This is a genomic window from Bifidobacterium pseudocatenulatum DSM 20438 = JCM 1200 = LMG 10505 (assembly GCF_001025215.1).
GTDB classification, from domain to species: Bacteria; Actinomycetota; Actinomycetes; order Actinomycetales; family Bifidobacteriaceae; genus Bifidobacterium; species Bifidobacterium pseudocatenulatum.
In genome coordinates, this window is record NZ_AP012330.1 from 1,268,086 (window position 1) to 1,325,756 (window position 57,671).

The window sequence follows — 57,671 nt, forward strand, 5'->3', positions numbered from 1 at the left end:
TCGTCGAAATCGTCCGGAGCGGCGGACGAATCGAGGAAAGCCTGCATGTCCGCGACGGCAAGCACGCCTTGCGCGTCGGCGCTCATACGGTGCATCACCGCATGAGTGACCTTGTGCACATACACGCCGGATTGCATGGCCTTGCCCGCCATCTGCGCGACGACAGGTGTCGCAAACGAGGCATCGGGCTGTGCCGACTCGACCTCAACGTAGAGATCCTCGACAAGTCCTGGATGCCATGTCAGCAGCTCGCGCACCGATTGCGGGCCTTCCACCATGAAACGGCCAGACCGTTTCCGCCCTTTTCGATCGGCGAGCTCGGACACGCGGCGGACGCGCTCCGACTTGGGGTTCGCAATGACTTCGGATTTTATAGGCATACGCGTTAGCCTAACACCATTGCCGCAATGAATGCCCCGTCCATGTCGCGTTTTTAATTCAGAAAACTTTCCAGATTCATTCCATCAGCAGTCGCAGCAGACCAGCCAGAGGGCGCAGTCCGGTCGCGATATGCAGGGTCCGACAAATGATTCCAGCGACTCTGCCGGCTCGCAGGATTCCAATACCGATAACAATTCTCCGGATTCGCAGCAGTCCGGCAACGCACAGAGCGATGCCCCAGCGCTGGCAAAACCACTATGCTGTTACTGATTTCCGGGCTTGCGAATCCCACAGAGGGAAAAGTGTTGTGCAACGGCAGCGATTTGTCACAGCAGGATCGTCACCCTTCGCCTTGCCCCGTATTCGACATGTCATGAATTTGGCAGGTCGGGTACGGGGCTTTTGCACATCCATGAAAGATATGCACAGCTTGCGAGTGTGTCTCACCGCTTTCGATTGGTTTGCGAACATCGGTTCGTTACACTGATTATCTGACTTATTGTCTGATTACGGTTGGGCGCGCGACATCATCCCATGAATGTTGGAGGTACAAGCATGAACGTCACGGTGTATTTAGGAGCTCACGAAGGCAACAACCCCGTATACAAGCAGGCCGTGGCGGAGCTGGCCATATGGATTGCCGAGAACGGGCACCGTTTGGTGTATGGCGGTTCCAACGAGGGGCTGATGGCAGTCATCGCCGACACTGTGCTTGAGCAGGGTGGCGAGGTGACCGGCATCGAGGCGCAGATGTTCGTGGACAAGGGTGTCGCGCACAAGAATCTGACCCAGCTCACCATCGTGCCGAATATCACCGAACGGCGTACTCGCATGATCGAGCTTGGCGACGTGTTCATCGCCTTCCCCGGCGGCACGGGAACGTTGGAGGAGATCAGTGAGGTTGTGTCGAAGGTTTGCCTTGACCAGTTGACGCAGCCTTGCATTTTCTACAATCTCAACGGTTTCTACGATGACATGAAGGCGTTGCTGCAGCGCATGATCGACGATGGCTTCTCCACAGGGGAACGCCAGCATGGTATCTATTTCGCTTCGGATCTTGCCGAGATAGAGCATATTATCGCCATGCACAAGGCATAGGCGGCTCAGTAAGGTCGTTTTTATTCGACAGGTTTTTCAAGAAAACGGGGACGCCCAAACGACCCTCATAATCGGCCGGAATATCCTCCAACCGGCCCATCACAACCAACATGCATCCACATGCCCCGCAGCGCATCCGGTCAACTCCGGGATGCTTCGTTTGCCGAACTTACTGATCGGATGGAACCCGTATCCGTCGGCCACGCGAAGAATGGATTTGCGTTTTATTGTCTGCATGATTTACAGTTTCGTTACCATGAACATCCCGTTTGTCCTGCTGTACATTTTCCTCGGCGGCGTGCTCCTGTTCTCCGCCTATTCGCTCTGGGAGAAAGACAAAAACAATCGGAGGTAATGCAGAATGGACAGCAAGGCACTTCTTTCCTTGAACCATTTAAGCGTCTGGTACACCGCAGATCACCCCTTACTTTCTGATTTGCACTGGATCTAGGGGCAGCGGAAGATCAGTCATTTCAGTATTTCACATTCCGGGAATATCTAACGTATGTGGCGGCGTCCTATGGTGTCCCGCTGCCAGATGTGTCTGACCTCATAAGGGGATTTCACTTTAAGGACTATGCCAATGTTCTTCTATCGGTCGCGGATCTTCTTCCACTGCCTGCCATAGCGCTTGCCCGCGGAGTAGCCGCGCGTGAAATGCTTGTACTGCCGCTCCGCTTCCTTGCGATGCTTCTCACAGTATTGCTCGCCGTCCTCGCAAAGGTTCGGGCAGCCGGGGTGGCGGCAGGGGCGTCTTGGTTTTCTCGGCATGCGTGCCGCCTCCTTTCGGACAATAGAAAAGCCCCGAAAGGATTGCTCCTTTAGAGGCTTGAAATAGGTCGTCCGGACCGCGTTCTCCTTCTTTCGGCTTGTTATCTACGATGGGCGCCATGGGTGCTTATAGAGAGTGGTTCGCGGTAACGCTACGCTTGCAAGACGGTTGAAACCTGAGTATTTATTTAATCCAGTTAGGCGTAGTGCTTTGTGATGCACATTGGCAATAAAAATCTTGAAAGACGATAAGCGGCTATGCGGGAATTACTACATGAGGATGATTTCCTACGATATACCCTGCAGAGCAAAGGCAAGGTATATTTGTGGGAAACGAGTAATCAATATGCATGAACGGCGCATGTCACCAAGGAGATGGTTTCGACATGGACAAGGATTTCCTTGCGATTTTTAATGCCATAAAGGCTGATGGGGCGAATGCAGACTACACCAAGCGCGGCATCGATCCGCTCTACTCCGTCGGGGCTGGCGCTCGCATCGTGGTCATCGGGCAGGCACCAGGCGCGGTGGCGGAAGAGACGCGCATCCCCTGGAACGACAAGTCAGGAGAGCGTCTGCGCGATTGGCTGGGTGTTTCTCGCGAGACGTTTTATGATCCTGAGCGGGTGGCGCTTCTCCCCATGGACTTTTATTTTCCGGGACATGGCAGGTCGGGCGATCTACCGCCGCGCAAGGGATTCGCCGAGCAGTGGCATCCTGCACTCTTGGCGCTCATGCCCAATGTTCGGCTCACTGTGCTTGTGGGCGCATATGCCGTCCGCAGGTACCTGCATCTCAAGAATTCGGACAGCCTTACAACCGTGGTGCGCGATTATGATGCCTATATCGGCCGGGGATTCTTCCCTTTGGTGCATCCGTCGCCGCGCAACCAGCTATGGATGAGCAGGAATCCTTGGTTCGAGGCCGAGACCTTGCCTGCACTCAAGGCACGGGTCAACGCGGCGCTTGAACAGAGGTAAGTGGTTACGAAATCATCTGTGACGATAACTTCCAGCCATACAAGGAGGTTCATTCATGCAGAGAAGGACGTTGGGGACTCGTGAGGCGCTTGAAGGCATCCTCGAAGATGCCGCGACGCCAACGAGAGCGTTCGCGAGTGACTATGGTTATGACCTCGTCAGTCTTCTGCTGCCCGGTGATGAATGCTCGTATGTGATGGGCAACCCGCCGTTCATCGGCCATCAGCAGCACACGCAGCAGATCAAGGATGATATGGAACTGGTGTGCGGCAAGGCCGGAGGCTCGCTGGATTATGTGGCTGGATGGTATTTTAAAGCTATTGATTTCCTTGACGGGAATCCCTCCGCGCAATTCGCGTTCGTATCCACGAATAGCATCACACAAGGCCAGCACAAGTCGCCCCGCTATTCAAGCATGTGGTCGAACGAGGGTGGCGTATCCGGTTCGCTCACCGTACGTTCTGCTGGGACGCTCAGACTACGGACAATGCGAACGTGCATGTCGTCATTGTCGGATTCGACAGAGGCACAAACGCTCCTGCGTTGTATGAATACGACGACATTAACGGTGAACCTGTGGAAGCACGTCCGGCTCATATCAACGGTTATTTATTGGATGCGTCTGATGTGTTCGTGGAGGCGAGGAGTCAGAAGACCGGTCCGTAAGGTCTTTGCCGTCCCGGATGGAAGAAATTCTGTAGGAATAAGGAGAGCCTCCCCAATTTGGAGAGGCTCTCCTTATAACCAATCTGGCTACCTTCTGATTACCCTTGGAGTCCAAAACAGCTTGATTTCAAGGGAAACTGGGTATAGGCCTCAGATGTGGAAGTACAGCTCGTACTCCAGCGGGGTCGGAGCCAGGCGGGCCTGGTCGATTTCACCACGCTTGATGCCGATCCAGGTTTCGATCAGGTCGTCGGTGAAGACGTCGCCTGCGGTGAGGAAGTCATGATCTTCCTCAAGGGCATCCATGGCCTCTGCCAGGGAGCTCGGAACCTGCTTGATACCTGCGTGCTCTTCCGGCGGCAGCTCGTACAGATCCTTGTCGACCGGCTCCGGAGGCTCGATGTGGTTCAGGATGCCGTCCAGACCTGCCATCAGCTGTGCGGAGAAGGCGAGGAACGGGTTGCAGGACGGATCCGGAGCACGGAACTCGATGCGCTTTGCAGCCGGGGAGGTGCCGGCCAGCGGGATACGGATGGCGGCGGAGCGGTTGCGTGCGGAGTACACCAAGTTGACCGGAGCTTCGAAGCCCGGGACCAGACGGTGGTAGGAGTTCAGGGACGGGTTGGTGAAGGCCAGCACGGAGGAGGAGTGCTTGATCAGGCCGCCGATGTACCAGCGGGCAAGGTCGGACAGACCACCGTAGTTCTTCTCATCGTAGAACAGCGGCTTGCCGTCCTTCCACAGGGACTGGTGGCAATGCATGCCGGTGCCGTTGTCGCCTGCGATCGGCTTCGGCATGAAGGTTGCGGCCTTGCCTGCCAGAGCGGCGGTCTCGTGAACGACGTACTTGTACTTCATCAGGTCATCGCCTGCGTGCTGCAGAGAGTTGAAGCGGTAGTTGATCTCCTGCTGGCCAGCGCCGGCGACCTCGTGATGGGAACGCTCGAGGATCAGACCGACCTTCTGCAGGTTGGCGACCATGTCGTCACGCAGATCCTGGGTGTGGTCGATCGGCGGAACCGGGAAGTAGCCGCGCTTGACGCGGTTCTTGAATGCGATGTTCGGGGTGCCGTCGTCTTCGGTGTCGACGCCGGAGTTCCACGGAGCTTCGATGGAGTCGACCTCGTAGAAGGAGCGCTGCATGCTGTTCTCGAAGCGCACCTTGTCGAAGATGAAGAACTCGGCTTCCGGAGCGAAGGAAGCGGTGTCGGCGATGCCGGTGGACTTCAGGTAGGCCTCGGCCTTGCCTGCAACCTGACGCGGATCGCGGGAGTACGGCTCGTCGGTCAGCGGGTCGACGATGGAGAAGGCCACGTCGAGGGTCTTGTGCTTGCGGAACGGATCGACGAATGCGGTGGAAACGTCCGGCACCAGCTTCATATCGGATTCATTGATGGCCTGGAAGCCTTCCACGGAGGAGCCATCGAACGGCATGCCGTCGGTGAAGGCGTCCTTCAGGAATTCGCTTGCCGGCACGGTGAAGTGCTGCTGAACACCGATCAGATCAGTGAAGCGAACGGAGACATACTCGATGCCTTCCTTGTTGATAAGGGCCTCAGCATCAGCCTTGGTTTCAAGTGCAGTCACGGGACCGCTCCTTTCGAATAAGTAACTTACAGGCTCTTAGTCTAGGAACGCGCGTTTCGCTCACTCGCCAATTGGGTTACGAGAATGTTTCGTAATGACATATTCGAAGGATGATTTCGCGAAAAACTGGGGTTCAATTGTTACGAACGCTCGTATTTGCCTCTGCAAAACCGTTCAATTTGTGGACATTCGTGTCGTCATGTCGCTTGCGACGTCCATTTCTTTTCTCAAAAACCTTACCGCATGCGCGCAGGCCAGCGGAAGGTAACGGAGATATGAAAAAAGGAACCTCGATAACGTGTTCATCGAGGTTCCCATATGTAAGCCGGCTTTACGATTCCAGGAAAATCAGCGGCCACGCATAGCACGACGGCTGATGCGCTGCGGGTGCATCGGGTCGACGCCCTTCGGAATGCCCATGCCGTTCTTCATCTGCAGAGTGCGCAGACGCTCGTTGAGGATGTTCAGCTCGGTCTTGGTAAGCATGAAGCGGCTCTTCGGATGGATGGCGGCCACCAACTTGTTCTTGTGGTGGGTCGGCAGGTAGCTCTTGCATTTGAGCACGGTCTTGCGCAGATTCTTCAGGCTCGTCTGATTCTTGCCCTGGCCGACGTAGATACGGTAGACGGGAATATCGGAACCGGCGGTCACACCCTTGATATTCTGCTCCTGACGGTCCATGGCACGCTTGACGCGATTGTAATCGCCCTCGCCGAGCAGATAAATGCCGTTGTAACCGGTGCCGCGCCAAATGGCGTCTTTGGTCTTCGGATCAACCCACACCGGCTCCTGCGGAAAGTTGAAGCCAGCCTTGTTAATGTTGCCGAGCACGCTGATGGCAGCACCCTGACGCCCTTCAAGCTTGGCGTATCCGACTTTGTCGGCACGGTTGGTGAGCATCATGGTGGCGAACAGCAGGCCAAGCATGACGGCCAGGATCATGGATGTGATCCATCCAATCACCGACCACTTGAATACGATGCCAAGTACCACGAACACGATGATAGGCGCCACGAACACGCCTCCGCACAGCCACGGAAGAGCCTTGTCTTCGGCATGGGTGTACTTGAAGATCTGAATGATCTGTTTGATGGTGCTCTGCTTCTTCTTTGGCTCTTCTTTGTCTGCCATCGACTTCCTCACTTGGTTATGCGGTTACTCACACTGGAACGGTAGTTTATCAGGAACCATGCCATATCGCATGATTTCCGCTGTTTCCCCTTTATTGACGAGGATTATCGGGTGTGCAAAGGCCTGCCATCCGCTTTGAGCAGCGCCTCTCCGAACGATTCGCTGAACGTAGGATGCGGGTGAATGAGCTTTGCCGCATCGGCAAGCGGTACATGGTTACCAACCAGCTGTTCGGCTTCCGCGATCAGATCGCTGGCTATCGGACTGACGATGTGCACGCCAAGCACAAGAGGAACGTCGGGAGCGTCAGCCATCGCACCGCTGACGATGGTCATGGATCCACCCTCCCCACTCATGAGCATACGCGAGTTGGACAGCATCGGATATGCGGTTTCCTGCGGATCGACAATAGTGTCACGTGATTTCGCCTCGCTGAGCGTAAGCCCGACGCTTGCCGCCTCGGGGAAGGAAAACACGACTTGCGGCACGGTTTCGTCGACGACAGGTTTGGGATCAAGTCCCGCGATGGTTTCGGCGATGGTGATGCCCTGCTCGAACGCACGGTGCGCCAAGGCATGCCCCGGCGTGATATCTCCCAAAGCCCATACGCCTTCCACGTTCGTGCGCCCGTACGCATCGGTCAGAACATAGCCACGTTCATCCAATGCGATGCCGTTGGAAGCGAACCAGTCGGCATCGGTGTTCGGCATGCGGCCAATGGCAGCAAGCACCACTTCGCCATACGCGGTACGCTCCTCAACGTCATCACCCTGCCTGTAGTGCACGGTAGCACCCAAGTTTGCTCCGGTGTCCACATGACTTACCGACGTGCGCGCCACCACATTCACGCCATGGCGTTTGAGCTCACGTGTCAACGTCATCGAAGCCCGCCTCTCCCAAGACGACAGCACGCGATCCTTGCGAATGAGCAAGGTCACCTTGCATCCCGACGCATTCCACAATGATGCGAATTCCAACGCCACCGCGCCAGCGCCGATAATCACTGCGCTGGATGGGAACGTGTCCAATTCCAGAGCCTGCGTCGAATCAATCAACGCTCCGGAAAACGGATCGTCAGGCAACGGCAGCGGGCGCGAACCGGTCGCGAGAACAATATCGCCGCCTGAGATCGTAAGTTCCGATCCTACAAGTTCCCCTACTCCCGCCTTGATGGAACGCAGAACCTGCGTCTCTCCCAAGGCCGGCGCAACATGCACCTCATGACCATTTTTCAGCTGTGCCTCGCCACGGAACACGGTGACGCCACGGTGCGACAGCAATCCCGCCAATCCCTTCGTCATCGTCTCCACCGTGGACATACGGAAGTCACGTAACCTGCCGAAGTCAATGCTCTGCAATGCGACATTGACGCCCATACGCTCCGCCTGACGTACGTTCTCTACACTATGCGCGGCCGTCAGCAACGCCTTCGATGGAATGCACCCGCGATTGAGGCAAGTGCCTCCCAACGTGTCGTCGCGTTCTACCAATGCCACCGTTTTGCCAAGTTGGGCAGCGCGTAGTGCCGTGGAATATCCGCCTGGTCCCGCTCCGATGATGACGATGTCGAAATGCTGTTCAGTCATGCCTGTCCTCGTTGATTCGTGCGTTACAACTGGTTACATGGTAATGGAAAAGCCGCCGGTTTTCGCCGACGGCTTGAAAAAACGATGGCCGCGATTCCCGGCAGGAGCCGATCACTCCGGCCAGTGTCCACGCTTATCGTAACGCGGCTTCGGCAGACGCCAACGGCGCATCTGGATCGCACGGCTCCACGCATAGGAACCAGAACGCATGCCCTTGGACACGGATTGCTCGCCGAACTTCTCAATGAGTTTCTTCTTGAGCTTACGCCACATGATCACCACGTCAATGATCACCGCGAACAGGTACACATACATGAGCACCATCAACGGCAATGCCAGCGCAGGCCACTGATATGTTACGAAAATCGAACCGATCAGAATGACGAACGCAACCGGAATGAAGAACTCACCGAGGTTAAAACGAGCGTCGACGTAGTCACGGATGTAAATGCGCCATGGCAGACGCTCTGCCTTTGGCATGTGGTTGATGTCGCCCTTCTGCATGGCATCGTACTCGGCGTTCTCACGCTCGCGCATACGCGCCTTGGCGGCCTTACGGCTCGCCTCGCGATCCTTGGGAACCAACGGGCGAAGATTCTGCGCCTGAGCATCCTTGCGCTTCGGCGTCGGACGACCCTTGCCGGAAGTGGTTTCCGCAACCTTGGTCTCGACAGGCTCCTGCGCCGTCTCTTCCTTCTTGTTAAACAAACTCATGCCTATAGAGCGTAAAGTGACGTATCGACGCCTTGGCCCTGCCCTGTCAACAATTGGACGTGCCGATTGAGACCGATACAATGGTCATTCGTTACACGCATATGATCACGCTGCGTTGTTGTATGGCAGCGCGTCTTTGTAAGGAGCAATATGGCAGCTTTACCTGTCGAAGAAGTTCGATCACGAGTCGAAGCGGATTTTGACCGCATCGTCAACGTGCTTAACAAGAAAATCGCATTACAGTCCATTTCGGCAAAAGGCATCACCGCGGATCATATGAAACGATCCGCCGAATTTGTGGCCGAAGAGCTCAGCAAGGTCGGCGTAAACGCCCAAGTGGTGCAGTCCCACAATCCTAATGGCACCCCGGGCGCTTGGGAAGTCATTGGTTCGAAGATTGTCGATGAGGATGCGCCGACCGTGCTTCTGTACGCGCATCACGATGTACAGCCGGTACCCGACGCCAGCGCATGGAACACCGACCCGTTCGTCGGCACTGTAATCGACACCCGCCTGTACGGGCGCGGCTCGGCCGACGATGGCGGCGGAATCGCCATTCATTCCGGCGCATTGCAGGCGCTCGGCGACGATTTGAAGGTCAATATCAAAGTCTTCATCGAAGGCGAAGAGGAAATGGGATCGCCAAGCTTCATTCCCTTCATCGAGGAGCATAAGGACGAATTCGATTCCGATGTGATCATCGTCGCCGACTCGGGCAATTGGTCCGCTGAAATCCCCTCGCTCACCACGTCGCTGCGAGGCAATACCGATATTGACGTGCACGTCAAGGCGCTGCATCATCCGGTGCACTCCGGTCAGTACGGCGGACCGATCCTCGATGCGAACACGCTTGCCTCCATGCTGATCGCTTCCATGTATGACGAGCATGGCGATTTGGTGGTACCGGGCGTCGCCTCAGAAGATCCAATCGGCGGACTGCAGCGAGATATGGATGAGGCAACCGTGCGTACGGACGCCGGCATCGTCGATTCCTACCGTCTGGCCGGCACCGGTTCTTTGGCCGCACGTCTGTGGACCAAGCCGAGCGTGACCGTCATCGGCTTCGATGCTCATCCAGTGGAGGGATCGTTCAACGTGATCTCCCCTGAAACGACGTTCCGTCTCAGCCTGCGCACCGCTCCAAACCAGCGTCCGGAAGAGGCTCAGGAAGCACTTGCCAGGTTCATGGTCGAGCATGCTCCGTTTGGCGCCGAAGTGTGGGTCGACAAGCTTGATAATGGCATGGGTTGGGCCATGGATCCAAATGCCGAGGCTACCAAAGACGCCATGGACGCCATGGAAGAGGCGTTTGGCGTGGCTCCGGTCAATAAGGGCGAAGGTGGCTCGATTCCGTTCATTCCGGAATTGCAGCGTATTTTCCCGGACGCGCAGGTACTGGTCACCGGTCCCGAGGATCCGAAGGCCAACGCGCACAGCCCGAACGAATCCATCAGTCTTCCCAGCCTGAAAAACAATGTGATCACCGAAGCGCTGCTGCTTGACAAGCTTGCCAAGTAGCGGATATCACATATCTTTTGAGAAAAACAACGGGCAAATGCGAAGGGCGTTCCATTCCATACAACGAATGAAACGCCCTTCGCAAATCCGCCGCGCATTCAACAAACCTCGTACTGCGCAGCCCTGCTCCGATTAATTGCCAGTGCCGGTAAAAGCCCAATGCCAGTAACCGGTGAAATAAGCGCAAGACAACGCAATCACTGGCACTGCCACACAAATCGCATAAAACAGCCAGTCGACGGCGTTCAAACGTGATTCCCGGGCCTGACTACGTGGAGCATCCGATCCGAAAGCACGCGCCTCCATGGCGGTGGCAAGCTTCGTGCCGCGTCGAATCGACACAACCAATAGGCTGAACGCTTGGGAAAATACGCGCTTGATGGCGCTACCGTCGCCTAGTCCACGAGAGCGGCGGGATTGCCCAAGCGCACGCCAATCATCCTGCAGCAACGTGAACATGCGCATGCCAGCCAAACCGCCATATACGAATCGTGACGGCAAATGCAGAATCTGCACCAAACCATCGGCCAGATCGGTCGGGTCAAGGCCAAGCGCGAGGATCACGCCGGGAACGGCAATGGCCGCCACACGTAGGAACGTGGCCACCGCCAAATACAACGATCCCTGCGAGACCACAATGACATTACCAAGATTGACCAGCACGGCACCGGAGGTTTTGCCATACAATGACACGGAAATGAAGCTTCCCGAAGCTGCGACCCATACCGGCCAGGTTTTACGAAGCACCGTCCATGGAGCGACGCCTCCAATCCAGAGCAGCAGCATCTCCAACGCAAACGCCACCGATGCGGAAACCACATCCAACGTCACGAACATGGGAATGCACAATATCAGCGCACCGATGAAACGACTGACCGGATTAATCTTCGCTACAAACCATGACGGCGACGCCGGCTTGGCGTCATCATGACGTTCCCTATGCGGCACCACGCTGATAGTTTTCAACTGTTCCATCTCACTCCCCCTCGCTTACGAGAATGCGACGCGCACCCAGCGCTTCGATCAACGGCTCGTCATGAGTGACCATGATGACGGAACAGCCCGCGTCGCGCGCGCCCGCTATCAGCCTGACCATTTCCGTCCATGTGGTGAAATCCTGACCGAATGTCGGCTCGTCCATCACCAACACCTTCGGCGCCGCGGCAAGCATGGACGCCACGGAAAGGCGACGCTTCTCGCCGCCGGATAACGTGAATGGATTGGCTGGGGCGAACCGCTTGAGATTCAGCCGTTCTAGCATCATATCGGCGATGGCGTAGGCCTCGTCATCGGTTTTCCCCATGGATTTAGGACCGACTGCCACTTCGTCGCGCACGCTGGACGTGACGAACTGGTGTTCCGGCTCTTGGAACACCATGCCGATTCGCCCAAGAAGATCCCTGCTTTTCCATGTGAAGACGTTGTTCTCCCTATGTGCGGGAACCATGCTTTCATCCATACTTACCCGACCGGAAATCGGCTTGAGCAAGCCAGCCAAAGTCAAAGCGAGCGTGGATTTTCCCACGCCGTTTTTGCCGGTCAGGGCGGTAATCTCGCCGGCATGGAACGCGAGGTTCACACGCTCGCCAAGAGCGAATTCACGTCCGAAGCTGAGATCCTCGGTTCGCAGAACAACATTTCCCGACGATTGATTGGATTCGGGAATATGGCTTTCGACGGTGCGCCCCGGAACCCAGGCACCACCTTTTGTCAATACCGGCGCCATGCTGCCAAACACTTCTTCCGGAGTGCCGTCGGCGATGACTCCGCTGACATGCGAATCGGATTCCGGCTTACCAAGCACAATGACACGATCCACCAAATCAAGCCATACGTCGATATGATGCTCCACCACCACCAAGGTTTCATGGGTTCGGTCAAGCACACCACGTACCGCATCATGCACTTCCTTGACGCCTTCCGGATCAAGGTTGGCGGTCGGCTCGTCAAGCAACAGCAGCCCGGGATGCATGGCGAGTACACCAGCCAAAGCCAGACGTTGACGCTGCCCGCCAGAAAGCCTGCGTGTGGAACGATCGAGTTTCATATAGCCAAGTCCAACAATGTCGAGTGATGAACGGACCCTGCTCCAAATCTCATTTTTTGGCAGATTCAGATTTTCACAACCAAAAGCAGTATCATCTCCCACACGTTCCAGAATCGTCTGCGCATCGGGATCCTGCAATACCAATCCTGAGCGCCCACGCGAATGACGGGCATCCGTTCCGTCAATCAGCAGCTCACCCTCGAGTTCGCCTTCATCATCACCGCCGAGCACGCCGGCAAGACCGGCCATCAACGTCGATTTTCCGGCACCGGAAGCGCCCAACAGCAACACGCGCTCCCCCGGCTGTATGGTGAAATCCACATGCCTTAACGCAAAATCCTTACGTGAGGCATGCCGCCATCCCCAATCGCGCGCGACCACCCCGGCTGCGGAAAACGGTTTTCCTGCATCAGTACCCATGAATCGTTCTTTCATTCCTTTTGCATTTGACATTCGCAAGGCGAACACGCATCAAAGAAGTCCCGTATCCACTCACCGTGAATGCGATACGGGACTTCACAAACGAATCGTCAGACCAGTTCCTGCGTGCGGCCGGATTCGAAACGGTCAAGCACGCCGGTTTTGGCGATGGCCACCTGTAGGAAATACATCACCATCCCGGCGAGCACTGCACCGGAAATGATGGAGGTGCCTAGGTAGATACTGGCACGCACCGTGCTCCAGGCCGGGTTGGTGATCCAGTAGTACAGACCGCAGCCTATACCTGCGAAGGCGCCGGCAATGGTGGTGGACAGCAGGTCCCACTTCCTGTAGGCAAAGACTGCGAAGCCGATTTCCGCGCCAAAGCCCTGCATGATGCCGACGATCAGTGAGCCGCCGACACCCCACTGGTTGCCCATGGTGAGCTCAAGCGCGGCGGCAAGGGTTTCCGCGAACAACGCGGCACCAGGTTTGCGCACGATAATGGCCGCCAAAGGACCTGCGAACAGCCAAAAGGCGTTAAGCAATCCTTCAAAACCAGGGGTCACCGCTCCGAAGAGAGCCAGTGGTGCGGTACAGACAATGTCCCAGCCCCAGAAGATCACACCGGACGCAACGGCAATGATGGCAGCCACGACAATATCGACTACACGCCACTTGTTGTTGTGCTTGCGCACTACGGAAGACTGCTTTTCTTCAATCATAGGATATGTGCCTTTCTCTCTTTGACAAGGCACGGGAATGGAGAGACGTCCGTGCGCCGGCATTACCCGGTATACGTTCATACGGTCGAAGCGTTTGCTTCCTCTCAGCCATACGGCCCCCGTGTCTGCGCTTGATACTACACAAGGCACAAGATTTTCACAAGGGCCGTTTCATTTTCGCTTCGTTTCCGGTATGGAATACGCTCGGTTTTTTGCAATGGCCTGTCTTCGCGGGTTTCCCTCCCATACTGAATGCAGTACGGGAACACGGTTCCATAGAGTTTTACAGGGGCCTGCGCATCAACGATTCAGCTAGGTTCCTGAATGTCTCGCCAATATCGTCGGCACGTAATGAGCCATCCTCATTCAGCACGGCCGGACGTCCGGCCTCACCAGTCTCCCTCAATTCCGGTTCCAACGGAAGCTGAGCTAGCAAAGGAACGTCATAACCGAGGCTTTCGGTCAGCTGTTCCGACACGCGCGCGCCGCCGCCTTCGCCGAAAATCCGCAGACGTTCACCCTTGTGCTCGTAATAGCTCATGTTTTCCACAACACCACGCACTTTCATCGGCACCTGCAGCGTCACCAGGCCGGAGCGGACCGCGATGTCGGATGCGGATGGCTGCGGCGTGGTGACCACCACCAGTTCCGCGTTCGGCAAGGCCTGGGCCACGGAAATCGCCATATCGCCGGTGCCTGGAGCCAAGTCAAGCAGAAGCACGTCGGGCTCACCCCACCACACGTCTGAAAGGAACTGTTCGAGCGAACGCTGCAGTCTCGGCCCTCTCCAAAGGATCGCGCGATCGGCGCCCGCAAACATGCCGATGGAAATCAATTTCGTTCCCCAAGCGGTGACGGGCATGAGCATGCCATTCAGATTGGTGGGTTGCGCGTGCACGCCGAACAGTCGCGGCAGCGAGAATCCATAGATGTCGGCATCAATGGCAGCCGTATCATAACCGAGCGCCGCGAAAGTGGCGGCAAGATTCGCGGTGACGGACGATTTGCCGACACCGCCCTTGCCGGATGCTATGGCGAAAATACGGGTTTTGATGCCCGGCTTGTTGAAGGGATTCTGCTTGCGCTCGGCTTTGAGACCGGCAACGAGTTGGGTGAGCTTGTCTTGGCTCATAGATCCGACTTCGATGCGCGGCAGCAGCGTTGCATCCGGGTAGGATGCCACCGCTCCGTTGATCTGGTTGGTGATGGTCTGCGATAATGGGCAGCCTTCTACCGTCAGTTCGACCTCCACACGAACCTCATAGGTGTTCGCCTTACCTTCCACCGGTATCGCATCGATGGCTGCGATCATGCCCAGATCAGTCACAGATCGACCCAGTTCCGGGTCGATTACTTTGCTGAGTCGCTCATAGATGCGCGCTTCGATGGTGCGCTCGTCGGTCATGGTTCCTCCTTTAGCCGCGTACCAGACTAGCGTCTGGAGACGCGGCATGCCAGAGCTTTCTTGCGATTACGTTGCCAGTTTGACGTGCCGGTATCACACCGTTCCATTTTCCAGCAGTATTTTGAACTGGTCCTCGTTTAGCATGGGAACGCCTAATTCCTCTGCTTTGGCGGCTTTGGCACCGGCGTTTTCGCCAATGACCACCCAATCGGTTTTCTTGCTGACGGATCCTGAGGCTCTTCCACCGCGGGAGATAATCGCTTCTTTGGCGGAGTCACGCGAGAAGTCAATCAACGAACCGGTGACAACCACTGTTTTACCTTCAAGCGTCTGCGGTAGTGTACTGATTTCAACCTGCTCCGCACCGACTCCAGCAGCCTTCCATGCTTCCAACACCGTGCCGCGCCAATCGCCTGGTTCCTTGGCCGACGCGAACCACGTGACCACCGATTCCGCGATCTCCGGACCGATGCCGTCTATCTGTGACAGTTCGTCCACACTGGCGCGTTCGATGGCGTCAAGCGATCCGAACGTATTGGCGATAACACGTGCCGTAGGAGGACCAAGTCGCCTGATGGACAGGGCCACAAGCACACGCCATAAGTCGGCGTGACGTGCCTTGTCAATTTCGTCAAGCATTTTCCTTGTGTTTTCCGCGGGGCGTATATATACCGGCTGCACGCTGGATGCTCCGGAACGCGACACCTTGGTTTCCTCTCGGACCACCATAGCATCCTCAGGCACATCATATCCGGGATATTCCGCGGATCCATCGACTTCGTCCTTACGCTTTCTCGCCACTGTCGGAGTCGTCCAAAACGCCGGAACCTGATGCCACAGGCCTGATCCGCCGATACGTTTGCGCGTTTTTTTCGGTTTACCGTTCTTGCCGACGGTTTCATGAATTTCGATGATTGGCGCTTCTCGCCATACGCGAACATCCTGCAAATCGGAGGATGTCAGCGAGAACAGGCCGGCCTCGCTGGACAACACCGGCGTTTGCCGGGCCGGCAGCTCCAGCCCTTCCACCGGCTCGTACGGTTCTGGCTCCTGCCCCGGTGCCACCACGATTTCCGTGATGTCCGGCGCGTAGGTCGCCACCGAATCAGGGCGATCCTCTTCTGGATTCGTCAACGCGATGGCCGATTGGTCACCCAGATGTTCGATATCGAACGCCTTTCTGGACGCCAGGTTGATGATGCGTTCGGTTAACTGCGCCGGGCAGGACTCCACGTTCGGGCAGCGGATGTCCTTGTCCCCCTCTTTGGCTGGAGCGAGTTGTGCCCCACAGCTCGGGCACTGCGAAGGCATCACGAAACGGCGCAGCTGGTCTTCGTGCCCTTCCCTACGCTCCAACACTGGACCTACAAGTTCGGGAATCACATCGCCTGCCTTGCGTACCACAACGGTGTCGCCGATAAGCACGCCTTTACGTTCCACCTCGAACGGATTGTGCAAAGTGGTTCTCGACACCGTTGAACCCGCAACATATACGGGCTTCAGAATAGCCACCGGTGTCACGCGGCCGGTACGCCCCACTTGCACGGTGATGTCAAGCAACTCCGTGTTGACTTCCTCCGGCGGATACTTGTAGGCGATGGCCCAACGTGGCGCACGCGAGGTCGCGCCCAGCGACCGCTGCAACCCCAGATCGTCCACTTTCACGACGATGCCGTCGAGCGCATGCTCGATGTCACCGCGATGCTCGCCGTAATAATCGATCATGTCGAGAATCTGGCTGAATGTGGTGACCTCACGGTTATGTGGCGAAACGGGTATGCCCCACTTCTTATACAACCCATACGCTTCGGATTGGTTGTTGACCGCATCATGGTCGGCACCACGTTTGGCGCCCCACTGGAGCGTTCCAATGCCATGCGCATAGAAGCTCAGCCTTCTGGTGGCGGTGATGCGCGGATCCTTCTGCCGCAGGCTTCCGGCAGCCGCGTTACGTGGATTGGCGAAAGGCGCGCGCCCAGCATCCTCGTTTTCTTTGTTGAGCGTGTTGAAATCGTCCCATCGCATGAAGACCTCACCGCGGATCTCCACGAATTCGGGAATGTCTTCTTCCGGTCCCGCAAGATTCTGCGGAATGGTGGAGATGGTGCGCACATTGAGCGTGATATCCTCGCCGATCACGCCGTCACCTCTGGTCAGACCTTGCTCGAGCACGCCGTTACGGTAGATGAGGTTAAGCGCAAGACCGTCGATTTTCACTTCGCATGTCATCGGCAAAGGCTTCGTCTCAGGCCAATCAAGTCCCCGAATAACACCGTCGTACCATTCATGCAGTTCCTCAAGCGAAAAGACATCGTCAAGACTCATCATGCGAGACGGGTGGCGTACCGATGCGAAATCATTGGAGAAGGTGCCTCCGACACGATGCGTCGGCGATTGCGCGGAATCGAGGGATGGGAACTGGGCTTCCAACGCCTGCAGACAACGTATTCTCGCATCATAGGCGGCATCGGACGAGACCGGCGCGTCATCGATGTAGTATGCGATCTGGTCGGATTCCACCCACGCCGCCACACGCGCCCACAATCGAGCCGCGGCTTCAGCACTGATGGACGAGACATCAAGTCGGGTCAACCGCATGGCGTCGGCATCGGTTGGCTGCAATGCGGCGATCCAGCGTTCACTGCCCGGCGCATATGAGCTGACTCCCCCGTCGGGAACCACAGCGGTTGACGCGGAGCCCGTATCGCCGCCCATTTCAGAAGCGTCAAAATCCCATGCGAGTTGTTCGGAATCGTCATGCCTTGTCATTGTCATTGCCTTGTCACTGTCTTCAATGTTTTGCCGGTCAGAGCCGCCATGCACACATTATCGCACAAATGTTCGATTTACTGCATCGCCAACGTCTGTTTGGCGCACTGCGGAAAGCACGCCGTTCAGTTGTTCAACGACCTCAGGAACTGCATCTGCACCACGTCGGCACCGTCGCGCTCCTCGTCATCCATCCTTGAAGCGGCAACCGAAAGCGTACGTGCCGGCACGAACATGCCTTCATCCACACAGACCCGCGCGGCCTTGCGTACCAAGGATGCGACCTGGGTATTGGGCCATACCGGCAGTCCCGCTTGGGTAAGCACGTGCATGGCTTCCGGAACGTCGGTGGGCACCGGAATGCATTGCGATTGCGCGCGTCCGATCAATTCCTGCAGCTCGCTCTCCAGCATGGCGATTCGCCCGGGGGCAATCTCCTCGCTCATGATGTACGCGGCGGCCGCGATGTCGAAGTGGTCGCACATCCATTCCGCATAGGCGAGTCTGTAATAGGCGAACGACGCATCCTCACGGTCAAGTGCGACGTGCAACGCGTTGAGGCAAGCCGCTCTGGCCGGATCCCAATCCTCGGCGCGCGCCAGTTGAACCGCCAGCTTGAGATGGGAAAGCGGGTAGGCCGGCGCATATCGCACCATCGCATTGAGATGCGGCAACGCGGCCTTCACGCCTTTGACCTGTGCAAGCACGTCGGCGAGTTCCATATGCGCGTAGAACAGATTGTCCGGAATCAGCACGGTCCGTTCGCCTTCCGTGGCGAACATGCGATTGTAGATGACGCGTTCCGCATACGAGTTGAAATACCGCGGCACGCCCGGATTCGAAGCGAACAGTCGGTCCATTCGCTCCAACGCCGCTTCGGCCAGTTCCACGCTTTGGTCGACCTGTCCTGAGAACAGCAGGTCTCTCGCCTTGATGCGTTCCGCGTCAAGCTCGTCGGCCAAGCGGAAGGAGAAGTCCGGAGTGTCTTTGCCATCGATGAGCGCACTCGTCACCTGCGGAGCCAACGACGTCAATTCCGGGTCGGCAATGGTGTTGATGACGTCCATGGCCTGCTTTGCCTTGGCCACCGATTCCAGATGGGAGTCCTGCGCGATTCTGTGGAATTCGCCAACCGCGCGCTGCAGCAGGTCGACGCGCTGAATGGACAACCCCGACATGTCACGGCAGCCGAACAGCTGTGCCGTGTCATGGTCGAATATGGCGTCGGAAAGCTCAGGCTCCTCCTGACTTCCGGATGGGGAGAAACGACTATCGCGCAAATCGAACGTGGCGTCCACTGGCTTCAATGCGCCGAGGCCGTCCACATCCATTTCCGCATCGAACATACGGTATGTGCCTGTTGGATCAGACAATCCGCACTCGCCCAGACGCTCCATGAATTCGCTTCTGGTGAAGGTGACCGTCACCAGATTGCGTACGGTCGGATTCTTGCGAAGCTGGCTTAATGGATCATCACCATTCCCATCGAAATCGCCGAAGCCGATCAGTCCCGCGTCAAGAGCGCCATCATGCACGCCCTGTGCGGAACCGTCGTCCATGCTAGAGGAATCGTCCGCAATCTCGTCGGGAACCGCGAACGTCACTTCGTCGAAGTCGATATCCCGCATCAGATCCTCGAATTGGCTGTTCAACGCATCATCCGTATCCTCGGAGTTGACGCCATCAACGCCCATGTCGGCGGATCTCGGCGCCACCGGACGGGACGGGTCTCCGTGGAAATCGCCGTCCTTCGGATCGGCCTTGGACCCAGAAACACCCATATCTCCAGTACGAATGCGTTCGAAAGCCGCCAAAGCCTCGCTCATCAGCTCGCTGATGGCGGAATCCTGCTCGGCCACGGCCTCTTCCAAACCAATCGAATCGATATGCATCGACACACGCTGTATGCCCGGATCGGCGCCAAAACTCAACGCGGCCATCATCAGTCCAACACGCAGATTGTAGTCCGCGCTCATGCGGGCGCGTTCGGCGTCCGTCATATCCACCCATGCGTGGCGGGACACGTCATATTTGGTGGATGGCATCATGGAAACGCCGGCAGAGGTGAAACCGATGGCCATATTGCCGTCTCGGAGACTGCATCGGAAGTCCACGTCGAAGCGGTATGGCAGGCGCATGCTGCGCAATAGTCTCGACATTGTCTGGCGGTATACCCATTCCGAACCGCCTTCGGCTCCGAAGGCGGTACCATCCTCGCCGTCCTTCGTGTTTTCGGCGATGGAACGTCTGGTTTCCGCGGCGATGTCCACCAGGCGCATGACGGCTTGGACGCCGTCATCCTGCTGTGAGTCGAGGATCGCGCCGAATTCGTCGTCCGGTTTCAATGCGATCAGCGCCGGATTTTCCAGTAGCGCCATGTCGATTTGCGCGGCTTCCGCGCGGGTTACGGTGTCTTCTGTGGGCAGCTTGCCGATACGGGCGTTGCGTTCCAGCCATGAACTGACTGCGGCGAAACGGTTGAGGTTGCCTTCGATGTTCAGCGCGCGCAGCGATGCCGAGAACGGCAGTGTGGAATCCCAAGCGAAGAAATAGCAGCCCGAGTAGCTGGACGTGTATAGGTGCAATGGTTCCGCGCCGTGTACTGCTTCGAGCCCTTGGTCTTTGTCAAGGGCGCCTGCCTCGCGCATGAGGTCGGCGAAATAATCCTCAAGTCCGGATGCGCGCATGCCATGGGAGCGTGCGCTCATCGTGTCTCTGATGGATCGGCGGATCGCGCCCATCGGCGCCTCTCGGTTGAGCCTGCGGAAGATGTTGCCCGTGCCGAATCCCACGAGTAGCCCGTTCATTTGCGGCAGCATGTAGGCTGCGAAGAATGCGATGGTGATGGCATCCCTGTATTCCAGATCGAATCGCATGGTTTCCGGCAGGTTGGCACGCATCTGTTCGAGCGTGTAGCGGTTGCCGACTTTCAGCCAGGATGCGAGCCACATCATGCGGCCATCGGGCATGCGTCCCACGACACCGCCTTGCGACGCGCGCACCATCTTCGGCGCGCCGTTTGTCGCGTGTCCGAATCGTGGACCGTCTGGCAGGGTGAGGGTTTCTTCTTTGACGAATATGAATCGTGGTTCCAGATCCTGCACGTCCATTTCGGGATTGGTGCCCGCGAAGACGCGTGCTTTGCTGTCGGCGAGCGCGATTTGCGCGAAGTGGTTGTTGTCGGTGAATAGTCCGATGGAGAAGGCTTTGCCTTGGGTTTGTGGCAGTTGCGCCCAGCCGAGTTGGAGTGTGCTTGGTATGCCTTCGAAGCCTTTGATGATGTGTCGTTTGATGAGTGGGTTGAGTTTGATGGCGTTGCGGGTGAGTTCATCGACGATGTCGTCTGGCGTGTCGAGGGCTTTGCCGAAGGGGTTGGCGTCGGCGGTGTTGTGGGGGTGTTTGTTGTGGTTGATGAGTTGTCGTACCCCTTGCATGGCGTGGTTGAGCATGGTCCGTCCTTGGTGTGGATGGTGTGCTGATGGCGATGCTGGTGTGAGGTGTGACATGTGGGCCATTCTTTCAATTCAATGCGACATGCAGCCTTTAGAATAAAGTTCGTGACTTTTTCGAAACAGCGTTTTCAGGCGCGTCATCGTGTGTGCGCAGCTATTGTAGCCGCTTTTGTTGTGGTGGTGTTGGTTGAGTGCGTGTTGTGTAATGTGCCGTTTTTCCGCTCGTTGGCGGCGTCGGGTGATTCGGCGGCTGCGTATAACACGTTGGGGCCGGGGCTTGAGCGTCGTGATGACGGGTTGTTGGAGGTTACTGATCCGACGCAGGCGTATTTGCAGGTGGCTGCGGATGGTTCGTCTGAGTATGTGCGGATCGTGCCGGTGTCCGATGAGGTTATGGGTGGTGTGCCTGCCGGTTCGCGCGTGTTGCGTACGGTGCGTGTTCGTGCGGATGCGGATCGTGTGGCTGGTTCGTTGTGTTCGGTGTCGTTGGATTCGTCTCGTTCGTTGTATGTGAGGGCTGCGGCCGGTCGTACGGTGCGCGTGCAGGTGGTGGAGCCGAAGGGGTCATTGATTCCGTTTGATGCGGTTCGCGCGAATGTGCGTGTGCCGTTTTCGGTGAGTCCGTTGCGTGTGGCGTTGTTGGTGTTGGTGATGGTGTTGGTGGCGTTGTGGCGTCCGGGCTCGCGCCTGTGGAAGGTGCCGTTGAATACGTCGAGTGTGCGTCAGCGTGTGACGTTGGGCGTGTTGTTGACGGTTCCTGGGTTGGTGACTGTTGCGGCGGTGGCGTGGCAGTTGGTGTCTGCGGTGCCGTTGAGTTTTCATACGGATGGCATGTATACGTATGATTACGATCAGTATGATCATGTGGCTCGGGCGTTGCTTAATGGTCATGCGTGGCTTGATTTGGATGTGCCCGACGCGTTGCGCGATGCGGATAATCCGTATGATGTGACGACTCGTCAGCAATTGCTTGCCGATGGTGTGAGTCCGGTGTATTGGGATTATGCGTTTTTTGATGGTCGTTGGTATTCGTATTTTGGCGTGGTGCCGGCGTTGCTGTTGTTTGTGCCGTATCGTGCGATAACGTCGTTGTGGGTTGATGGTGGTCTGATGATGCCGTCTGGCGCTGCGGTGCCGCTGCTGATGTTTGTTTTTTTGGTGTTCGCGTGCCTGTTGACGATTCGCGTGATCGAGCGTGTGCGTCCGCATGTTTCGCTGGCTGCGGTCAGTATGTTGTGCGTGTTTGTGGTTTTGGCGTCGAACGCCCCGTACTTGTGGTATCGGACGAATTTTTATTCGGTGCCGATTGCGGCGTCCTTGTTGTTGAGCACGTTGGGCTTATGGCTATGGATGGGTGCGGCGCACCCGAACGCGGCCGATGCCGGTGGCGATGGTGGTGCGAATACGGTCGAATCGTTGTCGCTGCCTCGTTTGGCTGCCGGTTCGGTGTGTATTGCCGCGAATGTGGGTTGCCGTCCGTCGTTTGTGGTGGTGGCGTTCGCCGCGTTTCCGTTGTTCTGGCCGCAGATTCGTGCGATTGCCAAACAGTTGCGTGATGGCGTGTTCGCTTCTGGCGCGCATGGGCGCGTCTGCGCCATGTTGCATGCGTTGCGTGCGCCTTTGGCCGTGCTGGTGCCCGCATTGGTTGTGGTGGTGCCGTTGTTCGCCTATAACATGGTGCGTTTCTCCTCGCCATTCGATTTCGGTTCGTCATATCAGATAACGGTCACGGATATGACGAGCTACCATCAGTCGTGGTCGAATTTCATTTGGACGGTCGCATACTATCTGTTTTTGCCGTTGCGCTGGACGAATATGTTCCCGTTCCTTGCCGTCGACCCCACCCCATTGAAAGATTGGGGGTTCACGGAGGCGATGCCTGGAGGCCTGTTCGTCATGGCGCCTCTCGCATTGGCTTCGCTGGCATGCCCATTCCTACGCCGGCATATGCGCGCTCGTGGTCATGTCGGTATGTGGCGTACACTGACGACGTTCCTGCTGTTAAGTTTGCTGATTGTGGCGCTTGACGCGCGCTTGGGTGGTCTTGGGTGGCGCTACATCGCCGATTTCGGTTGGCTGTTCGCCTTGGCTTCGTTGCCTCTGCTGCTCATTGCGTTGGATTGCGACCGTCCGCGGCTGTGCTGGCTGTTGCGCGTACTGGTGTTGGCGCTGCTGCTGTTCATGTTGGCGGTGACGGTGTTGTCGTTGTTCCTATATGGTCGCGACGACGAGCTGATACGCAATAATTCCGGTTTGTTCCATGACGTGCAGTCGTGGTTCACCCTGATATGAGGCACGGCGTTTTCAGGGTTATTTCAGGGTTTTATTACGGTTTGTCCAATAAAATCTCCGGTTTGTTCCGAGTTTTGCGAATAATAGTGGTGTCGTAACTGTTCGATATGAGATGAACCCTTGTTGGAGACATCAGTTATGAAATCGCTTCCACTTCTGTCTAACCATCCTCGTGTTAAACGCTGGACCGCGGCCGTGGTAGCATCGGCCATCGCATTGGGCGTCTGTCTCGCCAGCTATGACAACGTCGATGCGGCCATCAGACAAAACAGGATCGAACGGCTGAACGCACGTATCGAGAATGTGTACACAGCCGACTATCAGAATATGGCCGACGACAAGCTCGAGCAGGAAAAAAGCAAGTCTGCCGCCACGGAAGATGACATGTTCGTCACCGAGGATCCGTACGGCACCAACACCACGTCGCTGTATGTGTATTTCACCACCGACGACTCGGTATCCGTATCCTATACCGTGCATGCGGACGGCTACGCGGATTTCACCCGTGACGCCTACCAGCAATCGCAATACAGCAAAACCCATGAATTCCAGATACTCGGCCTTATTCCCGGGGAAAAGAACACCATCACCATCACGTTGACCAACGCCGATGGCAAATCCCGTACGCATACCTTCGAACACAGGGGTGCTTCCCTGCTTGGCAATGAGGAAGTGCAACTGGAGCAGACCGTCGTAGCTGATTCCGGAGAAGACTTGGGCGATGGCCTGTATGCCATACTCGGCAACGATTCCGACGAGCAGGACTTCATGTTCTATTATGATACGAACGGCGTGCTGCGCGGTGAGATTCCCGTGCTCTACTATCGTTCGCATCGTCTGCTGTTCGACGATGACGGGCTCATGTGGTTCTCCGCTTCCACACACCACATGGCAGCGATGAACCGTCTCGGCAAGTTGGAGAAGATCTATGATCTTGGATCCGACTATATTCTGCACCACGATTACGCGATGGACGCCAATGGAGACATCGTGCTGTTGGCCACCGAAATGGGCCGCGACGACAATGCCGTGCAAGATCAGGTCATCAAGCTCAACACTTCCACCGGCAGTGTGACCCGCTTGGTGGATTTCGGCGAACTGTTCGCCGACTATAAGGCCTCCACCACGCATGCAGGAACCGACGAGTCGGATTCGAGCGCCCAGAATCGTTGGGATTGGCTGCATTGCAACACCATCCAACTGTTGGATGATGGTTCCGCGTTATTCTCCGCACGCGAAACGTCCACCATCATCAAAGTGGATGATCTGGAATCAGATCCGACGGTCGACTACATGATCGGCGAGCCGTCCGTGTGGGCAGGCACCGATGAGGTCAGCAGTTTCCTAGCGAAAGACGGAGATTTTTCCGATACCGGCGGACAGCATTCCATCACATACGTCGCCGATGATTCGTTGCCTGACGGCCAGTATTACCTGTACATGTTCGACAATAATTTCGGCACTTCGTTGACGCGTCCTGATTTTGACTGGTCGGTGATCGACGGAATCTCGATCGAACTGTCTTCCGACACGGCAAATTCGCGGTATCGCAAGTATCTGGTCAACGAGAATGCCGGCACGTATACGGAAGTGTCATCGTTCGACGTGCCATATTCGCCGTATGTCAGTTCCGCGCAGGAATTGGATAATGGCCAGATCCTCATCGACTCGGGCATGAAGGGTCTGTTCGGCCAGTACAACAAGGATGGTGATCTGCTGGCGCAGTTCAAGATGACGTTGAACAGTGCGTACATCTACCGCGTGTACAAGTACGATTTCTCGGGATTCTATTTCGCCTGACATCCTGTCCGCAGGCTTGACGGGGCCGGGAATCCAAACTCCCACAAGGAGTTTGGATTTCCGGCCCCGTTTCGTATGCAATGGGTTCGGCACGCCCGTACAATGGTTGCCATGGGTTTTTTCGATTCGCTGTTTTCATCCAAACGTCCCGAAGCGACGCATGACGTCACGTTCACGCTAGATCAGGCAGGCCACACGTATGAGGATGGCAATGTCGGTCTGGAGCCGACATCGTTGACGATCACTCCGGAAAGCAAACGTGTGGCTGTGATCGGGTTGAATGGTTCCGGTAAGACCACGTTGCTGCAGCTGTTGGATGGCGCATTGTCTGCGACGTCCGGTTCGGTGCGTATCGACGCGAATGGTGCTGCGTATGATCCGTCGGTGAAACGTGATCTGAAACGTATCGAATCGATGATCGGCCGCGTTCGTCGCGAGGAAATTCCGAACAGTTATTACAAAGCGGATTCCATTCGCGAGGCGATTGATGAACCGTTGAAGAAGCATAAGGTGCCGGAAAGCGAACGCCAGGCGATCATCGGCAATCTGTTCGCGCATTTCGATCTGGCGGCGGTCGCACGTGAGCCCGCCTCCGCATTGGATAGCGAGAAACGTCATCTGCTGGCGATCGCTTCCGCATTGAGCTTCTCCCCCGCGGTGATCGTTGCCGACGAGCCGACCAAGGGTTTGGACGAGGTGGCGTCCGCGCATGTGGCGAAAGCTCTGTTCAGTTACGACAAACAGGTAGTGTTCGCCACGCATGACACGGAGCTGATCACACGCGCGGAATATGCGATCGACCGCACGCTGGTGGTCGACGATCATCAGGTGGTGTTCGACGGTGGCCCGCATGAGGCCGTGGCCTTTTACACGGACCTCATCCGCGCTAAATATGAGGCTTCCAAAGCCTGACCATACCCACGGATTATTCCCGTTCCCCACATGTTGCGGCTCCTTCATCGGTGTCGACGATGGAACCACAACATGTTTCAGCCGATCATTGTGTTGACGGTGTCAAGCACCGTCTGAACGTTATGCCTGAATTCGTCGGGTTCCGGCAATAACGAGATCGCGAGATAGCCGTTCGACGTCATATCGAAGAAATAGCCGGGCTGTCCTGAAATTCCGTGCTTTTCGATCATGGACAACACCAGTTCGTTCTCGTCAAGCACGCTGGGCACGCGCAAAAGCACATTCCATCCGCCTTCGGCACGCAACACGCTGACCATGCCCTGCTCGTCATCATCCAGCATGGTATGCAAGGCTGCGAGGTTGGTTTGCACGCGCTCTCGCACGCGCGCGGTCTGCGCGGCTGCGGCGCCCAGCATGGCGGGGATCTGTTTGGCGATGATCTCACTCATTGGCAGATAGTCGTCGGCGACCACGTCGAGTCTGCGCTTGGCCTCATCCACTTCAGCCGCCGGGCCGGACACTTGGATCCAACCCACTTTGGCATGTGGCGCGGCCAACGTCTTCGAGAACCCATCCAATGCGAATGTGAGCGTGCCGGTCTCCCCCGCGAGACGCGCGTTGCCATCGAATGGTTCAAGATCATAGTCGTAGAACACCTCATCGGCGATGATGGCCACCTCATGGTCATGACAAAGCCGCACAATGGCCTCACGTTCCGACGCTTTGACGTACGATCCGGTCGGATTGTTGGGATTGATGAGCACCAGCGCGCGGATGCGGCCGCCATCTTCACCTTCAAGCGCTTCGCGTAGTTCGGCCACGTCGATGTACCAGGATCCGTCGAAACGTTGCTGGTACTCGATCATGTCGACGCATTCGAGTCGTGCGATCGATTCGATGAGCGGATATCCCGGCTTCGGTGCGAGCACAGCGTCACCTGCATTGCAGAGCAGTTTGATCAGCCATGAGTACGCTTCGGACGTCGAGCTCAATATGTATAGGTCGTCGGCGGTAGCGGTATTGCCTTGTTCATGCAGGAATGCGGCCAGCGCTTCGCGTGCGTATCGTTGCCCGCGTGGCTCCGCTCCGTAGATGTCCGGCAATAGTTCCGACGCGAGCGCATGTTTGGTTGGATTGGAGTCGTTGAGTTTGCCGAGTGTGATGCCGTTTGCTTTGGCTTCCGCTTCGGCTTTGGCGATGGGATTGGGCTCGCTGATATCGACTCTGGAGGAAAAACGCATGGTCTCCACCATACTCTCTGGGTTGCGCAAGTGTTGCATCGAGCAAGAAGGATGCATTCGCCATGCGATCATCAGAGGAATAACAAGAGCCGTCCGACGGATGAATCGGACGGCTCTCGCTTATATGAAGGTTAGGAACCTTTATGGTTCACGACATCACTTCTGCTTGATGCTTGCGTAGTACGCAGCACCGATGATGCCAGCCTCATTGTGCAGCTTGGCTGCGACGATCGGGGTCTTGATGTCGATGTACGGCAGGAACTTCTCGGACACGCGGGACACGCCACCGCCGACGACGAACAGCTGCGGATCCAAGTAGAACTCCATCAGGGAATAATACTTGGTCAGACGCTTGGCCCACTTCTTGTAGCCCATATCGAGCTTTTCACGAATGGAGGATGCCGCGTACTTCTCGGCGTCACCCTTGCCCTTGAGCAGTTCCAAATGGCCGAGCTCAGTGTTCGGAATGAGCTCGCCGTTGAAGATCAGCGCGGTGCCGATGCCGGTGCCCAGCGTGGTGGCGACGACCAGGCCGTCCTGGCCCTTGGCTGCGCCGAACTGCTGTTCGGCAAGACCGGCCGCATCAGCGTCGTTCACCACGGTGACCGGACGGCCGCAAGCTTCGGAGAACACTTCGGTGACGTCCACGCCAACCCAAGACTGGTCCAGATTGGCCATATAGCCGAGCTTCTCGCCAACATGAATCGGAGCGGGGAATGCGATGCCGACCGGAGCGGACTCAGGAACCTCAAAATGCTCGAGCTGCTGGCGAACGATTTCGCCAACGGCCTTCGGAGTGGAAACCTCCGGGGTAAGGATCTTCAGACGCGGTTCAGCAAATTCGCCCTTCTCGAGGTTAACCGGGGCTGCCTTAATGCCGGAGCCGCCAATGTCAACGCCAAATGCCTGTGCAGTTTCAATCATCTTCGACCTCTCCTATCAAGGTACATAGTGGGTATATCGAACCGGTAAACGCCATAGTAACTCGCCCCATGCCCCAAAACGCGCCGACAATACACAATTGGTGAATACGATTGCATAATCTGTCGCAATGAAACGCAAATATTTGCGATTGTTTTCTGCAAACGATTCGCCCCATGCCAACGCAACGCATCGGCATGGGGCGAATCATAAGAAAATAACCGTCTGAAGACGGTGTAGCCACATTACTTGAGCGGCGGCATCGGCTTCCAATCCGGATCATGCAGCAGCTTGCGCGAATCCCACCAACCCTTGACAATCTGCACCAAGCCGGTCTTGGCATGCTCACGGTCCACCATCACCAAGCGAATGACCTCCTTGGCGGCGGTCAGCAACGTGCCAAAGCCGAACATCAGCGGACGGTAATCGCCGAACGACATGAAATAGCGTGCCATGTAGCCACGGTTGCGCATGATGTGGTAGCGGTTCATGTCGGAAGTGGAGTTGAGCTGACGCACGCCGGCGATATCCCAGTTACCGATCTCGCGCGTACGTCGCAGGATCACGTCGGGCACCACGATCGGATTGGTGACCTTGCTGGCGCGATAGCCGTACATCGTATCGTCCCAGTAGATGAAGAAGCGGGGATCCGGCAAACCGATCTGTTCCACGATATTGCGGCGGAACAGGCCGCCTTCAAAGCATAAGGTGTCCATCACACGATAGCCGGGACGCCCGAACGCGGCCGGAGCGATCGGATTGGGAATGCCAAGAGGCACGATGAAATCGTACTGCCAGTAGAACGGGCCTCCGTCGTAGTCGTATCGGCTTCCCTGGATCACATCATGGCTGCCGGTCCACTTGGCGAGCCTTTCGATGGCCTCAGGCATCACGGCCACGTCGTCGTCCATCACCCAGAACCACTCCGCACCCAGCTCGTATGCCTTCTTCACACCTGCGGAGAAGCCGCCTGCGCCGCCGAGGTTGTCGGATTGCGGCGCGTACACCACACGGCTTTCGTTGCCCGACTGGTCGGCGATGGTATTGCCCCACTGCGCGGTGACCGCTTCACGGAAATCGTCGACCATGCCTTGGGTCGCCTCGCTGTGCTCGTTGTCCACGACGATGATACGCCATGGCGCCACAGTGAGTTTTTCGATGGATTCGAACAGGGTGGCGAGCAGCTGCTGACGCCTGTACGTCACCACGACGATAGCCAGCTTTTCGATGGTGTTCTTCGCAACTTGCTTTTCAGTCATACGTTCCATTCTTGCACTCGCCCTCAACCGAACATCGCCTGTGTTCGCATCATGCGGCACGATTCCATTCGACGGACGGGCTCTTGCACATTTCGTGCGGCTTTGCCATAATGTACGGCGTAATGCAGGGGAACCCGTGTTCGTCGGGTTGAGATGGGCCAAGTGAGGCCTGAACCCTTTGAACCTGATGGTTAACACCAGCGTAGGGAGGCATGTCTAGTGACTGCTGTGACATCAACAACCGATTTCGATTATGAGTTCGACGCCGCCAAAGGCATCCAACGCGACAATCTTCCGCCGTTCGCGCAGCGCATGCGCAAGGCCGCCGACCTGGTTTGGGAGGAAGGCTACCAGCAGCCGTTCATCCGCGAGCTTGGCGAAGGCACACTGCAACGCGAGCGTTTCGCCTTCTATCTGCTGCAGGATTTTCGTTATGTGAACGATTACGCCAGAGTGCACGCTTTGGGATTAGCCAAGGCCACCGACCCTGAAATCATGGCGTTCATGCTCAAGGTGCAGAACGGCGCCCTGCAGGTCGAGACCGAAGTACACCGCTCCTACTTGGCCAGCTATGGCATCACCGAAGAGCAGATGAACAATGTGCGCCAGTCGGCCTTCGCGCGTGCCTACACGTCGAATATCCTTTCCATCGCCTATGGCAAGGATATTCTCGACATTCTTGTGGCCGTGCTGCCGTGCGCCTGGGTGTATGCGGATTATGGTTATCGTCTTGCCGCCGAGTTCGCGGACACGCTCGACAACAATCCGTACAAGAGCTGGGTCGACATGTATAAGACCGACGAGTTCTGGCAGGATTCCGTGTGGCTGCTCGATCATATCGAGAAACTGGTGGCCGACGCGAGCGAGGAGCGCAAGCGCGAGCTGATCGACATTTTCGTGACCGGCGTGGAGAACGAATACATGTTCTGGGCCAGCGCGTACGACATGCAGTACACATGGAAGCCCGAATGGAATCAGGCGCGCTGATAGCACTCCTTCATGGGGTTTCCTGACTTCCGATTGTTTATTTTCATTGCAGCAAGGCGGGTGTCTTCTGATTGGTTTTCAGAAAGCACCCGCCCTGTTATGTTTGGTCGCGTCAGTTTCCCGCTTTATTCGCGTACGAGGCGGATATGTTCCACGTCGTCGCGATGGGAGCGGCGGTAGAGCACGAAACGGTTGCCGATGACCTGCACGAGTTCCGCGTTCAGTTCTTCAGCCAATCCCTCGCCTGCTTCCTTGGCGGTCAGACCGGATCCGTCGAGCACGGAGCACTTGATGAGCTCACGCTTTTCGATGGTTTCGTCCGCCTGCTTGATGGCGTTTTCGCTCAGATCGTTCTTGCCGACCTGGATGAGCGGATTGAGCTTGGTGGCCAGGCCTCGCAGCTGCTTGACCTGCTTCTTGGTTAATGCCATAACTTGTTCCATTCCTATCTATGATGCTTGCTCAAGAGTAGCGTGAGGACGGTAAAATCCGCCGACTGCCTTCAGTTTAGTCCAGCGATCAGAACCAACGCAGCCACATATGCCACAACCACACCGCCCGCGGCAATGTCTCGTTTGGCGATGCTCATCACGCGCCAATGTGTGCGTGCGATACCCTCTTCATAGCATCGCGCGTCGAGTGCGAGACTGAGATTGTCGGCATGGCGTATCGCCCCTGCGAACACCGGAATGATGATGGAAACCATCGCCTTGATACGCTGCACGAACGTTCCCGTTTCGATGCTGCCACCTCGAGCCGCCTGTGCGTCCGCAATGGCTTTCGCCTCGCTTCCCAGAGTGGGCAGGAACCGCAGTGCGAGGCTCATCACCAGTGCGATCTCCTGCGCGTGCACGCCTATTTTTGCGAAGGGTTTGAGCAAGGCTTCGAACGCGTCGGTGATGGCCGTAGGCGTGGTGGTGGCGAGGAACACCACTCCGACGATAATGACCGCAACGAATCTGCAGGCGTACAGTATAGCGATACGCACACCGTCGTCGGTGATTGGAATCGGTCCGATGTTCGTAAGAACATTGCCGGATTGTACGAAGAACACATTGAGCAGTCCGCAGAACACGAACAATGCAAGGAACATGTGAATCGATTTGAACAGTTGTTTCACGCCGATGCCTGATGTCGCAACGATCATGCCGGTCAACAGTGCGGCCACGAGCAGCTGCCAGAAAGAGCGGATGGCGAATGCGGAGAACATGACCGCCAACGCGCCCACCATCTTCACGCGCGGGTCAAGCCGTTCCATAAAACTGCGGTTTTCACGGACGTCTCCCTTTGCATGTCCGGAGCCAAGCGTGTGCAGATTCTTCGAACCTGCCGATTCGACAGCAGAACCAGGCTCGGCATCACGAACTTTTCCACCAACGTTCCGGTCAGCGTCAAGCGCGATCGTCCGGTCGGCAAGTACGTCGATTTCCGCTTGCGAATGGGAAATGATGAGTATGGTGATGCCTTGTGCGTGGAGGGTTTGGATGAGATTGTGCACGCGGGTTGTGGCCGCTTCATCAAGTCCCGCGGTCGGCTCGTCCATAATGAGAATCCGCGGTTGGCATGCGATGACGCCCGCTATGGCAACGAGTCGTTGCTGCCCGCCGGAAAGGTCGAATGGCGAACGGTCGGCAAGATGTTCAATATGCAGCAATGCCATGGCTTGGCTGACATGTTCATCCACTTGCGCTTCATCAAGCCGTTGGTTGCGCGGACCGTAGGCGACGTCCTCGGCTACGGTTTCGGCGAAAAGCTGACGTTCGGGATGTTGCATGACGTAGCCGATGGTGGCGCGCAGTTTCTCGCGGTCCGCACGCTTGAGCGACTGCATATTGCCGTTGGCGCGTTGGCGTGCGACGGGAATGGTGTTGACGGTAATGCTGCCAGATTGCGGCTGTTCCAGCGCGCAGAGAAGACGCGCGAGGGTGGTTTTGCCTGCACCGTTATGCCCTGTGATGGCCACGGTTTCACCCTCATTGATGGTTATGGAAAGCTTATCGAGCACAGGCTTGCTACTGTTTGGATATTGATATATCAGATTATGGATTTCAATGATTGGTACAGCTGATGTTGGCTTCGATGCGCCATTTGCAATATTGGATTTGGCAATTGGGTTGTCTTCTTGCGCTGTGCCTGATTCGTCCATTTCCGGAATACTTGCAGTATTACCGCGAGCGCTTTGCACGATACGCCCGTTATCCAGGCGAATGATGCGGTCGGCATTGACGAATTCGTCACGATGGTGGGTGACGAGAATGATGGTTGTGCCGTGCTGCTGCAATTCGTCAAGAATATGCATGATGTCGGCGCGGCCTTGCGGATCGAGCATGGCGGTAGGCTCGTCGAGCACGAGGATTTCGGGATTCATGGCAAGCATGCCGGCGATGGCGACGCGCTGCTGTTGGCCTCCGCTCATTCGCGTGGGATCGGCTTCTCGTTGTCCGCTCATGTCGACTGCGTCAAGTGACATGGCGATGCGCATATCGATATCATCATGCGCAATGGCGAGGTTTTCCGGACCGAAGGCAACATCATCCTCGGTAATGGTGGTGACGATCTGATCTTCCGGATGTTGGAAAACCGCCCCGATACCATGCCGGGCGCTGCGGTAAGCGTCAGCGTGCGCGCCGGAGTCATCGAATACGTTGTTTCCCAACAACGTGACATGTCCGGCATCGGGTGCGGCAAGTCCTGCGATGATGCGTGAAAGTGTGGATTTGCCCGATCCGTTTGGTCCTGCCAAGCATACACGTTCGCCTTGGCGAACGGTCAGGTTCACGCCGTCGAGCGCCCAGGTCGCGCCGGAGTCGTAGGTGAAACGAATATCGTGCAGTTCGACCGCGATGGTGTTCGTGGCGCTGTCAGGATTCATGGAAAAAGTCTTTCATAAACGAAAGGAACCTTCCATACGTCGAAAGGTTCCTTCCTATTCATCAATATGCGGAATCGATATGGTGAACGAGGCTCAGCGGTTCAACAGGTTGGAGATCGGCTTGTAGATCAGGAAGGTGACCACGCCATGGATGGTGAATTTCAACGCGTTGAACGGCAGAAGCGCCGGCACGATCAATGCCACGACCTGTGCGGTGGTCATATGCGCGTAGAACGGTGTGACGATTATATTGCCCACAATCGCCATCGCCAAGGCTGCGATCGCACCGACGATGATGCCGATGACCGCGCCTTTGCGGGTCTTGTTCCTGCGGTAGATCAGTGCTGCCGGCACGGATAATGCCAAAGCCACGAGCACGGCCATAAGCGTGCCCCATGGGTTGGTAAACAGGTGCGGCAGGAAACCAAGCACGCTGACGATTACCGCCGCCGCTGGCCCGTAGGCGAAACCTGCCACCAGGCTGACAATGCCGGATGGATCATATTTCAGCCATTCAACGCCTGGCACAATGGGAAATTCCACAAAGCTGACGGCCATCGACAGCGCCACGAACAGCGCATACATGGCGATGCGTTTGGTGGACCAGCGTCCAGAGTCGGCCACGCCTGTGGAATGCGCGTTGTCGGGGCGCGTCATGCTTTCGCTGGCGATTTCGGCGTCGTTGTTTTGGGTATTGTTTGGTGAGGATACACTCATGTTGAGCCCCGTTTCTTCCATCCGGACTTTGACCGTTGGCTCCGGATTCTCACCGGATCAGCCGCTTTCGCGGGTCGCGGGCTTCGGCATGGGACCGTTATGAACGTCAGTCGTACCGTTACCGCCAGTAAGGATTTTCACCTTCCCTGAAACTTGCACGATTATATATACGCCTATCGTCGGAAATATGCAAACCGCGTCTCACTGGCGTCTATTATCAGCAGGCATCAATCTTTAATCCGGAAACCATGATCTTAGCCTCATATGCCTTTTGCCTATGGCATGAACGTCGCCTCATGGTGTGTTGCCGCAGTGTGCGCTTTACCTGTTGCTTTCGTATCGTGTGCGTTCAAGCAAGCGGCAGGTACGTTGATTGTTATGCCAGCAGGTCGAGCAAGTCGTCTTTGCTGAGTGTGCCGACGCCTCCAGATGCGGTGCCGTCGGTGAACTGTTGGGCAAGCTCGCTTTTCTTCTCCTGCAGTTTGAGGATGCGTTCCTCAATGGTGTCTTTGGCTACGATCTGGTACACGTTCACATCCTGCGTCTGTCCGATGCGGTGCGCACGATCGGTGGCCTGGTTCTGCGCGGCCGCGTTCCACCACGGGTCGGCGTGCACCACTACGGACGCACCCACAAGGTTCAGCCCCGTATTGCCCGCTTTGAGCGAGATGAGGAACACGGGAACATCGTTGCCATTGAATTCGTCCACCAGTTCCACACGGCGTTTCTTCGGTGTCTCGCCGGTGATGGTGTAGAAGTCCACGCCCTGTTCAGCCAAACGTGTACCAATCAGGTCAAGGAATGAAGTGAACTGCGAGAATACGAGCACTTTCTTGCTTTCGTCCATGCACGTGGATACGAGTTCGCAAATAGCGTCAAGTTTGGCGGAAGCGTTTTTCGCATCCGCATAGACGAGTCTCGGATCGCAACAGATTTCGCGCAACAGTGTGAATTCCGCAAGGATTCGAATCTTCTTCGTATTGAAGTCGGCGTCCTTGGTTTTGGTAAGGGTGGCGCGCAACCGTTGCTCGTGCGCCGCATAGAGTTTGCGCTGTTCGCCTTCCAGTTTGACGGTGAGCACGTTTTCGAACTTGTCAGGCAAATCGGTCAGCACGTCTTTTTTCAGACGTCGTTTAATGAACAGTCCGACCAAAGCCTGCAGTTTGTCAGCCATGACGGAATGTTCAGAACCGGGTGCCATGATCGGCTGTTCGTATTTTTCTCGGAACTTCGTGTAGGTTCCCAGCAATCCGGGCATGAGGAAGTCGAAGATGCTCCACAGTTCGCTCAACCGGTTTTCGATGGGGGTTCCCGTCAATGCGAACCGGTGTTCGGCGGTGATCTGTTTGACGGCTTTCGCCAACTTCGTGGCATGGTTTTTGATGTATTGCGCCTCATCGAGCGCCATCAATGCGAACCGGCAGGCGGCGTAATCATCCACGTCGCGGCGCAATAAATCGTATGAGGTGATCACCACATCGGTACGCTGCATATCGTTGGATTCCGAGGGGTTCTTCCATTGCTGTGCCACGGCTGCGATGAGCTTGCGCCGTTGTGCCTTCGTGCCGGCCACAACTTCGATGGTAAGATCCTGCGTGAACTTCTCGCATTCGGCAGCCCAGTTGTATACCAAGGATGCCGGGCAGACAATCAACGCTGGACCGCTCCCCTTGCGAGCTTCCACCAGTGACAGCAATTGCACGGATTTGCCCAAACCCATTTCGTCGGCGAGAATGCCACCGAAACCTTTGTCCCACAAGGTGGAAAGCCATTGGAAGCCTTCCACCTGGTATGGGCGCAGTACGTTTTTGAGGTTGCGGGGCACTTCGTATCGTTTCGGGTCGATGATTTTCACATCGTTGACATAGTCGACGAACGATTCGCTTTTGCCGTCGTCATCAACTTGAGCATCCAAGAGGAACGCCCGATATCCGGGAATGGTGATTCTTCCGGAATCAAGCTGTTGCTCATCAAGGTCAAGATCTGTGGCAATCTGATCAAGTTCATGCAGATCGGCATTCTTCAGATCAACGAACGTACCGTCCTTGAATCGATGGTAGCGGCGGTTCCTGCGGTAGGAATTCAGCAACGCGCCGACCTCGTTCATCGGCACTTCGTCGGCTATCGGCGAAATCTCAACCAGATTCGAGTCGATGGACAGTCCGACCTTCACCGTAGGGCTGCCTGGCATCATCATGCCGTCGAACGCGGCCGTGGAGAACACCTGCCCGACCGAACGCAAGATATCCACGCCTTCGGTGAGCAAGAGCAGAATAGTCTGTTCGTCTTCCTCACGAATCCGCGCCACGTCAATGGAACTCCATGTCGGGAAAAGCTGGCGAACCACCTGCACCGCGAATGATTCGCGGGCCGTATCTCGTTTGATGAGCGCCGCTTTCGACCGCGAGTCCGGATTAATCACGCCTCGTAGCGCTTTGGCGGTCGGCACCAACTGGAACACGAAATCGCCGTATCGTGCCACAGCCTCGCAGGTGATGCCCTGCAGATCACGGTCCAAGTAGAATTCGATCTGGCAGTCGACTCCCATCCGTTCGGCGACTTCCTGCGGAATATCGAAACCAATGCCCGCTTCGGTAAGTTTTGGCAGTATTGTTCGTGCGAACATGGGCCAGTCGTTTTCCGCAATGAACACACCATCGCTAACGTTCGACGCGCACAATGTCATCAACGCGTCCACTGCGGGAAGGATGCTGTCGGTACAACGGAAGAGTCCGCTCACTGGCATCATATGGGAATCCGTCGGAGTGCCGTTATGCTCGGCACTCATGAGGTACACGCCCCGCTGCCCAACAATCCGATCCGTGATGGTACGGTTCGACGTGATACGCACGCCCGACGAAGCGCCTTCCTTCACATATTCGGCGATGAACCGAAATTGCGGATTGCCATCGAATATGGCGATAGTATGCGACCTGGACTCCCCTGGCGTGGCCACTTCGACATAGCCCGGAGCGGCGTCATCCGTATGGGCGAAATCATCCGGAGTGAGCTGCCGCGCCCTCTCACGCCCCTCATGCTTGGGAGCTTCCAGCGGCCCACGTGCTATCAGCACGTCTTCGATGTAGTCCTGTTGCGGTTCCGCTTCGAACAGGTTCAGTAGATCGCACAATTCCCCATCGGTGAGCATGATTTCACGTTCGATACGCACGTCTGGCGCGTAATAGTAGTTGTTCTGCAGTTGCGCTGCGGCACGTGATCCAACAACACCTTGCAGGAATCGGAACAGCTGCAGCGAGAACGGTTCGAGCATGTCCGGAGTGTGGGTGAACGAGAGTTTCTGTCCGTATGACACGTATGCCCCGTTGTGCATGTCGGCTACGAATTTGGAAATGCTTTTGATGATATAACTTGCGTCGCCGCAGCCGATTTTCAACGTCAGGCTCCACAGCTCACGGTTCATGATCAGCGTGGGCTCCAGACGCACGCTTCCCGGTTTCACTATGATGGAACCGCTCTTGCGTTTTGTTTTCGTGGCCCCTTGCGTAATGACGCCTCGTTGCTCGTCGGCGAGACGGCTTTTCGCGTCGACGATGCGCTTGAGCACGTCAAGCTGCGCGCTTTGACCGGTATTGTCATTCTTCGCATCCAGCGCACGCATGTAGTCGGATAGGATATGCGAGGTCACGCCACTTCGCTTGAATCCGCGGAACCGTTCGGGCTGGTCAAGAAACAGCAGCAGCATTGCGGCGACATGCTTGCACATGCCCGTATAGCGGCGCCCCCCAGCCGGATCCGAATCGAACTCGTCATCGTCCTGCACATGACCGAACGTCGATCCTGAACCGAAATCATCATAATCATCGACATAATCGTATTCATCGTCATCATCATCGAAACTGCGATATTTTGGATTGTTGCGGTAGCTGGGCGAATATGCCGACGAATACGTGCCATAACCGTGCTGCGAACCGTTGAACGCGGGGCAGGAGCAGTAGCGCGCTAAGAACAGTTCGTCGGAGAGATCGAGCGTGGCCTGCACTTCGTATCGGCTGGACGGTGAGGTGGTGCCCCGCATATTGGCATGCAGGGTGATGCGGTCGGAATCGGAGTCGTTCAGGCAATGCAGATCCGACATTTTCGCACGCCACTGGTTGGCGATTCCACGGGCACGCTGCAATACAGGCTGACTGCATTCGCTGCGTAGTTCGTCGGAAAGCCATGACAAAGTATCCGCCAACTGAACCCCAATCGTTCGCACATTTGTTCTTATGAAAGAGTATCAGCACAGCGGAACAGGAAAGCCGTGGCTGCAATCCCAGCCACGGCTTCGCTCCATACCGGTTATATCAGCGGCAACGCTTGGTGAGCGGCTGCCATGGATCGAGTTCCACCGGTTCGGATTCCAGCAGCGGCCCGATCTACGCTGGTTGGTAATGGAGCCCTGCTTCAGTCCTATGGAGAAGTCGCGCGGCAGCGAGCGCTGACCCTTGTAATCGGTGGCGGCTTCGAGCACGCCCACAGATACCGTCGCGTTGACCGTGGAACCGACCGATAATACCGGTGCAGTCACGAGAACCGCTATAGCCTGCGCAGCTGCGCGATATCATCGCGCAGCTGGTTGACGGTGTCCGTCAGTTCCCGCACATTGTGGCGCAACTGTTCCGTTTCCGATTCCGCCTCATCCGCACGCTTGTCGGTCTCGTCACGAACACGGTCGACAATCCATGAAGCCAGCGTCGCGGTGACGATGCCGATCAGGGCAACGCCGGTTATCATCAGTCCGATGGCGATGCATCTTCCCTGCCATGTCACCGGGGACAAATCGCCATAGCCGACTGTGGTGACGGTCACGAACGACCACCATATCGCTTCACCGAAATCGGTGATGGAAGCGCCCGGAACCCCACGTTCCACATCCAATTCGGCAAGGGCGCCGATATACATCAGTAGTGTCACGCTGCAGCATGTGTACAGTGTGATGCGCCCACGCACCGCCATGCCACCGGTACGATTGAGCACGTTGAGCACTGCCACCAGACGCAGCAGTCTCAACGGCCTGAAGACGGGCAATGCGATGGACACCAGCATCAGCAGATTGTCTTTGAACCAAGTTTTCTTATCTTCTGCCAGCAGGATCGAAACGACGCAGTCGGCGATGAACACCATCCAGATGATGTTGATCACCATTTCACACAACAGGATATGCGTCCTCGCCAGAACTTCCCACGAATACGCGAACAGGAACACCAACGCCAATGCCGTCATGAACCATTCCGTCGCACGACGCCATTTGTTCAATGTCATACCCTTTCCTTTCTTCCCGACTGCCATCATACGGGTCTCCCCGCACGCGCGACCGTCAGCTTTTGATGGGCATGCGATTGTCGAGCGACTGACCGTTGGCGTAGCAGCGGACGTTGCCTAATGCAATGGAGATGATACTGCGTTCGGTGATCTCAAGATGGTTGCCTCCCGCCACATGTGGGGTGATGAGGCATTTCGGCTCGCACCACAGCGGCGAGTTGGCCGGCAGCGGTTCCGGTTCGGTCACATCGAGCGCGGCACCACGGATTCGTCCTTCCGCGAGCGCGTCGGCAAGCGCCTGACTTTCAATGGCGTTGCCGCGGCCCGCGTTGATGATGATGGCGTCAGGTTTGAGAGATGCGATGCGTTCCGCATTGAGCAGGTGGTACGTTGTCGAAGTGGATGGTACGCACATGGCGATCACATCGGCGTATTGCAGCACGTCGTCGAGGGACTCGAATCCTACGATATGGTCGACGCCCGGCGCTTCGACGGCGGGATTACGGCGAATGCCAATGGTTGTCATTCCGACGTTTTTGCAGAGTCGTGCGAAGTGTGATCCGATGTCGCCGGTTCCGATGACGAGCGCCGTTTTTCCGTTGGGGCTGACGGCGCGGCCCGCGTCTTGCCACATGGCATTCGGGTTGCTTGCCGCATAGATGTGCAGGTTCTTCATGATGGCCCACATCATGGCGAACATGTGTTCGGAGACGCTTTGTCCGTAGGCTCCGGTGGCATTGGTGAGCATGGATCCGGGCTGCAGGATGCCGGGTCGCTGGTATTTGTCGACGCCGGCGCTCCAAGTTTGAAGCCATTCGAGTTTGGGGCACTGCGCGCATTCCTCGGGCGCGATGTTGCCGATGACCGCGGTGGCTTTGGCTTTGAGCTCCTCCGGTACTGCGGCGGTCCAGCTCATGCTTCCCCGTTGGGTCGAATCGCCGACGAATTCCTGTGGTATGTCTTTCGCAGCACGTATGAATTGCGCACGTTCGGATTCGGTCAACGGCAGGCAGTTGACGATCAATTTGCGGTCGTTCCATATTCCCATGCGTTTTACCCTATGACAATCGTCGGATATAGGGTTTCACGTTGGGTTCTGGGTCAGACGCCGAGTTCGTCGGTATCAAAGATGATGGTGGCCGGACCGTCGTTGGCGAGCCGCACGCGCATGTGGGAGCCGAATCGTCCTTCTTTTACTTCGAGTCCTTGCACGCGCAGGGCGTCGTTGAATCCGTGCCATGTCTGTTCGGCGTGCGCGGGCGCTCCGGCTTTCACGAAGCTTGGGCGGTTGCCTTTGCGCACGTTCGCGTATAGCGTGAATTGGGAGATGGACAGCACACTGCCGTTCACGTCGTGGATGGAACGGTTCATTTTGCCGTTCTCGTCTTCGAAGACGCGCAGGTTGGCGATTTTGCGGGCAAGCCAGTCGATTTGTTTCGCTCCGTCCGTGTCTTCCACTCCGGCAAGCAGCACATAGCCGATGCCTATATGCTGTGGTTCGAATGTGGTGTCGACTTCTCCGCTTGTCTCGTCGACCACGTCGACGGATCCTTCGCCGACCTTCTGCAATACGATGCGCATAGTCCGTCCCGGTCTTTTCAGCCGGCGTAGTCGACGATGGCCTGCGTGACCTGTTTCAGGTAGTCGAGCGACGTCTGCCAATCGTCCGGCACTTCGATGGAATGGTTGGCACCAGCGTACGTGCGCACATGGTCGGTGAGCAGATGCGCTTTGGCGTCATCGTAGTATGGGTCGGCGTCACCTGCGCAGATTAGCGGCATCGGGCTGCCGGCAGTTCCCGGTAGCGGCGCGGGAATGACCGACTTGTGCTTGTCGAATGGCGGCGGGTTGAGCACCGGGGTGAGCAGCACCACACGTAATCCTAGTTTTGCGGAATGCGGATATGAGAGTGTGGAGAGCGATTTGGTGACGACCAGCAAATGCGGCTCCTCACCCGATTCGGCAGCATGTTCGAGCGCCGCCTTGCGCCATTCGTCGACCACGCGTTCCATGCAGGCGATCATTTCCGGAAACTCGACGCTTTCCGTCAGTTTCAGGTCGAGCCGGTCCACGAACCATCCGTTGGCCGCAAGCGCCTGCGCTGCCCAGTACAGCAGCGGTCGGTCTACGGTGTATCCAATGCCCGGCATGATGAGCACGTGATTGCCGGTTTCGGTGTTCTTCACACGGTTCTTACCCCATGGGGTGACCGCCGGTGTGACGTTTTTCGTTGTTGGTTGCGTGCCGTTCTTGCCCATGCTGTGTTTGATTCGCCTTTTCGTGTGTTCCGTCCGTCTTGGCCGGTCGTTGCGGCCGGCGTCGTTTCCCATATTGCATGCTAGGCGGCGCCGGCTACAATCGTTTCCGTCAGTTCACCACGCATTGGTTGCCGAACTACGGACCGACCTATTACGCCGCTTTCGTGCACGATCCGGAAGGCAACAACATCGAGGCCATGCTCGTCTGAGTGTCCGACAGCTCAACAGCGACAAGACCAGATCCCGCCATACGTTAATGTTCTCATGGCGGGACCTGTCATATTCCCAGAGAATCAAACATCTCAGCAGCCGTATGGAAACACGGGCCGTTCTCCGCTGAATATTCATGGACTTCCCGCAAGGCAGAAAACGTATCAGTAGGAACGGCGCTCTGTTGAGGAAAGTCTAATAAAAGTCGGAACTCGTACGTGCCTGGATTGGAACACATATGATTTTCCCCTTTAGCCCTGGTTACTTGAACAGGTCGAACAGACTGAACGTGGTCTTCTTGTAGACGGTGTTGTACAGTTTGCGCTTGGGGTACAGCCAGCCCATGCCCTTCTTACCATAGCCGGGGATCAGCGCACGCTTGACCGCACGAGTGGCGCGGCCCTTCGTACGCGCGGACAGGCTCTTCTTCCAACTGGGTTTCCTCATTCCATACTTCATGACAGCCTCTTTTCGGACGGTTATGTATCGCTCAACATTGCATACGCATCGGCTGGATAAACTCAAAGATGAACATAGATGAACATCAAGTACAGTCAAGCAATTACTTACTGGCAGCTTCTTTGAGAGCGGCCTGCAGTTCAGGATCAACGGCGAATAAATACAATCCATGCACACCGCGTTTGAGCAGAACATTCAGCTCATTACGCAGATTGGATTGCGCGTAACTGATTGAGCCGTTCCTCTTACTCACTGCACGTTTATTACAACTTGCCTTTTCGTTAAAAACGATTTTCCCTTCGCGATAGGTAACCGACGGTCCAATGATGACACCTACATAATTAAGATCAAACCCCTGAATAGAGAACGTTGATCCCACTTCATTAAGCGTATGCGGACTTTCCGCCCAGACAGCATCTAGGGAAAGACCCTTATCCCCTACCTTGATTTCGTAATTCCATGGATGACAGAAATAATCAGCTCTTCCATCAGGATTAAACGCATCGTATCCTCTCGGCATTCCCTGAGCCGCTCCCATGCGCCATACTCCCTGTGCATCGCGATGCAACTCAACATTCCAGAGACCATCGGGACTTGAATCGTTAATTTTGCCGCCCTTATACTCCCAATCATACGTAGCAACCACACGAGAAAGCCCGCATCCGTCAACGCCTGAAGCCTTTAGATATGCCTTCTCCTTTATGGCTTTAAACAGTTCAACCGGCGAATCGAATACTCTGATTTCAAATGGCTCGCGGACATATTCGCCTGTTTCTCTATTCTTCTCCCCAATGTCTTGAGGAATACGACCTATTCTCTTACCATCAGCGAAATCATCAATCCATCGAATCGTCGCATCATCCGCAGCAATGCGAAATTGCCTATGCAAGCATATGCGACTTAGCAAATAGTGATCACCCCACATATTCAATGGCACAAATCGCTCCAACTGCCCGCTATAGCCAGCAGCAGTTTTTGCACGTCGCTTTCTGCTTGCTGCGGAAAGAGCATGTCCTGATCCTCTTCGCTCCAACGCTGCGAAGTTTGCAAAATCTGATTCGGGTCGAATACCGCAATAACCACTTTCGCACGACGCAATAAATCGTGCAGCATGTTCTTGCCTGAGTATCCTTGGTCACCCTGCGTCAACAGCAGATGAGCTTCATCAACAAGCACTACATCGGCTTTGCCTCGGGGCTTGTCCGCAATAGCTCGATTACTTGCTGTTTTCTCACTAAATCGATTGATGAATCGACTTGGTTTAAGAGCCACCTCGCCAAAATGTTTCTGCAAACCTAATTTGCTTGCAATTTGGTTATAGACGTGCATTTGCTGGTTATGGTTGACAAGAATATATGCTTTTCTGCGATCTTCCTTACTGATTTTTGGCGATGAATCGGTTCCCAGAATATCTTCATCATCTTCGTCATTGATGCGCCCATTGATGTCCATTTCTGTTGCTATGCGATAAAACAGGTGACTTAGCAAAACCGTCTTTCCAGTACCCGCAACGCCTTGCACGAAAATCAGTCTCGATAAACCGGAATCGGCTGAATTACCAGAGCCGGCAAGAGCTTCAGAAAGCGCGTCCATAATCGATTCCTCCGCAGCTATCTGATCATCACTCAATTGGTGAAAAGGCGATGCTTTAAAAAGTGCAGAATCGCGAATAATCTCCTCAGCCGGAAATAGTTCCGGATCCTGTCGGTTCAGTTCCAGCCAGATGTCCGAGAAAATCTGGCTGAATTCATCCTGCGTATAGTAGTCGCCTTGCGCGTTGGCGCGACGATTGTTCAAATTCTTGACTGCATCAGAGCCAAGAAGATAATGCATCAGCCGGTTCTCCACGTCCAAAGTCAGAGATTTGTTGAAATGCGGATTGCCAATGACATACTGTCACACAGAACGAGCGTCGCTCTGCAAATTTTCTTGAAATTCCTTCCAATCAACTCTCGTTTTGGGATCTTCCCTCAGATGATGCATTGTTCGACTACGAATATTATTCGTCTCTCCCACATACACCGTATATTCGGGACGTAAAGTATGCTGATTCCTCTTCTTTGAATGAACCACATACACCGTTGGATAATCGAAAATATAGTGCAAAGTCTCACGCTCAACAGCAGATAATGTCTCGTATCCTAATTGCTCGACAAAGGCTTTCTCTATTTCTGCTTTGTCATCAATGCTCTGATACGGCAAATCTATAATGATTGACTTTGGAAGCGCGCTCTTCGTCATATGCTCATTATGCACCCGAGAGAGGCCTTCAGAAAAGATTCGACATACACTTACGTATTATGATTTCCGATTCAAGCATCAACGCGATCCGTAAATTCGTAGCAGAGCGGGACTGGTCTCAATTCCACACTCCCGGCAATCTTGCCAAATCTATCAGCATTGAGGCCGCAGAACTTCTGGAATGTTTTCAATGGAACGACGAGCCACAAGACAGCAATATCGAACATATTCATGAGGAAATAGCAGATGTACTCATATATTGCATCATGCTATCTGACAAATTGGGATTTGACCTTGACGAGATAATCCTCGATAAGCTTGCGAAGAATGCTCAGAGATATCCGGCTGAATTTGCCTACGGCAATAGTAATAAAGCCAATTGACGCTGTATATACGTTCGTAGGTAACACCTGAATAGTTGCACGCTGCCCAATCTGCATTCACTATGAGCCACGTTTTCTTCGCGAGCGCGACGGGGGTTCCAACAGATAGAACCTGCATCCAGGTTAGTAATCCGTCAGAATGCGTTCGCGCATTCTCGCGTACTTTCACGCATTCTCGCGTACCAACATCTTGATTACATATTCTGTTCATGTACGGCATGCTCACTTACCCAAGTGATATACAATGCCGGATTCGCCACCCTGCGAAGATTACGTGAGCAGCTGCAGCAACCCGGCAACCATCTTCGCCTGAAAATCAGTAGTGCATTGAGACGTCTCGCGAGGCGCTTGGCGCGTTCTTCGCTGTCGAAGAACTTCGGCACACGCTTCGCCACTTCCAACCGCTCGTTCCGGGGGCGACAGAGGTTTCCGGCAGCGTTTCCTTAAGAGCCACGGCATACGCAGTAGTCACCCATTCCCTCTTTCAGAGCTCATCGAAAATCAGTTCCTAAAAACTTTCAGATGTTGGGTGTTCCTCTGCAATAGCGTCATCAAAATTCGAATCGCCTCATGATCGCGTCACCAAGACCCGAATCGCGTCATAATCCCGTCACAATCCCGTCGTCGAAAACTGTCTCTGAGCCATTACGATAGATATTGATGCACAGATCCGTATCGCAGCCAAGGAATTTTGATTCCGGCAATCCGGCATCACATACCTTCTGCATCACACGCAGGATACTGCCCCCATGCTCGATATACCCATGTACTCAAAAGCAGAGGCCAAGGCATCGTTACGTATATTTCAAATAGCCCCGCTTCATGCGTTCAATGGTCTACCCATCGGCAAGCGCTCTGACAAGGTGATTTCAAGCCGATTGTCATAAATCTCAATCTGAATGCTCGAATAGTTGTAGCTGCAATGCACTTGCGTTGACAATCAGCTCGCAAATGGCATCCGACGGAATCTCATATATGTCCTGCCAGTGCACACCCTTGAGCCAGACACCCATATGAATGTCGCACAGCACATACTGGTAGGACTCTTCGATAAGCTCCTGCCTAGGCGGGTAATCACAAATGTAATAGGGACTCCATAATCTCGTGCAAATAAGCGAAATCATCATCAATGTCACGGTGCTCATCGGCAGCTTCAACGCCTGCGATGAAATCAGTCACGCTATCCCCCATTCGTGCTCACAAGGATGATTCACGCATAGGAAAAACCCGAACGAATCCGGTCTCTTCATAAGAATATCCGCCAAAGAAGGACTAGGCAGGAAGGAGACCACCGTGTCGGAATTTTTATCGAACAGGTGGGCTTCAACCATGGCCTTGAACAGATTGGATCGGAGTTTCCTTGCCGTTCCCTCGCTTATGGTTTCCAGCTCGGGATGCCATGTAGCCTTGTTCGCAATGAACCGATCATAATCCTCAAAGTCCAGATGCGTATTGCCGGTAAGATAATGCTTTTTAAGTACTTCATTGCGTAATATCGGCACATCGCGATCCACATAAGTGCCTCGCGGTCGGATGTGGAGGAATCCGGGCCTGCCAAATATGCAAGCTCTCCAACCGTGAGCGCACTGAGCCGCCTAGTAGTTTCCGCCACAACGCGCCTGTTCGCGGAATCCGTGCGAATCGCAAGAACGTTTTCCTCGATGGCCTGTTGGCGAATCGTGGCAATGGATTCGCCGACTTCTTCGTCAGCACTCTTGTCGCTCTTTTCGTTGACCTTTTCAGAGATCTTTTCAGAGACCTTGGTTTGGGAAGAACGCTCAGTGCTGCCACCGCCCATACGATTCAGGTACATTTCGGCAAGCGCACGGCCCTGCGGGGAGAGAAGTCCACCAACGGTGAAGGAAAGCCTGTATCTCTCCCCCTGCGTCGTCTCCGCGCCGTATGAGCCAGCCATGCGATTCTCCTTCTGCTAAGACATCAGTGTTAAGCCACAAGAACATTTCAGAATATTTCATGGTGTGGATACCAGTAGTATCAGCCCCTAATGGTGGAATCATTCCGTATATCTTGATCTAGAAGTCTCTTTCGATATGCAGCTATCCACCGCTCGAGCAATAGGTAATATAATGATGCGCAAGCTTAACAATTAGAATAGCCTAAAGCCAAAGGAGACGGATTATGTTCGGCAAAGTTCGTAAGACAAGAAGCGACTGCACTGTCGGCACGTATGAAAAGAAGCACGATCTTCCAACCGGCACCATTCGGAATAAGGACGGACGAAAGGCACGCAAGGACAAGACGCTTGCAGCGCTTCGCAAAGAAAATGGGAAAGATTATCGCTGATAAATCGGTCGCCGGTTAACAACGCTCCTCCTTGAAGGCACAGGTACAGCAAAAACGCACAACGATGTTTCGGTCATACTTGTTCCTTCCAATCAGGGAGGCACAAGAAAAGTCAGCAACTCGTACTATGGACGCCAGCTTGCAGAAACACACACCACGACCAAGCAACTGAGGCGCGACCTCAACAACTACGTATGGTGGTTCAATAATCAGCGACTCCACTCCACCCTTGGATACTGGAGTCCAAAAGAATTCACCGAACGAGGACTCGTCATTCTAGAGAACCATCCAACACACCGTTACCAATCCATATAAACAAGCGGATAGTTAATTAGACAGTCTGGGGGATATGCGATGTATATAAAGGAAATGCGCGTATTTGGATTCAAGAGATTTTCCAAGCTGCAAGTTGAACTCTCACCTGGAATTAATATTGTCGTCGGTGATAACGATGCGGGAAAGTCAACACTTCTCGAAGTCATCACCGCAGTATTAGATGGACAATATAGAGGAACCTCTTTAGCAAGGAATCTGTCGGAGGATTTATTTAATGCTGAAAATGTAGCCACATACATAAAAAATATTCGTTCAGGAACTCAATGCGAACCGCCAGAGATTCTTATCGAAGCTGTATTTGGCGGTAATGACCAAGAAGAATTATTAGCTCTCTATGAAGGGGACGCCAATTCCAAAGGGGCGAAGGAATCTGGTATATCCCTTCGCATCACCTTGGATACAGACTCATTCGCCAATGAATATCAAGAATTCGTTGATTCCAGAGAATGCTTTGGAATTCCGATAGAGTACTACTCTTGTTCTTGGACTACATTTGCCCGTAAATCAATCCGCCCTGTCGGGATTAAATTCAATGCTTCACTAATTGGCGGAGGGCACGCATTTGCTTGGGCAAATGCTAAAGCGGTTGTTTCAAGAATTGCTCGGAATGTGCTGGAACCGAGTGATCAGATTGTTATCTCTCAGGCGCATAGACAAATGAGAAGCAACTTTTCCGCAAATGAAAAAGTCCAACAAATCAATGACAAGATATCCGAGAAGGTAGAAAGCCTAACTAGAAAAACGGTTACCCTAGGCTTCGAGGCAGATACCGTTAGTTCTTGGGAGAACGGCATTGTAACAAAATTGGAGAATATCCCTTTCTCAAATGTGGGAGATGGAACCAAAAGCATTATCACTGCAGAATTGGCATTATCGAAAAGTAAAGATGGTCAAAAAGATGTGATTCTTCTTGAAGAGCCAGAAAACCACTTATCTCATACACGGCTGAGCATGTTCCTCGACGATGTTAAAAACCGTTGTAAAGACATACAATTGATAGTAACGACTCATAGCAGTTTCGTGGCAAACAAACTTGACCTCAAAAATCTCATACTATTAAACGGAGACGAATCGACTTCCTTCGCAGATTTGCAAAAAGATACATCTCGCTTTTTCATGAAGGCTCCTGGCTACAGTACCTTGCGCGTTTTGCTCTGTAAGGCATCAATACTCGTGGAGGGAGATGCCGACGAACTCGTTGTGCAGCGTGCATACCTTGACTCGTACGGAAGGCTTCCGATTCAGGACGGCATTGACGTCATATCAGTAAGGGGAGTCACTTTCTTAAGATTTTTGGAAATCGCTCGAAAAATCGAAAAAGATACTGTTGTCATTACCGATAATGACGGGAACGTCGAAGCCCTTCGAAGCAAATACAGGGACTATCCTTTTATTAATTCGCCAGAAGCCACCAATGCCCATCAAGTCATTTCTTATGATGAAAGCTATCTCACTGAGGGGAAAGCGAAAAAAGTAAACTACAATACACTCGAATCTGAGATATACGAGTCGGCAGGTGCGGAAAAGTTAGCTAAAATTCTGGGCAGATCAAATAATAACCGCGATGAAACACTCGACTATATGGAAAAACATAAAACCGAAGTGGCTCTAAAAATATTTGATGCAACAGAAAAGATAACATACCCAAATTACATTGTTAAAGCTATCGAATGGGCTGCCAGTAAAGTTGGCGCCAAGAAGGTTGGTGTTGGCAAATAATGTCTAGAATGTATCTAGCTGCGGCGGGTTCCGGAAAAACAACATTTCTTCTGGAAAAAACATCAGATAAAAGCAAGAGATATCTATATACAACTTTTACGGATGAGAACGCAGAAAACGCTCGAGACATGCTCATCAAAAAATACGGATGCGTACCATCGAACGTGACCATTCTTCCATGGTTCAGCTTTCTGCTAGAACATGGGGTGCGCCCATTCCAAGGTGCCGCTGGTTTTAAAGATATGCAATTTACCGGCATACAGATAAAGCCAGAAGGCCGTAATTATTATAAACAGCCAGCCCTTAGACATTACTGCAACTCGTCCAACGCAATTTATGCGGCTAAGCTGCCTGAACTCGCTTTGCTCTGTAATAAGCAGAGTGGCGGAGCAGTACTTAATAGACTGCAACGCATATTTGATGCTGTCCTGATTGACGAAGTTCAAGATATGGCTGGATACGACTACGAATTCATAGAACTTCTCATCAATTCCGATATCAATATAATCCTCTGTGGAGATGAGCGACAGAAAACTTATAGAACCAATGGAAGCCGCAAAAACAAGGGCAAAACACTTGAATGCTTTCTTCAGGAAAGGAAACTGATCGGTAGATGTCCAGTAGATCGAAACACCTTGAACGGCAGCCACAGATGCGGAGAAACAATTATCCAGTTCGCCAACAAACTATATCCCACATTTCCCCAAACCAAATCTTTAGCGAAATCATCGTCAAGTCGTCATTCTGGAGTTTGGCTTGTCCCAGATTCGTGCGCGCAAGCCTACTCCGATAAGTATCATCCAGTCGTCCTTCGCGATAAAAGCAACATCAAAACCATAGATTCATCCAACATTCTCAATTTCGGCAAATCTAAAGGAAGGACCTATGATGACGTTCTGATTTATCCTGTCGGCAGTGTCCGAAAATGGCTCAGCAATCATGAACAAGATTTAAAAGAACAAACATGTTCACGCTTTTATGTTGCAGTCACGCGAGCTCGTTACAGCGTTGGGATTGTCCTTCCCGACAAAGAAGCTAATCAGCTAAATGATATTTATCAAGTATGGGAAAACACTTTTGAGTAGAAGGCAACATAGAAACAGACAAGGGTCGCAGACGTTTTCTTGGAGATAATCACGCAGCCATTCCTTGGCTTTGATGGTATTTACTAGGGCTCATCCAACTAAGTGACTGTTTGACGCGCTCATAGTCAGTCATGCCAGCGGATGCGACCGTCGCCAGAACCAACGCTTCGTCGCTCAGTTTTTTCAGTCGTCTATCTCAATCGCGTGAATCGCGACTTCGCCATCTTCCGAGAACTCGGCTTTTCTGAATTCCATGCGGAGTTCCATGCCGGTCTCGTCGAACTCACCGTTCAGATTACGCACCAGCGCATCGACCAATCAGCCGCTAGAGCTCTCAGCCATATTCTCCCCACTCCGATAGACGCACTATGCTTAACGCCCATGGTGTTCGTTCCTTTGTCTGTTCGGTGGATAACATGCGGGCAATCCGCATTCGCCATGAGCCATGTTTTCTCCGCGAGCGCGACGGGGTTCCAACAGATAGAGCCTGCATCCACGTTAGTAATCCGCCAGAACGTGTTCGCGCACTCTTGCGCACTTTCATGCACTTTTGCGCATCTACGCCTTGATTGCATATTTTGCCATTCATGCGGCATGTTCAATTGCCCACTGATGTACAATACTGTGCATCAGTGCCCATCCAAGGCTACGTTTACGTCCTGAAATGCGGTGGGCCTCTTTTCTATCTCATTGCTGCTGCGAGTAGTAGCAACAGCTTCCAAGCCTCTTAGCAATGCTCAATTCCAGGGCCTCTTCCTTTTGCCAAGCCGCATAGGCATGTATAAATCAACCAATACCCGCCTTTTCTGAACTACACTGTTCCTAGAAGAGTTCCGTGTTGAAAGGGGTAACCGATGACGCGCAAAGGTGGGTTTTTGAAGGGGATCGTCGCATCGGCGGCGACCTATGCCGTCAAAACGGCGGTCGACATTGCGGCCAATCCGGAAAACATGCAGAAGGTGGCGCAGCTTGTCAGCGAACAACAGGTAGGCAGCAAGCTTAAGCAGGCCGCCGCGAGCATGCATCTGCCGGCCGCGCTTAGCCCATCCGCAAGAGTCGCCAAGAAGCTTGACACCATCGAGGAGACACTGGAGCAATACGCCGACCAATTTCCCGTAAACGCACCAGTCGAACGATGGAAGAGCACCCTGCAAAGCCTTCGTCTTATGGACACCATGAACAGATCCACAACCGGCAGCGAGCATAAGAACCGCCTGGAAAAGCTCCAGACGCAGACCGAAGCTCTGTTCAACGAGATCTTCCAGTCCCTTGACTCGGGCGATGCCCAGATCGAAGACTGACCACTTCCCCACTGCTTTCATACCTGTTCCCCGCCACTCCCAAGCGCACCGACGCGTCTGCCAGTCGTATACTGCTACCAAGTGGATTTGAAGGAAATAACCATGATCGACGACGATTCCAACGAACTCATCCCATTCGAAGGCGGAGACAGTGATGCCGATGCCAGCACCGGGAACAACAATCCAGACGACACGAAAAGCGTCACCATCATCCAAGACGAACAAGGCATCGTCTTCCTCGGCGACGCCGGTACCATAGATCTCTGGCTCAAGGATGAAGGCTTCGATTCCAAAGCATTCAAAGCCAAAGCCATACAGACCGTCTCCTCGGCCAGCAAAGGCGCACAGGCAGCCGGCAACGCCATGGTCGAAAGCGGACGTTGGGTAAAACTCACCAAGGAATCGGCTGAGCTGGTCGCCAAATACGGCAAGAACTGTAAGAAGGGACCGTTCCAAGCCGGTGTTGTACGGCAACCGAACGGGCGCATCATCAAACATCTAAAATTCACCCAGCCAGGGCAACTCAACCCCGCCATGCTCACCGGCATCAGCGGCGTCATGGCACAGATGGCTCTGGAACAGGACGTCTCCGAAATCACCGATTACCTGAAGGAAATCGATGCGAAGCTCGACGACCTGCTGCGCGATCAGAAAGACCAGACCGTCAGCAAGCTCACCGGAATCTCCCAATATAGTAAGGAATCACATGCGTTATTTCACTTCGGACACGCATTTCGGCCATCCACTAGTCACCGCGCTGCGCGGGTTCCTGAACAATGGCAAGCTACGTGCTGAGTACCTCGACATCTGGCAGACGCAGACCCGCACCACCGCACACGCGTGGATCAAACAATATGTGCACGACAATCAGACATCGTTCAAAGCGATCTGCGACATCGCACGTCATGAGAACACCATCATCGACAATATCAACGAGATCGTCGGGCACGACGACGAACTGTGGATTCTCGGCGACCTCTCCTACCGTTGCACCGTCGAGCACACACTCGAATGCCTGCGCCGAATCAACTGCCAACATCTGCATCTGATCATCGGCAACCACGACCGCAACTTCCGTCTCCGATTCAATGACATGCTATACGAAGACGTGTTCGAGACCATCGACGACTACTGCGAAATCGACATGGAACTTCCCGTTCTCGATGAATCCGGCAAAATAACGGTGGCGACCACGCAGCAAAGCATCGCCATGAGCCACTTCCCCAGACTCTCGGCATTGGCCGAAGAACACGGCGACTGGCCGAGCAACTGGAACGAGTTCGCCGATATGGCGCCTACCACCGAAGGCTGGCTGCTCTACGGCCATACGCATCAGGACGTTCCCGACGGCACTGATCCGCGAAGTGTGAACGTGGGACTCGACGCATGGGATTTCAAGCCCGTCAGCGAACAGCAGATCCTCGCCTGGCTTGTATCCCGGTGTGCCGACCAATCAAAATGAATTCCACCCTGAGCATGAATCCGGGCTGTAGGATGCCGGGTCGCTGGTATTTGTCGACGCCGGCGCTCCAGGTTTGCAACCATTCGAGTTTGGGACACTGTCGGCATGTTCCCGGATCAACATTGCCGACGATGACGGTGACTTGAGCTTTGAGCTCTTCGGGGATGATGGCCGTCCTTGCCATGTTGCCACGCTGCGCCGGATCGCCTACGAATTCTTGCGGCACGCCTTTGGCTGCACGCATAAACTGCGCTTGTTCGAATGGCGTCAACGGCAGGCAATTGACGATAAGTTTGCGATTATTCTCGGTTCCCCCTATCCCACCTTAGGACAAACATGAGATAAGCCTTTCGCATGTGAGTGGCGAATAGATTCAGCCGAGTCTGACTTGACCCCGGCTGAATCACATGTATGCGCCCGTCTGTTCAGGCAAGGGACTCGTACGCTTGCGCATCGACCGGTTCAAGCCATTCGTTGCTCATCGCGCCAGGGTCTCCTGCCGGAACCATGAACGCCAGGTGGGAGAAGGATTCGCCAGGAGCCGCACCACTGACGGCACCATGCGCAACAAGTATGATCAAGCGCAAGCCCAAGACATGCCCATCGTCGAACGTGTGCTTGAAGTAGCCGAACACCATGGAGTGCCCATGGCTCAGGTTGCGCTTGCATGGCACTGGGCCAAGGGCGTGACTGCACCTATCGTGGGCTGTTTGCAGCCAGAACGCGTGGATGATGCTATCGCCGCGCTAGGCGTGCAGCACCATGAGCTCTCGTCGACACGTAGTAAAACATATGCCAACATTGCAGGTCTCTTGCGCACAAACTAAACCATGCAACCGGTTTGATTCCCTATTAGATAAGAACGCCTCACAACCGCAAGGTGTACTCAGCCACTACTACATCGCGGTATACATACAGCACCACTCATCAAAAAACGGAAGAGTCGCCAAAGTCATCTAAAGATGACTCCCTACGACAAATAATTACAAGGATATTCCACCTATGACAAACTGGCGCTGCGAAGAGGAGGAAAAATGAAACTAATCGCTATACTGTTGTCCATCATCATAATGGAAGCACCTAGCTCCATGACCAGCCCTGGTCCTTTTACATCAGCAAACGCTCTCAATACGTATTCCGCCAAGATATATCCCAAGTGCCCTCCAAGTCTACACTGGCTCTGCCGAGTCTTCTGACATGATGACAGGAAAACGCGCATGAAACTGCCATGCTCCTTTTTCAGAAGATGTTTTAGCAAATCCTCCTATGGACTTAATCCATTTCATATGCAGCGACAAACCGCTTCCGGACACCGGCTTGTCAGGAAATAAGTTCTTTGACGAAATATCATTCACCTGATCCACATGAATTAAATCATCGTCATCCCAAAAAACAATGAGACGGTATTCACCTCCTGGACTTCCATGCACAGCGATATTTGTATATAGCTCATGAATCAAAGAAAAAACCTCACGGGAAAAAGCATCATCAAGATTCTTCAAATCTTTTAGCGCAATTCTCGTCTTTCCATGAAATCCGAGTTCCTTCAGGAAGGAATCCCCTTGCTCACCTACAATTTGCAATCCAGAGAGACTCATATTGTCCGCTTGTACTGATTCCGTCTTTCCACCATTCATTAAATCAACAACAGATCGCATCTCATCCAAAGTTTCTACGACGAGAGCCCTCACTTCTCTTATTTCTTTCTCGTCAAAGGTTTTGTTCTTCTCAGCATCCAAGATTAGACCGTCCAGCAAAATTGCCATGTATGCCAAGTTACCAGCCACTGAATCATGAATTCGGCTGGCTACCACGCTCTCTTTTCGCAGGTATTCGACGTGCTGACTTAATTTTTCATACCTTAGTTTGTTTTGTTTGAGCTGGGCAGCAAGTTCTTTCCACGCAAACGTTTTTCCGACGAAGTATGCAAAGAACATGACAAGAATTAACATGAAATACTCATTGGCCGCCACACCATCAGCATTAAAGCGCCACATTCGAACCAATGCCACCGCGAACGGATACAGCATCCCCCACAACGACTCAATTCGCAGCCCCGCATACCCCAGAGCCAACCAAGTTCCCCATAAAAAGCTTGGACCACCGTCATCTGGAATAAGACAGCAAATCACAAAAGTAAAAAAAAATGATATTGCAACATATAATCGGCCGCCGCGGCATCAGGACAACAGCTAATACATGCACGCATACGAGGAAAAATGTCATCACACCCGCAGAAGGGAAAAACAGTATTTCCGCAATAGTCATGATGACACAAACCGCTACAAGCAGATATTGGAGGTGAAATACGCACCATGAAATAAATGGATTTACTCTTTTAGTACTCACGTTCATTAATTTCCATCCATTGAATTACTGCTTGAGTCCTATTTTTAGCCCCTAATTTCTTCATGACCCTTCGAATATACGTTTTCACTGTAGGTTCCCCTATGCCAAGCTTGATGCCGATCTCCTTTGAGGTAAAACCCAGGGAACACAGCCCCATAACCTCTCGTTCCCTTTTCGCAAACGTTTCATAGTTGACATTTCCACTTTTGGCAGTCAATAATCTCTCATGCGACTCCTGCGCACTTTCGGAAGATGCATATTTAACATCCGCCCGCCGCCCATTCACTATTGCACATAAGACATGGCAAAGACCTTTCACATTCGCCTTATCCACAAGACAGCTCGCTCCGTTTTCCAGAGCAGGCACACAGTAACGGTCCAGAGAAAAAGCAGTCATGCCCACTAAATCAACCTGAGCAGTCTCCTCACGAATGGTCCGGCACACATCGCAACCGCTCATTCCCTCTAGAGACATATCCACAAGCAATACATCAGGACGCGTCCGCGAGTTAAGACTCTTACTCACCGCGGTCAGACCATCCGATACAGCCCAACACACGTTAGCCTGCGGAAGAATACGCTCAATCATCATCTTCATAACGCCAAGCGTCAATCTGTCATTGTCCACGATAGCGATTCTTATTCGTTTTCCCAAATACATCGTCACTCACCTTCACCCCTAAGCATACAAATATAGCCACGCATTGCATCACGTACAGGCCATCACCCAGCCAGCAGCAATAGCTATTTTCAAACACGGAAAAGCGAAAAATCCTCATTTTCCAGAACCGGCATCCAAGATCCCCATTCCCCTGATCGCCCAGAATCACTTAACGCTAAAAGCACACCGGCCGATCCCGTCCCCAAATCCATGGAACACTTGTATCCATAAAGTCCCGGGAAAACAATGTTTCCATTGTTCTTCATCAGGTAAAGATTCAATCCATCAATAATCCGCTCCCACAGCTCATCATCAATACCTAAGTCGCGCAACGCTATTGCAGCAGGCAACAGTCCCACATAACCCCCGAATAAGCCACCATTAAACGTGCAAACCATATCTGAACCTTGGGAAAGCCTTCTAAGAAACTCCTCATTAAGGAATTCCATTGACTCATTACCATCTTTATAGACTTCAATAAAAGCTAGGGCCACACCAGAAGTTCCACAATCCAGATAAGGCATTGTTCTGGGTTTATTCTTCAAATGATCCACGTAATACATCGGACGCTCCTTGTTATCCGCATTGGCAAGATGCGTTAGCGTAAGACGAAAAATGCTTTCCGCACGGGAGCGCAAAGCATCGTCTTTCCTGCAAAGAGAAGCCTTCCACAGGAACAGACCTGCACCCAACCAGCCCTTCATTAAGGTAAAGTCCGCTTTCGAACTCAGCATGTCTTGCGAAGTTAAACCACAATCGCATCTCTCATACACCTTGGAAAGAATATACGACAACATTTTTTCTTCATGCGAGTTCCTAGATGCTCCCAATGACAGAAGAGCCATGCCAATGCCAGACAAACCAGAGTACAAGGAATAGTCGTCAATGCCTGCCAAATAATCAATGTGAGAGATTCCGATATAAGAAAGCATTTTATGACATTCCTCGCGAGAAAACACCTCATATGCAGCCATGGCCACACCTACCGTACCGTTAAACAATCCCGCGCGGAACGACATACCGTCTTTCAATTTACGTAATACCGATATATATTTCTCCCGCGCAATAGCATAAAACCATTCCGAGTTTTCCAAACATGAAGATTTCAGCAAAGCCAAGCTCACACCGGCAAAACCAGACCCAATGCTATATTTAGACATCTCATCGCCATACATTGAAATATCACCTTTGACAGGATATTCACCTCGCAAGTCAAGACCAGAGACAATCCCTTTATAAAGAAGTCTCATAAAGGTTTCAATATTCTCAGGATCTAAAAGCTTGTCACAAGCCTGTAACGCTTTGTCGATAAATGGTCCATGAGACAATAACGGAGTCAAGCCAAGCATTCGCGATCTGACAGACCGAAGAAAAGAAACTGCCTCAT

General features: G+C 54.2%; 50 protein-coding genes, 5 pseudogenes and 3 riboswitches (2 of these 58 only partly in view). Of the genes and pseudogenes, 20 read left to right on the forward strand and 35 right to left on the reverse strand.

The window, feature by feature from the left end; translation table 11 throughout:
• Nucleotides 1–380 carry the start of a TrmH family RNA methyltransferase gene (locus BBPC_RS05345; RefSeq protein ID WP_004222373.1) on the reverse strand. 493 nt of this gene lie to the left of the window's left edge, so only the first 380 of its 873 coding nucleotides appear in the window; it begins with the start codon at nucleotides 378–380; the stop codon falls past the left edge of the window.
• Between the two features lie 258 nt (nucleotides 381–638).
• Between BBPC_RS05345 and BBPC_RS09595 the strand changes: the two genes are divergently transcribed.
• Complete coding sequence (locus BBPC_RS09595; protein WP_004222377.1) at nucleotides 639–758, forward strand: P-loop NTPase family protein; 120 nt, start codon at nucleotides 639–641, stop codon at nucleotides 756–758.
• 178 nt (nucleotides 759–936) lie between these two features.
• Entirely contained in the window at nucleotides 937–1,479 is a 543-nt protein-coding gene (locus BBPC_RS05350) for an LOG family protein (protein WP_004222380.1), read from the forward strand.
• A gap of 591 nt (nucleotides 1,480–2,070) precedes the next feature.
• Here BBPC_RS05350 and BBPC_RS05355 read toward each other — a convergent pair.
• The gene (locus BBPC_RS05355) at nucleotides 2,071–2,250 is read right to left on the reverse strand and encodes a hypothetical protein (protein WP_033499875.1); all 180 of its coding nucleotides are present in this window, start codon (nucleotides 2,248–2,250) and stop codon (nucleotides 2,071–2,073) included.
• A 386-nt stretch (nucleotides 2,251–2,636) separates the two neighbouring features.
• Here BBPC_RS05355 and BBPC_RS05360 point away from each other — a divergent pair, with 386 nt between their 5' ends.
• The 3 genes and pseudogenes from BBPC_RS05360 (at nucleotide 2,637) to BBPC_RS10225 (ending at nucleotide 3,896) form a co-directional block, all read left to right on the forward strand.
• The gene (locus BBPC_RS05360) at nucleotides 2,637–3,230 is read left to right on the forward strand and encodes a uracil-DNA glycosylase family protein (protein ID WP_033524038.1); all 594 of its coding nucleotides are present in this window, start codon (nucleotides 2,637–2,639) and stop codon (nucleotides 3,228–3,230) included.
• Between the two features lie 196 nt (nucleotides 3,231–3,426).
• A pseudogene (locus tag BBPC_RS10220) lies at nucleotides 3,427–3,558 on the forward strand (DNA methyltransferase); the annotation flags it as partial.
• Nucleotides 3,559–3,647: 89 nt separating this feature from the next.
• Nucleotides 3,648–3,896: a DNA methyltransferase gene (locus tag BBPC_RS10225; protein WP_004222397.1), complete on the forward strand. Its 249-nt coding sequence runs from the start codon at nucleotides 3,648–3,650 to the stop codon at nucleotides 3,894–3,896.
• Nucleotides 3,897–4,046: 150 nt separating this feature from the next.
• Here the strand turns inward: BBPC_RS10225 and glnA are convergent, their stop codons facing one another.
• From glnA to BBPC_RS05385, 4 genes are all read right to left on the reverse strand, one after another.
• A complete protein-coding gene (gene glnA, locus BBPC_RS05370) occupies nucleotides 4,047–5,483 on the reverse strand; it encodes a type I glutamate--ammonia ligase (RefSeq protein WP_004222400.1) in 1,437 nt (478 codons plus the stop codon).
• A gap of 348 nt (nucleotides 5,484–5,831) precedes the next feature.
• The gene (locus BBPC_RS05375; RefSeq protein WP_004222404.1) at nucleotides 5,832–6,614 is read right to left on the reverse strand and encodes a DUF4191 domain-containing protein; all 783 of its coding nucleotides are present in this window, start codon (nucleotides 6,612–6,614) and stop codon (nucleotides 5,832–5,834) included.
• Nucleotides 6,615–6,718: 104 nt separating this feature from the next.
• Complete coding sequence (locus BBPC_RS05380; RefSeq protein ID WP_004222410.1) at nucleotides 6,719–8,200, reverse strand: FAD-dependent oxidoreductase; 1,482 nt, start codon at nucleotides 8,198–8,200, stop codon at nucleotides 6,719–6,721.
• Nucleotides 8,201–8,311: 111 nt separating this feature from the next.
• On the reverse strand, nucleotides 8,312–8,914 hold the full coding sequence (locus tag BBPC_RS05385; protein ID WP_004222413.1) for a DUF3043 domain-containing protein: 603 nt from the start codon (nucleotides 8,912–8,914) through the stop codon (nucleotides 8,312–8,314).
• Nucleotides 8,915–9,064: 150 nt separating this feature from the next.
• Here BBPC_RS05385 and BBPC_RS05390 point away from each other — a divergent pair, with 150 nt between their 5' ends.
• Nucleotides 9,065–10,432 (forward strand): dipeptidase, encoded by a 1,368-nt coding sequence (locus tag BBPC_RS05390; RefSeq protein ID WP_004222416.1) that lies wholly within the window; start codon nucleotides 9,065–9,067, stop codon nucleotides 10,430–10,432.
• Between the two features lie 132 nt (nucleotides 10,433–10,564).
• Here the strand turns inward: BBPC_RS05390 and BBPC_RS05395 are convergent, their stop codons facing one another.
• The 6 genes from BBPC_RS05395 to BBPC_RS05420 form a co-directional block, all read right to left on the reverse strand.
• Complete coding sequence (locus tag BBPC_RS05395; protein WP_033524040.1) at nucleotides 10,565–11,407, reverse strand: energy-coupling factor transporter transmembrane component T family protein; 843 nt, start codon at nucleotides 11,405–11,407, stop codon at nucleotides 10,565–10,567.
• Between the two features lies 1 nt (nucleotide 11,408).
• Complete coding sequence (locus BBPC_RS05400) at nucleotides 11,409–12,914, reverse strand: ABC transporter ATP-binding protein (RefSeq protein ID WP_004222425.1); 1,506 nt, start codon at nucleotides 12,912–12,914, stop codon at nucleotides 11,409–11,411.
• Between the two features lie 95 nt (nucleotides 12,915–13,009).
• Complete coding sequence (locus BBPC_RS05405) at nucleotides 13,010–13,624, reverse strand: ECF transporter S component (RefSeq protein WP_004222426.1); 615 nt, start codon at nucleotides 13,622–13,624, stop codon at nucleotides 13,010–13,012.
• Nucleotides 13,625–13,654: 30 nt separating this feature from the next.
• Nucleotides 13,655–13,757, reverse strand: a riboswitch (TPP riboswitch).
• Between the two features lie 150 nt (nucleotides 13,758–13,907).
• Nucleotides 13,908–15,029 (reverse strand): Mrp/NBP35 family ATP-binding protein, encoded by a 1,122-nt coding sequence (locus BBPC_RS05410; RefSeq protein WP_022245115.1) that lies wholly within the window; start codon nucleotides 15,027–15,029, stop codon nucleotides 13,908–13,910.
• 93 nt (nucleotides 15,030–15,122) lie between these two features.
• Entirely contained in the window at nucleotides 15,123–17,798 is a 2,676-nt protein-coding gene (gene ligA / locus BBPC_RS05415; protein ID WP_033524042.1) for an NAD-dependent DNA ligase LigA, read from the reverse strand.
• Nucleotides 17,799–17,923: 125 nt separating this feature from the next.
• The gene (locus tag BBPC_RS05420; protein WP_374936684.1) at nucleotides 17,924–21,232 is read right to left on the reverse strand and encodes a tetratricopeptide repeat protein; all 3,309 of its coding nucleotides are present in this window, start codon (nucleotides 21,230–21,232) and stop codon (nucleotides 17,924–17,926) included.
• Between the two features lie 162 nt (nucleotides 21,233–21,394).
• Here BBPC_RS05420 and BBPC_RS05425 point away from each other — a divergent pair, with 162 nt between their 5' ends.
• The 3 genes from BBPC_RS05425 (at nucleotide 21,395) to BBPC_RS05435 (ending at nucleotide 26,254) form a co-directional block, all read left to right on the forward strand.
• Nucleotides 21,395–23,542, forward strand: coding sequence for a hypothetical protein (locus BBPC_RS05425; protein ID WP_033524112.1), 2,148 nt, complete (start codon nucleotides 21,395–21,397; stop codon nucleotides 23,540–23,542).
• Between the two features lie 138 nt (nucleotides 23,543–23,680).
• Nucleotides 23,681–25,342: an aryl-sulfate sulfotransferase gene (locus tag BBPC_RS05430; RefSeq protein ID WP_004222438.1), complete on the forward strand. Its 1,662-nt coding sequence runs from the start codon at nucleotides 23,681–23,683 to the stop codon at nucleotides 25,340–25,342.
• A 111-nt stretch (nucleotides 25,343–25,453) separates the two neighbouring features.
• Nucleotides 25,454–26,254: an ATP-binding cassette domain-containing protein gene (locus tag BBPC_RS05435; RefSeq protein WP_033524113.1), complete on the forward strand. Its 801-nt coding sequence runs from the start codon at nucleotides 25,454–25,456 to the stop codon at nucleotides 26,252–26,254.
• A gap of 77 nt (nucleotides 26,255–26,331) precedes the next feature.
• Here the strand turns inward: BBPC_RS05435 and BBPC_RS05440 are convergent, their stop codons facing one another.
• The 3 genes from BBPC_RS05440 to BBPC_RS05450 form a co-directional block, all read right to left on the reverse strand.
• Nucleotides 26,332–27,495 carry a pyridoxal phosphate-dependent aminotransferase gene (locus tag BBPC_RS05440; protein ID WP_022245109.1) on the reverse strand — a complete coding sequence of 388 codons (1,164 nt, stop codon included), beginning with the start codon at nucleotides 27,493–27,495 and terminating at the stop codon, nucleotides 26,332–26,334.
• 156 nt (nucleotides 27,496–27,651) lie between these two features.
• A complete protein-coding gene (ppgK, locus tag BBPC_RS05445; RefSeq protein WP_004222446.1) occupies nucleotides 27,652–28,419 on the reverse strand; it encodes a polyphosphate--glucose phosphotransferase in 768 nt (255 codons plus the stop codon).
• 242 nt (nucleotides 28,420–28,661) lie between these two features.
• Entirely contained in the window at nucleotides 28,662–29,675 is a 1,014-nt protein-coding gene (locus BBPC_RS05450) for a glycosyltransferase family 2 protein (RefSeq protein WP_033524044.1), read from the reverse strand.
• 116 nt (nucleotides 29,676–29,791) lie between these two features.
• Nucleotides 29,792–29,902, forward strand: a riboswitch (TPP riboswitch).
• Nucleotides 29,903–29,987: 85 nt separating this feature from the next.
• Between BBPC_RS05450 and tenA the strand changes: the two genes are divergently transcribed.
• On the forward strand, nucleotides 29,988–30,662 hold the full coding sequence (tenA, locus tag BBPC_RS05455; protein ID WP_226555824.1) for a thiaminase II: 675 nt from the start codon (nucleotides 29,988–29,990) through the stop codon (nucleotides 30,660–30,662).
• Between the two features lie 125 nt (nucleotides 30,663–30,787).
• Here the strand turns inward: tenA and BBPC_RS05460 are convergent, their stop codons facing one another.
• The 9 genes and pseudogenes from BBPC_RS05460 to BBPC_RS05495 all read right to left on the reverse strand — a co-directional run bounded on the left by BBPC_RS05460 (nucleotide 30,788) and on the right by BBPC_RS05495 (nucleotide 41,846).
• Entirely contained in the window at nucleotides 30,788–31,093 is a 306-nt protein-coding gene (locus BBPC_RS05460) for a YhbY family RNA-binding protein (RefSeq protein ID WP_022245108.1), read from the reverse strand.
• Between the two features lie 71 nt (nucleotides 31,094–31,164).
• A complete protein-coding gene (locus tag BBPC_RS05465; RefSeq protein WP_004222463.1) occupies nucleotides 31,165–33,534 on the reverse strand; it encodes an energy-coupling factor transporter ATPase in 2,370 nt (789 codons plus the stop codon).
• 93 nt (nucleotides 33,535–33,627) lie between these two features.
• The gene (locus tag BBPC_RS05470; protein ID WP_004222466.1) at nucleotides 33,628–34,272 is read right to left on the reverse strand and encodes an ECF transporter S component; all 645 of its coding nucleotides are present in this window, start codon (nucleotides 34,270–34,272) and stop codon (nucleotides 33,628–33,630) included.
• A riboswitch (FMN riboswitch) is annotated at nucleotides 34,257–34,409 on the reverse strand. It overlaps the preceding gene by 16 nt.
• A 218-nt stretch (nucleotides 34,410–34,627) precedes the next feature.
• Nucleotides 34,628–38,347, reverse strand: coding sequence for a DEAD/DEAH box helicase (locus BBPC_RS05475; protein WP_229087002.1), 3,720 nt, complete (start codon nucleotides 38,345–38,347; stop codon nucleotides 34,628–34,630).
• Nucleotides 38,348–38,614: 267 nt separating this feature from the next.
• Nucleotides 38,615–38,746 (reverse strand): annotated as a pseudogene (locus BBPC_RS09605) (C1 family peptidase); the annotation flags it as partial.
• Nucleotides 38,747–38,790: 44 nt separating this feature from the next.
• Nucleotides 38,791–39,516 (reverse strand): potassium channel family protein, encoded by a 726-nt coding sequence (locus BBPC_RS05480; protein ID WP_033524046.1) that lies wholly within the window; start codon nucleotides 39,514–39,516, stop codon nucleotides 38,791–38,793.
• A gap of 55 nt (nucleotides 39,517–39,571) precedes the next feature.
• Nucleotides 39,572–40,564, reverse strand: a complete 993-nt coding sequence (locus BBPC_RS05485; protein ID WP_004222476.1) for a D-2-hydroxyacid dehydrogenase — start codon at nucleotides 40,562–40,564, stop codon at nucleotides 39,572–39,574.
• Nucleotides 40,565–40,617: 53 nt separating this feature from the next.
• Nucleotides 40,618–41,097 (reverse strand): D-aminoacyl-tRNA deacylase, encoded by a 480-nt coding sequence (gene dtd, locus BBPC_RS05490; protein ID WP_004222477.1) that lies wholly within the window; start codon nucleotides 41,095–41,097, stop codon nucleotides 40,618–40,620.
• Between the two features lie 17 nt (nucleotides 41,098–41,114).
• Complete coding sequence (locus BBPC_RS05495) at nucleotides 41,115–41,846, reverse strand: hypothetical protein (protein WP_004222479.1); 732 nt, start codon at nucleotides 41,844–41,846, stop codon at nucleotides 41,115–41,117.
• 59 nt (nucleotides 41,847–41,905) lie between these two features.
• Between BBPC_RS05495 and BBPC_RS09985 the strand changes: the two are divergent.
• A pseudogene (locus BBPC_RS09985) lies at nucleotides 41,906–41,983 on the forward strand (RarD protein); the annotation flags it as partial.
• Between the two features lie 262 nt (nucleotides 41,984–42,245).
• Here the strand turns inward: BBPC_RS09985 and BBPC_RS05500 are convergent.
• The 4 genes from BBPC_RS05500 to BBPC_RS10040 form a co-directional block, all read right to left on the reverse strand.
• Nucleotides 42,246–42,443 carry a hypothetical protein gene (locus BBPC_RS05500; RefSeq protein ID WP_004222481.1) on the reverse strand — a complete coding sequence of 66 codons (198 nt, stop codon included), beginning with the start codon at nucleotides 42,441–42,443 and terminating at the stop codon, nucleotides 42,246–42,248.
• 103 nt (nucleotides 42,444–42,546) lie between these two features.
• Nucleotides 42,547–43,380 (reverse strand): DNA/RNA helicase domain-containing protein, encoded by an 834-nt coding sequence (locus BBPC_RS10030; protein WP_231857825.1) that lies wholly within the window; start codon nucleotides 43,378–43,380, stop codon nucleotides 42,547–42,549.
• On the reverse strand, nucleotides 43,371–44,276 hold the full coding sequence (locus BBPC_RS10035) for a DNA/RNA helicase domain-containing protein (protein WP_004222485.1): 906 nt from the start codon (nucleotides 44,274–44,276) through the stop codon (nucleotides 43,371–43,373). The genes BBPC_RS10030 and BBPC_RS10035 overlap by 10 nt, the downstream gene beginning before the upstream one ends.
• A gap of 63 nt (nucleotides 44,277–44,339) precedes the next feature.
• Nucleotides 44,340–44,684 carry a GIY-YIG nuclease family protein gene (locus tag BBPC_RS10040; RefSeq protein ID WP_004222487.1) on the reverse strand — a complete coding sequence of 115 codons (345 nt, stop codon included), beginning with the start codon at nucleotides 44,682–44,684 and terminating at the stop codon, nucleotides 44,340–44,342.
• Nucleotides 44,685–44,743: 59 nt separating this feature from the next.
• On the opposite strand from BBPC_RS10040, the gene BBPC_RS05515 reads away from it, so the two are divergent.
• Nucleotides 44,744–45,067: a nucleotide pyrophosphohydrolase gene (locus BBPC_RS05515; RefSeq protein WP_004222488.1), complete on the forward strand. Its 324-nt coding sequence runs from the start codon at nucleotides 44,744–44,746 to the stop codon at nucleotides 45,065–45,067.
• A gap of 890 nt (nucleotides 45,068–45,957) precedes the next feature.
• Here BBPC_RS05515 and BBPC_RS10045 read toward each other — a convergent pair.
• Both BBPC_RS10045 and BBPC_RS05525 read right to left on the reverse strand, forming a co-directional pair.
• Nucleotides 45,958–46,212, reverse strand: coding sequence for a hypothetical protein (locus BBPC_RS10045; protein ID WP_004222494.1), 255 nt, complete (start codon nucleotides 46,210–46,212; stop codon nucleotides 45,958–45,960).
• Nucleotides 46,213–46,242: 30 nt separating this feature from the next.
• Nucleotides 46,243–46,982: pseudogene (locus BBPC_RS05525) on the reverse strand (BrxA family protein).
• A gap of 224 nt (nucleotides 46,983–47,206) precedes the next feature.
• Between BBPC_RS05525 and BBPC_RS09910 the strand changes: the two are divergent.
• The 4 genes from BBPC_RS09910 to BBPC_RS09625 all read left to right on the forward strand — a co-directional run bounded on the left by BBPC_RS09910 (nucleotide 47,207) and on the right by BBPC_RS09625 (nucleotide 50,511).
• Entirely contained in the window at nucleotides 47,207–47,371 is a 165-nt protein-coding gene (locus tag BBPC_RS09910) for a hypothetical protein (protein ID WP_004222498.1), read from the forward strand.
• A gap of 168 nt (nucleotides 47,372–47,539) precedes the next feature.
• Nucleotides 47,540–47,686: an IS3 family transposase gene (locus BBPC_RS10050; protein ID WP_229087006.1), complete on the forward strand. Its 147-nt coding sequence runs from the start codon at nucleotides 47,540–47,542 to the stop codon at nucleotides 47,684–47,686.
• Nucleotides 47,687–47,725: 39 nt separating this feature from the next.
• The gene (locus tag BBPC_RS05530) at nucleotides 47,726–49,426 is read left to right on the forward strand and encodes an ATP-dependent nuclease (protein WP_004222499.1); all 1,701 of its coding nucleotides are present in this window, start codon (nucleotides 47,726–47,728) and stop codon (nucleotides 49,424–49,426) included.
• Nucleotides 49,427–49,434: 8 nt separating this feature from the next.
• Nucleotides 49,435–50,511 (forward strand): UvrD-helicase domain-containing protein, encoded by a 1,077-nt coding sequence (locus tag BBPC_RS09625; RefSeq protein ID WP_160271620.1) that lies wholly within the window; start codon nucleotides 49,435–49,437, stop codon nucleotides 50,509–50,511.
• Nucleotides 50,512–50,694: 183 nt separating this feature from the next.
• Here the strand turns inward: BBPC_RS09625 and BBPC_RS10185 are convergent, their stop codons facing one another.
• Complete coding sequence (locus BBPC_RS10185; protein WP_004222505.1) at nucleotides 50,695–50,829, reverse strand: hypothetical protein; 135 nt, start codon at nucleotides 50,827–50,829, stop codon at nucleotides 50,695–50,697.
• Nucleotides 50,830–51,365: 536 nt separating this feature from the next.
• Here BBPC_RS10185 and BBPC_RS05540 point away from each other — a divergent pair.
• The 3 genes from BBPC_RS05540 to BBPC_RS05550 all read left to right on the forward strand — a co-directional run bounded on the left by BBPC_RS05540 (nucleotide 51,366) and on the right by BBPC_RS05550 (nucleotide 53,274).
• A complete protein-coding gene (locus tag BBPC_RS05540) occupies nucleotides 51,366–51,812 on the forward strand; it encodes a hypothetical protein (RefSeq protein WP_004222506.1) in 447 nt (148 codons plus the stop codon).
• Nucleotides 51,813–51,914: 102 nt separating this feature from the next.
• Complete coding sequence (locus BBPC_RS05545; RefSeq protein ID WP_227572272.1) at nucleotides 51,915–52,607, forward strand: hypothetical protein; 693 nt, start codon at nucleotides 51,915–51,917, stop codon at nucleotides 52,605–52,607.
• Nucleotides 52,519–53,274 carry a hypothetical protein gene (locus tag BBPC_RS05550; RefSeq protein ID WP_047749618.1) on the forward strand — a complete coding sequence of 252 codons (756 nt, stop codon included), beginning with the start codon at nucleotides 52,519–52,521 and terminating at the stop codon, nucleotides 53,272–53,274. Before BBPC_RS05545 ends, BBPC_RS05550 begins: the two co-directional genes overlap by 89 nt.
• Before the next feature lie 425 nt (nucleotides 53,275–53,699).
• Here the strand turns inward: BBPC_RS05550 and BBPC_RS10055 are convergent.
• Nucleotides 53,700–53,822, reverse strand: a pseudogene (locus BBPC_RS10055) (cupin domain-containing protein); the annotation flags it as partial.
• Nucleotides 53,823–53,834: 12 nt separating this feature from the next.
• Between BBPC_RS10055 and BBPC_RS10060 the strand changes: the two are divergent.
• Nucleotides 53,835–54,101 (forward strand): aldo/keto reductase, encoded by a 267-nt coding sequence (locus BBPC_RS10060; RefSeq protein ID WP_229086992.1) that lies wholly within the window; start codon nucleotides 53,835–53,837, stop codon nucleotides 54,099–54,101.
• Nucleotides 54,102–54,443: 342 nt separating this feature from the next.
• Here the strand turns inward: BBPC_RS10060 and BBPC_RS05560 are convergent, their stop codons facing one another.
• From BBPC_RS05560 to lanKC, 3 genes are all read right to left on the reverse strand, one after another.
• Nucleotides 54,444–55,349, reverse strand: a complete 906-nt coding sequence (locus BBPC_RS05560; protein WP_050775090.1) for a type II toxin-antitoxin system RelE family toxin — start codon at nucleotides 55,347–55,349, stop codon at nucleotides 54,444–54,446.
• A gap of 263 nt (nucleotides 55,350–55,612) precedes the next feature.
• Nucleotides 55,613–56,284 (reverse strand): response regulator transcription factor, encoded by a 672-nt coding sequence (locus BBPC_RS05565; RefSeq protein WP_004222517.1) that lies wholly within the window; start codon nucleotides 56,282–56,284, stop codon nucleotides 55,613–55,615.
• Nucleotides 56,285–56,373: 89 nt separating this feature from the next.
• Nucleotides 56,374–57,671, reverse strand: partial view of a class III lanthionine synthetase LanKC gene (lanKC, locus tag BBPC_RS05570; protein ID WP_033524048.1) — the final stretch only. 1,360 nt of this gene lie beyond the right edge of the window; 1,298 of the gene's 2,658 nt are visible here — the last part of the coding sequence; its start codon lies beyond the right edge, outside the window — the gene reads right to left on this strand; it ends in the stop codon at nucleotides 56,374–56,376.

Excerpts from the sequence above, each read along its gene's own strand:
- BBPC_RS09595 (WP_004222377.1), top strand. The coding sequence starts at position 639 with ATGCTGTTACTGATTTCCGGGCTTGCGAATCCCACAGAGGGAAAAGTG.
- BBPC_RS05350 (WP_004222380.1), top strand. The coding sequence starts at position 937 with ATGAACGTCACGGTGTATTTAGGAGCTCACGAAGGCAACAACCCCGTA.
- BBPC_RS05355 (WP_033499875.1), bottom strand. The coding sequence starts at position 2,250 with ATGCCGAGAAAACCAAGACGCCCCTGCCGCCACCCCGGCTGCCCGAAC.
- BBPC_RS05360 (WP_033524038.1), top strand. The coding sequence starts at position 2,637 with ATGGACAAGGATTTCCTTGCGATTTTTAATGCCATAAAGGCTGATGGG.
- BBPC_RS05375 (WP_004222404.1), bottom strand. The coding sequence starts at position 6,614 with ATGGCAGACAAAGAAGAGCCAAAGAAGAAGCAGAGCACCATCAAACAG.
- BBPC_RS05380 (WP_004222410.1), bottom strand. The coding sequence starts at position 8,200 with ATGACTGAACAGCATTTCGACATCGTCATCATCGGAGCGGGACCAGGC.
- BBPC_RS05385 (WP_004222413.1), bottom strand. The coding sequence starts at position 8,914 with ATGAGTTTGTTTAACAAGAAGGAAGAGACGGCGCAGGAGCCTGTCGAG.
- BBPC_RS05390 (WP_004222416.1), top strand. The coding sequence starts at position 9,065 with ATGGCAGCTTTACCTGTCGAAGAAGTTCGATCACGAGTCGAAGCGGAT.
- BBPC_RS05395 (WP_033524040.1), bottom strand. The coding sequence starts at position 11,407 with ATGGAACAGTTGAAAACTATCAGCGTGGTGCCGCATAGGGAACGTCAT.
- BBPC_RS05400 (WP_004222425.1), bottom strand. The coding sequence starts at position 12,914 with ATGAAAGAACGATTCATGGGTACTGATGCAGGAAAACCGTTTTCCGCA.
- BBPC_RS05405 (WP_004222426.1), bottom strand. The coding sequence starts at position 13,624 with ATGATTGAAGAAAAGCAGTCTTCCGTAGTGCGCAAGCACAACAACAAG.
- BBPC_RS05410 (WP_022245115.1), bottom strand. The coding sequence starts at position 15,029 with ATGACCGACGAGCGCACCATCGAAGCGCGCATCTATGAGCGACTCAGC.
- ligA (WP_033524042.1), bottom strand. The coding sequence starts at position 17,798 with ATGACAAGGCATGACGATTCCGAACAACTCGCATGGGATTTTGACGCT.
- BBPC_RS05420 (WP_374936684.1), bottom strand. The coding sequence starts at position 21,232 with ATGCAAGGGGTACGACAACTCATCAACCACAACAAACACCCCCACAAC.
- BBPC_RS05430 (WP_004222438.1), top strand. The coding sequence starts at position 23,681 with ATGAAATCGCTTCCACTTCTGTCTAACCATCCTCGTGTTAAACGCTGG.
- BBPC_RS05435 (WP_033524113.1), top strand. The coding sequence starts at position 25,454 with ATGGGTTTTTTCGATTCGCTGTTTTCATCCAAACGTCCCGAAGCGACG.
- BBPC_RS05440 (WP_022245109.1), bottom strand. The coding sequence starts at position 27,495 with ATGCGTTTTTCCTCCAGAGTCGATATCAGCGAGCCCAATCCCATCGCC.
- ppgK (WP_004222446.1), bottom strand. The coding sequence starts at position 28,419 with ATGATTGAAACTGCACAGGCATTTGGCGTTGACATTGGCGGCTCCGGC.
- BBPC_RS05450 (WP_033524044.1), bottom strand. The coding sequence starts at position 29,675 with ATGACTGAAAAGCAAGTTGCGAAGAACACCATCGAAAAGCTGGCTATC.
- tenA (WP_226555824.1), top strand. The coding sequence starts at position 29,988 with ATGCGCAAGGCCGCCGACCTGGTTTGGGAGGAAGGCTACCAGCAGCCG.
- BBPC_RS05460 (WP_022245108.1), bottom strand. The coding sequence starts at position 31,093 with ATGGCATTAACCAAGAAGCAGGTCAAGCAGCTGCGAGGCCTGGCCACC.
- BBPC_RS05465 (WP_004222463.1), bottom strand. The coding sequence starts at position 33,534 with ATGAATCCTGACAGCGCCACGAACACCATCGCGGTCGAACTGCACGAT.
- BBPC_RS05470 (WP_004222466.1), bottom strand. The coding sequence starts at position 34,272 with ATGGAAGAAACGGGGCTCAACATGAGTGTATCCTCACCAAACAATACC.
- BBPC_RS05475 (WP_229087002.1), bottom strand. The coding sequence starts at position 38,347 with ATGTCGGATCTGCATTGCCTGAACGACTCCGATTCCGACCGCATCACC.
- BBPC_RS05480 (WP_033524046.1), bottom strand. The coding sequence starts at position 39,516 with ATGACATTGAACAAATGGCGTCGTGCGACGGAATGGTTCATGACGGCA.
- BBPC_RS05485 (WP_004222476.1), bottom strand. The coding sequence starts at position 40,564 with ATGGGAATATGGAACGACCGCAAATTGATCGTCAACTGCCTGCCGTTG.
- dtd (WP_004222477.1), bottom strand. The coding sequence starts at position 41,097 with ATGCGCATCGTATTGCAGAAGGTCGGCGAAGGATCCGTCGACGTGGTC.
- BBPC_RS05495 (WP_004222479.1), bottom strand. The coding sequence starts at position 41,846 with ATGGGAAACGACGCCGGCCGCAACGACCGGCCAAGACGGACGGAACAC.
- BBPC_RS05500 (WP_004222481.1), bottom strand. The coding sequence starts at position 42,443 with ATGAAGTATGGAATGAGGAAACCCAGTTGGAAGAAGAGCCTGTCCGCG.
- BBPC_RS10035 (WP_004222485.1), bottom strand. The coding sequence starts at position 44,276 with ATGCATTATCTTCTTGGCTCTGATGCAGTCAAGAATTTGAACAATCGT.
- BBPC_RS10040 (WP_004222487.1), bottom strand. The coding sequence starts at position 44,684 with ATGACGAAGAGCGCGCTTCCAAAGTCAATCATTATAGATTTGCCGTAT.
- BBPC_RS05515 (WP_004222488.1), top strand. The coding sequence starts at position 44,744 with ATGATTTCCGATTCAAGCATCAACGCGATCCGTAAATTCGTAGCAGAG.
- BBPC_RS10045 (WP_004222494.1), bottom strand. The coding sequence starts at position 46,212 with ATGAGCACCGTGACATTGATGATGATTTCGCTTATTTGCACGAGATTA.
- BBPC_RS09910 (WP_004222498.1), top strand. The coding sequence starts at position 47,207 with ATGTTCGGCAAAGTTCGTAAGACAAGAAGCGACTGCACTGTCGGCACG.
- BBPC_RS05530 (WP_004222499.1), top strand. The coding sequence starts at position 47,726 with ATGTATATAAAGGAAATGCGCGTATTTGGATTCAAGAGATTTTCCAAG.
- BBPC_RS09625 (WP_160271620.1), top strand. The coding sequence starts at position 49,435 with ATGTATCTAGCTGCGGCGGGTTCCGGAAAAACAACATTTCTTCTGGAA.
- BBPC_RS05540 (WP_004222506.1), top strand. The coding sequence starts at position 51,366 with ATGACGCGCAAAGGTGGGTTTTTGAAGGGGATCGTCGCATCGGCGGCG.
- BBPC_RS05545 (WP_227572272.1), top strand. The coding sequence starts at position 51,915 with ATGATCGACGACGATTCCAACGAACTCATCCCATTCGAAGGCGGAGAC.
- BBPC_RS05550 (WP_047749618.1), top strand. The coding sequence starts at position 52,519 with ATGCGTTATTTCACTTCGGACACGCATTTCGGCCATCCACTAGTCACC.
- BBPC_RS10060 (WP_229086992.1), top strand. The coding sequence starts at position 53,835 with ATGCGCAACAAGTATGATCAAGCGCAAGCCCAAGACATGCCCATCGTC.
- BBPC_RS05565 (WP_004222517.1), bottom strand. The coding sequence starts at position 56,284 with ATGTATTTGGGAAAACGAATAAGAATCGCTATCGTGGACAATGACAGA.